We start from the raw sequence: 56,519 nt of genomic DNA, 5'->3' as shown, positions 1-56,519 counted from the left end.
GAGCCGCGACGGCCGCAAGGCGGTGCTGACCACCGAGCGGAAGAGCGGCTCGGCGTGGGCGACCTCGGGGTTCGTGGTCGTCGACGTGTCCGCGAAGAGCGCCAAGACGGTGACCGTGGCCGATGTCGACAAGGCCGCGCGGTTCCGCTGGAGCTCCGACGGCACCGAGGTGGTGGCCGAGTACCGGGGCGGCGCCCGCTTCTACGCGCCGGACGGCACGGTCCGCCGCACCCTGGCCAAGACCGGCAGGCCCGCCGGCGGTGAGGACGCCTTCACTCCCTCGGGCAAGGGCCTGATGACCTGGTGCCCGTCCAGCCACACCGAGCACGTCTGCGTCTGGGATCGCCTTTCGGGCAGGCTCGCGGCCAAGGTGCCCGGCATCCGGCCGAAGGCCCTGTGGGGATGGTGGGACGAGAAGCACTTCATCGCGGTCGTCCCCTCCGGGAACCACTACCAGGTGGTCCTGTCGACCCTCAAGGGCAAGACCACGCGGGTGCTGGCCGCCTTCTCCACCGAGGACTGGAACAACAAGCTCTATCTCGGATACACCCGGAAGTGACCCCCGTGCGGCCCGGCCCGAGGGCGGGCCGGTCACGGGCCGGGGACCTCTTTCGCGCCCAGGCGGACCTCGCGCCGGAAAGCGGTCCGGTCATCCGGCGGAGACGACCAGGTCCGGGGGAACCGGGCGATGGAGATGTCCTCGTGGAGCTCACGTGGAGCTCAGAGGTAGAGGCCGGTGCCGTTGTCGGTCTGCGGGGTGGCGATGGCGTGCAGGTCGCGCTCGCGCATGACCAGGTAGATCTGGCCGTGGACCTCGACCTCGTACTGGTCCTCGGGGTTGAACAGGACCTTGTCGCCGACCTTGACCGCCCGGACGTTCTGGCCCGCGCCGCAGACCTCACCCCAGACGAGGCGGTTGGCCATCTTCACCGTCGCCGGGATGACGATGCCGGCCGTGCTGCGTCGTTCCTCTGACTCCTGCTCGACCTTGACCATGACACGGTCGTGGAGCATCTGGATCTCGAACTTCGGGTCACCCACGTCATGAAGTTTATGGGAACAGCGGAGCCGCGCCTGCTCGTCCGCGGACTCCGAGGGGGCGAAGGCCGACCGGTGACCACATCGGTGGTCGAATCACCTGCGAAGTAGGATCTCGCGGTATGACGTCCCCCGAGCTGGTAAGCGATTTTCTCGACTGGTACCTGGCGGAGAATCCCATCTACGCCGCCCTCGCGGGCGCGCCGGGGTACGACAGGACCCTCGGTGACTTCACCGAGGCCGGCATCCTCGCCAGAGGGCGGGAGGCACGTCGCCGGCTGGAACTGCTCCAGGGGGAACGGGGCTCCGGAGACTTCGAGGACGAGATCGACCGGGAACTCGTCATGTCCACTTTGCGTGGCGAGATCGCGTACGAGGCGTGGCCGCTCTGGCGGCGTGACCCGGCCGCCTACGTGGGCCCGATCTTCTCCTCGATGTTCAGCCCGTTCCTGCAGCGGCTCTCCGGTGAGGCCGAGCTGGTGGACGCGGCCGTCGCGCGGCTGGCCGAGGTGCCGGGCGTCATCGCCGCCTGCCGGGCCAACCTCGACCCCGCGCTGGCGGCCCCGCTGCTGATCGAGCGAGGGCTGGGCCAGGCGCGGACCGCTCGCCGCTTCCTCACCGAGACGGTCCCCGGCCAGGTGTCCGACGAGGCGCTGCGCACCCGGCTGGCCGCGGCGGCCGAGCCCGCGGCGGCGGCCTTCGACGAGCTGGTGGAGTTCCTCGAAGGTTTCCGGGCGGAGGGCACCTGGCGGATGGGGGAGGAGCTCTACTCCACGCTGCTGCGCGAGCGGGAGATGCTCGGCTACGGCGCCGACGAGCTGCTCAGGCGAGGGCAGGAGGCCTACGACGGGCTGGACGCGCGGATGCGCGAGGTCTCGGCCCGGTTGGACGGCGGCTCGGGCGACTGGCACGCGGCCATCACCGAGCTCCAGGACGACCACGCGCCGACGCTGGCGGACATGCGGGCCGAGTACGAGGCCGAGACGGAGCGGGCCAGGAGGTTCGTCCGCGAGCGCGGCCTGGTGACCTTCGCCGAGGGCGAGGAGTGCCTGGTCGTCCCGTCGCCCGAGTTCCAGCGGCCCATCCTCGCCGTCGCCTCCTACATGCCGCCGCCGCCCCTGTCGACCTCCAGGATCGGGCACTTCTTCGTGCCCTTCACCCCGTCCTCCTTCACCGGGGAACAGGTCCGCCAGCGGCTGCGCACCAACGCCAGGGCCCAGATGCCCTCCATCGCCGTCCACGAGGCGTACCCCGGTCACCACTGGCACCTGTCCTGGATGGCGGGCAACCCGCGCCGGGCCCGCAGGCTGTTCCGCACCCCGTACTTCACCGAGGGCTGGGGCCTGTACGTCGAGAAGCTGATGCACGAGCAGGGCTACTTCACCACTCCGGCCCAGGAGCTCGCCCACCTGGACTTCCGGCTCTTCCGCGCGGCCCGCATCATCGTGGACACCTCGCTGCACTGCGGTGACATGACGATCGAGCAGGCCGAGGAGTTCATGACCACGAGGTCCTCGCTCACCCCCGGCACGGCCAAGGGGGAGGTCAACCGCTACTGCGCGTGGCCCACCCAGGCGCCCTCCTATCTGACGGGGGCACTGGAGATCGACCGCATCCGCGACGACTACCTGGCCGCGGGCCGCGGTGACCTGCGCGCCTTCCACGACGCGCTGGCGGGTTCCGGTGGTGGCCTCCCGCTGGGCCTGGCCCGCCGGGTCGCGCTGGAGGCCTAGTCTCTCGGGGACCCGCGTCTACGTCCTGACGGGAGCGCGGCGGCGGGTCTCGGGGACGATCAGCGGGGTGCCGCTCTGCGGGTCCTCGATGATCTCGCAGCGTAGCTCGAAGACCTCCCGTACCAGGTCGGCCGTGACGATCGTGGAGGGGTCGCCCTCGGCGACGATCCGGCCGTCACGCATCACGATCAGATGGGTGGCGTAGCGGCAGGCCTGGTTCAGGTCGTGCAGCACGGCGACCAGGGTCCTGCCCTGCTCGTGCAGGTCGGCGCAGAGGTCGAGCACCTCGATCTGGTGGGCGATGTCCAGGAAGGTGGTCGGCTCGTCGAGCAGCAGGATCGGGGTCTCCTGGGCCAGCGCCATGGCCAGCCAGACGCGCTGGCGCTGGCCGCCGGAGAGCTCGTCCACGCAGCGGTCGGCCAGCTCGGTCACGTCGGTGGACTCCATGGCCGCCGCCACCGCGGCCTCGTCCTCGCGGGACCACTGGCGCATCATCCGCTGGTGCGGGTAGCGGCCCCGGCCCACCAGGTCGGCGACCGTGATGCCGTCGGGCACGATCGAGCTCTGCGGCAGCAGGCCCAGCCTGCGCGCCACCTCCTTGGAGGGCAGCGAGGTGATCACGGATCCGTCCAGGTGGACCGCTCCCGCGCGGGGCTTGAGCATCCGGGCCAGGGCGCGCAGCATCGTGGACTTGCCGCACGCGTTGGGGCCGATGATCACTGTGAACGACCCGTCGGGGATCGTGACGTCCAGGTCCCTGGCCACCACACGCTTGTCGTAGGAGAGGGTCAGGCCGGTGCCGTACAGTCTCAACGTCGTTCCCTCCGCAGGAGAAACACCAGGTATACGCCGCCGATCGCGGCGGTCATGATTCCCACCGGCAGCTGGACCGGCGCGAAGAGGCGCTGCGCGGCCAGGTCGGCGCCGACCAGCAGGGTGGCGCCGGTCAGCGCCGAGGTGACCAGGGTGACGCCGGGGGACCGACTGATCCGCCGGGCCAGCTGGGGAGCGGCCATCGCCACGAAGATCACAGGTCCGGTGGCGGCGGTGGCGACACCGCACAGCAGCACGCCGACGGCGATCGCCGCCGCGCGCACCGGCTCGACGCGGATGCCCATGGCCCTGGCCGAGTCGTCGCCCATCTCCATCATCCGCAGCGGGCGCGACAGCCAGGCGCAGGCGGGCAGGAGCACGGCCATCGCGCACGCGACCGGGATCGCGTGCTCCCAGCCGCGCCCGCCGAGGCTGCCGGTGATCCACGCCCCGGCGGTGGCCGCGTCGCCGATGTCGGCGCGGGTCAGCATGTACCAGTCGGCGGAGATCAGCAGTGCGTTGACCCCGATGCCGACCAGGATCAGCCGGTAGCCCTGTATCCCGCGCTGGAAGGCCAGGGCGTACACGGCCAGCGCGCCGGCGACGCACCCGGCGAGCGAGGCGCCCGCGATGTGCCAGGCGCTGCCGCCCAGCACCACGGCGGCGATGCCCCCGGTAGCCGCCCCCGAGGTGAGGCCGACGAAGTCGGGGCTGCCGAGCGGGTTGCGGGTGAGGCTCTGGAAGATCGCCCCGCTCAGCCCGAACGCGGCACCGACCAGCAGGCCGGTCACGATCCGCGGTGCCCGCAGGCGGTTCACGATGAGCTCGGCGACCGGGGGGCCCTCACCGAACAGCGCGGCCACGATGTCGCCGATGGGGACCGTGAACTCGCCGACGGACAGCGCGACCAGGCTGACGACCAGGCCGAGTACGGCGATGGCGGTGCCGGTGACGAGGCCGCGCGGGGAGAGCCGCAGCGACCAGGAACGCACGCGCAGGGCGTTCAGCGGGGGCCCGGTGGGACGGCCGCTCTTCCTGGCGGGGGCCGGCGGTGGGGCGATCACGAGAGATCCGTGCGGTGGGCCTCTGAGGCCCGTGCCGGCTTCATATGTGGGTCTGTGCGGTGGGCCTCTGAGGCCCGTACCGGGAGGGTTTCCTTCATATGTGGGTCTGTGCGGTGGGCCTCTGAGGCCCGTACCGGGAGGGTTTCCTTCATAGGGCGGCGAGCCTCCGGCGGCGGGCGAGCAGGATGAAAACCGGGGCGCCGACGAACGCGCACATGACGCCCACCTGCACCTCGGCGGGGGCGGCGACCACCCGGCCGAGGATGTCGGAGCCGAGCAGCACCACGGGGGCGAGCACGACGGTGTACGGCAGGACCCAGCGCTGGTCGGGGCCGGTGAAGGCGCGTACCGCGTGCGGCACGGCCAGGCCCACGAACCACAGCGGCCCGGCGGCGGCGGTGGCGGCCCCGCACAGCAGGGTGACCGCGAGCGCGGTCAGCCCGCGGGTGCGGGCCATGTTCACGCCCAGCGCGCGTCCCGCCTCGTCGCCCAGTGCCATGGTGTTGAGCGGCCTGGCCAGCAGCAGTCCGAGCACCAGGCCGGCCACGAGGAACGGGGCGAGCCGGATCGCCACGTCGGCGCTGATCCCGGCCAGCGAACCGGTGAGCCAGAACCGCATCCGGTCGAAGGTCGCGGTGTCGGCCCGCAGGATCGCCGAGGCCGCGGCGTTGAACACCATGCCCAGCGCGACACCGGCGAGCGTGAGCCGTACCGGGCCGCCGCCCGAGCGTCCGGCGGAGCCGAGCGCGTAGGCCAGCACCGCTGCGGCGGCCGCGCCGGCGAACGCGAACCAGACGTAGACGGAGGGGTCGCTCAGGCCCAGCAGCCCGATGGCGACCGTCACGCCGAGTGCCGCGCCCTGGTTGACGCCCAGCAGACCTGGATCGGCGAGCGGGTTACGGGTGAGGCTCTGCATCAGCGCGCCGGCCAGGCCGAGTGCCGCGCCCACGCCGATGCCGATCAGTGTCCGTGGCACGCGCAGGTCCCTGATGACCGTGTGGTCGGTGGACCCGTCGGGGGCGAGCAACGCGTCCAGCACCGTGGACAGTGGGACCGAGCGAGATCCCACCGCGACGCTGACCAGCGCCAGCAGCACCAGTACGGCCAGCGCGGCCGGCAGCCCGGCCGCCAGCGTGGCCGCACGCCGTTTCGCCGGCGGCGACGTGCCGTCCGGTTCCCCGGCCGTCCTGGACGCGGCCGTGGCCACACCGGCCCTGCTCACCGGTCCCCCTCCCTGTCGGTATAGCTAAGGTAAGGCTAATCTAATGAAATAGCCATTTAGGTAAGCCTATCTTTTGGAGAGCGAAATGTCCCTACCTGTCCTTCCGCGGCGGGGATTCATGGCTGTCGGCCTCGGCCTCGTGTTCGCCCTGGCCGCCTGCGGGAGCGGCACCGAGACGGCTCCCGCGGCCAGTGGCTCTCCGGCTGCCTCCTCGTCGGCGGCGGGTCCGTGGACCTTCACCGACGACCGCGGAAAGAAGATCGAGCGGCCCGAGCGCCCCGCCCGCGTCGTCGCCCAGGTCGGCGCCGCCGCCGCGCTCTGGGACTTCGGGGTCCGCCCGGTCGCTGTCTTCGGCCCGCACAGGCTCAAGGACGGGACCAGGGACCCCCAGGTCGGCAACGTCGACATCACCAAGGTCGAGTCCATCGGCAACGTGTGGGACGAGTTCAACGTCGAGAAGTACATCTCGCTCCAGCCGGACCTGCTGGTCAGCGGCATGTACACCGGAGACACCCTCTGGTACGTGCCGGAGAAGTCCACCTCGACCATCGAGCAGGTGGCGCCCACCCTCGGCGTCCGCCTGGTCGGCAAGTCGCTGCCCGAGATCATCGGGAAGTACGGCGAGGTGGCCGCCGCCCTCGGCGCGGACCTCAACGCCCCCGAGGTGACCGCGGCCAAGGCGAGGTTCGACGCCGCGGCCAAGGCGCTCGTCACCCCCGAGACCAAGAACCTGAAGATCCTGATCATGTCGGGTGGCCCGGAGATGATGTGGGTGGTCAATCCCGACGACCACGCGGACGTGCGCTACTTCAAGGAGCTGGGCCTGGACGTCGTGGTGCCGGACAAGGTCGACGAGGCGGGCTTCTGGGAGACGCTGAGCTGGGAGAACGCCGACACCTACGAGGCGGACGTGATCCTGGTGGACGCCCGCACCCAGTCGATGCGGGTCGACGAGATGATGAAGAAGCCGACCTTCGCCAAGTTGCCCGCGGTCAAGGCCGGGCAGGTCTACGCCTGGCACGCCGAGGAGCGCTACAGCTACCAGGGCTACGCCGACGTGCTGGAGAAGCTCCTGGCCGACCTGGTCAAGGCCAAGAAGCTCTAGCCCGGTGGCCGGGAAGGTCAGCCGGACCGCGGCCGTGGGTCCGGTCGCGGATCTGGGAGGCACCGGCCCACGCGCTCGGCTCCGCGAAGCGGCCGGCGGGCGGGATCAGGTGTAAGCGCCGCGGACCTCGATGATGTCGGCCAGCGGGAACTCCAGGTAGTCGCCCGCCTCCTCGCACCACGCGTCGAGCACGCCGCTGCGCAGCTCGCCGTGGCTGATGGTGGCGGTCAGGCCGTCGGTCAGCGTGATCGCCGCCCGCACGCCCCGATCGACGACGAAGCCGAGCAGCGACTGCTGGGCGGTCGGCAGGCGGGAGGCCATGCGGCCGATGACCGCCCACGTCCTGCCGCCGGACTGGGCGGCCTGGCCCTCGGCGACGAGCAGGCGCTGGGCGTGCTCGCGGGGGTCCGGCGGCGGCTCCACCAGTGGGTACGGGGGCTGTTCGAACTCGGCCACTCTGCCTCCGGGCAGCAGGATCAGCCGCCCGTTCCGCGGTTCCTCGACGCGGGCCCTGCGGATGGTGATCTCCCCGGTGTCCTCGATGGGCACCGGCGCGTAGCCGTTCTCCCGCAGCGCCGCCAGGGTCCTGTCGGCGGGCATCGCGCTGGCCAGCACGGTCGGGGCGAGCAGCCGCAGGCCCAGCCTGCCCAGCCGCCGATGCCCGGCGATCTCGGCCAGCAGCACCGGGTCGGAGGCCTGCACGATGCAGGCGACGGTGGTCACCGTGACCTCGCCGTGCCGCCTGGCCACGTCGTGAATCAGGTACTCGAGGGGCTGCGGCACCCTGCCCACCTCGGCGAGGTCCGTCAGCAGACCCTCGGCGGTGTAGCCGGCGTCCATGGCCCGGCGCACGCTGGCCGGGGTGAACCGCCAGACCGAGGCCGCGCCGCGCGACTCGCGCTCGGCGGCCCGGTCGAGCAGTTCGGCGAGCTCGCCGGCGGGCGGGCCGGTCACCACCGCGGTGAGGTCGGCGCCGAAGAGCGCGCTCCGTCGCACGCTGGCCAGCGCCCTGGTGGAGCACTCGACCAGCACGGGGTCGTTCTCCACCAGGGGTGCGGAGTCGTCGATCTCGTCGCCGGGGAAGGCGTCCAGCCCGGCCATCGCGCGGCCGAGGTCGGTGATCGTGTCGAGGGCGACCAGCCCGAGCATCCGGGCCTCCTCCAGCACGGCGGGAGCGCATTCGGCCAGCAGCGACCGGTCCAGCAGCGGGGCGTGCCAGTACGCGGACTCGACCAGCCCGGCCAGGTCGACGCACGCGGTGCTGGCGGGCAGGCGGGCCAGCACGCCGAGCACCGCCCGCCGGGCGCGGGCGACCATGGCCCCGGCGGGATCGTCGCCGAGCACCGTGCCGTACTTGCCGTCGACCTTCCGGAGCGACGAGCGCTCCATCCGCCACCACGCCGACAGCAGCACCCTGAGCCTGGCGGCCGCGTCGTCCAGCCGCCAGCGGTCGAACTTCTCGGTGGGCACCAGCCCGCCGGCGGAGTCGTCCCAGGCCAGCAGCCGGGCCACCGCGCAGACCTCCAGCAGCAGACGGGTCTCGTCCTCGTCGCAGCCGGTGTCCTTGGCCACCCGCCGGACCTCGCGCACCCCCACCCCGCCCGCCTTGAGCAGCGGCAGCGGGAACTTCGCGGTGTTCTCCAGCATGGCGGCGCAGCGTTCCACCACGTGTGGCGCGGCCAGGGTCATCAGGTGGTCGACGGCCTCGGGGTCTACGGGGAGCGTGGCCAGGTCGGGCGGGACGGGGGTGAAGGGCGGGTGGTAGTCGGGGCCGCGCAGCGCGAGCGCCACCTCACGGGGCATCTCGGCCACATTCCAGCTGGGGCGGAAGAGCAGCCCGTGGTCGGTGGCCCACTTCTCGGGAGACCCCGGCACCACGAACTCGCCGCCGTCCACGTCGCGGACAGGACCGTCCCAGGCGAACTCCTCAAGCAGCCGCCTCGCACCCTCGGGAGCCTTCTCCAGCAGTGCGGTCACCCGGTGCGGGTCGGAGAGGATCTCGGTGACCCTGGCGACCGTACGCCGCTTCGGGCCGTGCGGCAGGCCCAGGGTCCTGGCCAGCTCGCGCAGCGCGTCCGCGCTGACCGTCCAGGAGTTCAGGTAGTTGGGGAGCGGCTCACCGAGCCCGCAGGGGGCGGTCCACCAGCGGGCGAGTCCCTCGGCCACCCGGATACGGCCCTCGGCGTCCGGCCACGCCAGGGCGTGGTCGAACAGCAGGTCGAGCCAGGGCGCCACCTCGGCCTCGGACACGCCCATGAAACGGGCCACCGCCTTGGACCCGGCCTGCTCGCCGAGGGTCAGCGCGGCCTGCGCCACCTCCAGGGAGGGCAGCGGCAGGCCGCGCATGACCTCCATCACCGCGAACCCGTTGCCCAGCCGCTGCGCCAGGGTGTCCAGGCGGCGCGGCCACGGCGGGGCGATGGCGTCCGGCCGGTTGGCCAGAACTCGGGCGAGCCGTTCTTCGTCGAGGGTTTTCAACCAGCCGAGCAGGTGATCGTCCATCTCGCAGCTCTCTCAGGAATCTCGCGCGGGGACTCTCCGTGAGCCATAAACATCCACGGTAATGCAGAGGGCATCTCTGACGGCGTCTACCGCGCAGAATGCGACGCGTTATATGAGGTCCCCATCCGGTTCTAACCGGTCCCGGGGCCGCCGGGAGGGAGGAGTGGCGGCCCCGGGACCGATTGGCGCCCTTGAGGGGAAGAGGCGGCGCCGTCCGGAAGAGGTCGGTGGAGGTGGTGAAGGAGCGGGGCGTGGCGGGCGTTCGTGGGTCTACGGGCGGTCGAGGGGGGCGGGATCCTCGCGAAGGGCGGTCCGCAGGACGGCCCAGACAATCTTGCCGTACGGGGCCAGCGGTGCCCAGCCCCAGCGGAGGCTCAGTGACTCGACGATGTGCAGCCCGAGGCCGCCGATGTCGAGCGGCGAAGGATCGCGGAGCGCGGGGAAGCCGGCTCCCGGGTCGTTGAGCGTGCAGGTGACCAGATTGCCCCGTCGGATCAGCGAGAGCCGGATCGGCTCCCTGGCGCGTGACTCGGCGAGCCGGAGGCCGTGTCTGAGGGCGTTGGTCGCCAGTTCCGAGACGACCAGCTCCATGTTCTCGCCCAGCTCGCCGAGGTCCCAGCCGGTGAGGGTGCCCGTCGCGAAGCTGCGGGCGGAGTGGACGGACTCGGCGTGTGGCGGGAGCACGAAGGTGGCGCTGGCCATGGCTGCGGGGGATCCGGAGAGAAGATCACGCGCGGAGTCGGGCCACCAGCCTGCGGGGGGCCACCAGTCGAGCGCCGTCCATGACGTTGACGTTCGGGGGGGCGCGGTTTGGGCGGACTGCACAGTCGCAATCATGGTGCAAACTCCCGTGCAGGTGCAAGAGCGAATGCACGTGCATAAGGTGTGTGCAACCGCTACCGTTACCGGTGATTGGGTAATTTTGGACGAAAGGGGATCTTGATCGTGGCCAGGGACTCTTCGGCCGCGAAGTGACAGACTGTCGATCAGGAAAGCGAGCGAGGAGCATCACGTGTCCATGGATCCGCCCGGTACCGGTTCCACTGTCCGGCGCATCATGCTCGGCGCGAGTCTGCGCCGGCTGCGTGAGGAGAAGGGGCTCGCCCGTGAGGCAGCGGGATTCCACATCCGTGCCTCAGAGTCCAAGATCAGCCGTATGGAACTCGGCCGCGTCGGCTTCAAGACGCGTGACGTGGAAGACCTGCTCACCCTGTACGGCGTACTCGACGACGCAGAACGGCGCGGCCTGCTGGAGATGGTCCGCGAGGCGAACACCCCCGGCTGGTGGCACAAGTACGGCGACCTGTTGCCGAACTGGTTCACCACCTACGTGGGGCTGGAGGAGGCGGCGAACATGATCCGCACCTACGAGGTGCAGTTCATTCCCGGCCTGCTGCAGACATCCGCCTACGCGCGCACCGTGATCCGGTTGGGCTACCCGGACGTGCCGGAGGCGGAGATCGAGCGTCGTGTGCATATGCGCATGCAGCGGCAGGATCGCTTAACGAAGAAGGACGGCCCCCGGTTGTGGGCGGTCATCGACGAGGCGGCCCTGAGGCGTCCCATCGGAGGTAAGGAGACGATGCGTGAGCAGATCCAGCACCTGCTGGAAGTGTCCACGCTTCCCAACATCACCCTTCAGGTGATGCCTTTCCGATTCGGCATGCACGCGGCTGAGGGTGGCGCGTTCAGCATCTTGCGGTTTCCCGAGTCCGACCTGTCGGACGTCGTCTACGTCGAGCAGCTCTGGGGTGCCCTCTACCTGGACAAACGTGAGGACATCGATCCATACCTCACGGCCATGGAGCAGTTGTGCGTGGAAAGCACCACGCCCGGGGGCACCGCCGAGATCCTCGGCGACCTTCTCAGAGAGATGTAAATGGAGCAGACCTACAACGGCATGCCGGCCACTGACCTTGCCGGGGCCAGCTGGCGCAAGAGCCGCTACAGCAACTCGACGGGTAACTGCGTCGAGCTTGCCGAACTTTCGGATGGCAGCATCGCGGTCCGAAACTCGCGTTTTCCCGAGGGGCCTGCCCTGATCTACACCAGGGACGAGATTCGTGCCCTGGTGCTCGGGGTGAAGGATGGGGAGTTCGACGGTTTAACGGTGTAACACCGTTTTTACCTCAGAGCCGCCGGGTTAACCGAGCCGCGCCGGTGGTGTAACCGGGAGAGTGGAACGGCACGGAAGAGTTTGAGATCACAGCGATTGGGGGCTCAAGCCGTGCTCGACCAGATGACCTTGTACCCGGTGGCCGACGACGTGCTGTTCGCGCCAGGCGGGCGCGTCGTGATCCGCACTTACGGCGTTGCCTCGGCGGTGACGGGGGAGGGTGCGCCCACTCCGGTGTCCTACCGCACATGGGTCACCGGAGTGCGCGACCAGCCACGTTACTGGCGCTGGGGTCACTTCGAGGACGCCTGCCACGGCCATCGCAAGGTGCTCGAATGGCTGACCGGCCGGGGCCCGCAGCCCGCCGCCGCGGCCGCCTGAACGGGATCTCCGCACCACGCGAGGCCCCTTTCCCCGACCGGTCCGAAGCCATGATCCACCTGGCCGTGAACGATCTCATGGCCCGTCGTCTCACCGGCGAATCCGCCACCTGGTGAGGCTTTGCGCGTCCGCGGCAGGAGATCGTCTCCACCCGCGTCCTCCGTCTTGCGTCTCCTGCCGGCCGGACTCCGGCGGCAGGGCCCGCCCGGAGGGTGCGTCTCCGCAGGCGGCGGATGTGGGGCCGCTGAGTCGCCGACTTTCCCGTACGGGTGCGGCCTGGGCGCTCACCCGGCATGACCGCTGTTTCCGGTGCCTTCTGTCGCCGTGGCGTCTTGGGCGGCACACCCCTCCTGGGGCTCCAAGCCAAACCCAAGCATGTTTCAAGGTTTTCGCAGGACCTCCCACTAGCGTGATCGCTGCTTCCCGAAATGACGGTGAGAGCGCTCGGATCCTCTGTCGCCTCCGCATGGGAGCCGGTGCGCGAGGCCGTGGCCGCACCCGGCTTCGCCGAACGGGCCTCCCGGTTCGACGCGACGGAGGGCGAGCCGCGCCCCCGTCCCGCCGGGAGACCCGCTGACATGCGGTTCGAAACACACAACGATCACCAAGGAGGTGCGGGGATGCCAGAAGATCGGCTGCATACCCGTTTCCAGGCCGTGGCCGGAGCGCACCCCTCGCGCCTGGCGGTGCGGGGAACCGGCGGCGAGCTCACGTACGGGGAACTGGAAGCCCTGGCTCTGCGGGTCGCGGGAGAGCTGCGCAGGCTCGCGGGGGATCGGCTCGTCGCGGCGAGGGTCGCTCGGAGCCATCACGCCGTCGCGGTGCCGCTGGGGATCATGATGGCCGACCGCGCCTACGTCCCGATCGACCCCGCGTACCCGGAGAGACGCCAGGACCAGATACTGGCCGACGCCGGTGTGCGTCTCATCGTCACGGACCTGCCGGTGGCCGGCGAGTCCGTGCTCGCCGAGATCGGCCCCCTCTGGATCGTGGAGCGGGCGTCGGCGGGGGCCCTGGAGGTCCCTCCGGACACCGCCTACGTCATCTACACCTCCGGGTCCACCGGCGCTCCCAAGGGCTGTGTCGTCTCCCACTCCAACGTGCTCGGCCTGATGGACGCCGCCGGTGAGGTCTTCTCCTTCGACGTGGACGACGTCTGGGTCCTGTTCCACTCACTGAGCTTCGACTTCAGCGTGTGGGAGATGTGGGGCGCGCTGCTGCACGGTGCCCGCCTGCTGGTTCCCGCCGCGGAGGTCGTCGTGGACCCCCAGGCGATGATCTCCACCCTGCTCTCCGAACGTGTCACCGTCCTCAACCAGGTGCCGTCGGTGTTCGGCTACCTGGTCAGGGAGCTGGCACGTTCGGGCACCCGCCTGCCCGCACTCAGATACGTGGTCTTCGGTGGTGAGGCGGTGTGCCCGCCGGACCTGGAACTGTGGTGGAGCGCCGGCCTCGGCGGGGCCCGGATGGTGAACATGTACGGGATCACCGAGACCACCGTTCATGTGACGCACTGCCTTCTCTCCCCCGAGCTGCTCGCCCGAGCGCCGGAGTCCGCCACGCCCATCGGGCGGCCCCTGAGCCATCTCTCGGTCAGCCTGCGGGATTCCACCGGAGCGGAGGTCGGCGTCGGCGAGCCAGGGGAGATCTGGGTCTCCGGGGGCGGGGTCGCCCACGGCTACCTGGGACGCGCGGATCTCACCGCGAGCCGTTTCGTCACCGGCCCGGCCGGATCGCGCCACTACCGCAGCGGCGACTGGGGAACGCGTGACGGGGAGGGAAACCTCTACTACATCGGCCGCAGGGACACGCAGGTCAAACTCAGGGGGTTCCGGATCGAGCTCGGTGAGATCGAGTCGGTGCTCAGCGGGATGGCCGGGGTGAGAGGCGTCGCGTGCGTGGTGGAGAAAACCCCCATCGGGGAGCCCCAGATGGTGGCCTACGTCGACTCCGCGTCGCCGGGGGCGGTCACGGAGGCCGATGTGAAGGGGTACGCGAGACTGTCGCTTCCACGTCACATGGTGCCGCACAGGGTGAAGCTGCTCGACTCGTTCCCCCTGACCGGTAACGGCAAGCTCGACAGGGCGGGACTCGCCGCCCATCACGCCGTCCAGCGGACGCGACGTCGCTGAGGCGCGGCGGGTTCCGCAGGAAGTGCCCGCGGGTGGCCGGGACGACCTCGCCGTCCAAACCGGATCTCCACGCTGTACGGCATGATCCTCCTCGACTAGGGTTCCACCAAGCAATCGCTTGGGTCGAGGAGGCGCTTACCATGCGGCGAGGCATCTACCTGATCGAAGAGGTCGACTTCCGGCCGATGAACTCCCGCAGGCCGCTGGAGTACCTCACCTGGCTCACCCGCTACAAGAAGGAGGACGAGGCCCTCGACACCCCGGAACTGACCCGGGGGCTGTCGATCAGATCCAGGGACATCGACCTGGTGGGCGCCTTCTACGCCGTCGGCATCACCGGCCACCCCCAGTTCAAGGCGGTCACGCTCTGGGACTGCCACGGCGGCTGGGACGGCGGCTGGCGGCAGATGATGAACATCTACGACGGCGTCGACGGCAGGCTCTTCCTCTCCGACATCGACGACCTGCGTTTTTCCGCCTTCTCCCGGCCGCTGGGCGCGGTGCGCGGCAGTCCGGCCCTCGCCGACATCACCGCCGAGGGCTACGCGGCCCCGTTCTACCTGTTCGAGAGCGCCCAGGTGCGGCCCGGGGCCGCGCTGGACTACCTCGACGCCGTCCGCGAGGAGCGCGCGCCCGTCCTCGCCGACCACGGCCACCGCCCGATCGGCCTGTACGAGGTCCTGTTCTGCGACACCGAGGTCGTCACCGTCTGGGGCATGACGCTGGACGACCACCTGGCGCTTCAGCGGTCCAGGGACGCGGCGCTCGGCCTGGACGACGAGGTGGAGCCGGACGGCCGGCTGCTCGACTGGAGCAGGCGGGCCAGGGAGTTCCTGGCGGGCCCGTGGCGGGAGACCCTGCTGGCGCCCTTCCCCGGCTCCCGGCTCTCCCCGATCTAGGCGGTGGGGAGGACCGGGGCGTTCCAGGTGAGGACGACCGGCTCGTCGCGCTCGAAGCCGAGCCGGGAGTAGGTGCCGGTGTCCAGGCGGAACAGGCGGCCGTCGGTCGGTGGCAGGCCGAGCCAGCGGGCGCACAGCACCCGCAGGTAGTGCCCGTGGGCGACCAGGACCACGTCGCCGTCCGCGGCCAGGGCGCGGGCGATCACCCGGTCGGCGCGGGCACCGACCTGCTCCGCGCTCTCGCCGGGGTGCTCGGCGTCGCCGGGGACGACGCCGTCGCGCCACAGGTGCCAGCCGGGGCGCCTCTCGCGGATCTTCAGGGTGGTGATGCCCTCGTAGCCGCCGTAGTCCCATTCCCACAGGTCGGGATCCGTCTCGTAGTCCTTGATCCCGGCGAGCTCGGCGGTGTCCCGCGCGCGCCGAGCCGGACTGACCAGGACGAGGCCGAACGTCCGGTCCGAGATCAGCGGGGCCAGTGCCCGTGCCTGCTCCTCGCCTCCGGTGGTCAGCCGTAGATCGGTGCGCCCGGTGTGCCGGCCGTTCCGGCTCCACTCGGTCTCGCCGTGCCGCAACAGAATCATCTGGTCCATGATGCCCAATCATGCCGCCGGCGCCTCGTCGCCCACGCCCCGGGGCGCGGGCGGCGAGGCGCCACGGGTCAGCGGCCCGCGAGCTCCTCGGCGACCGGGATGAAGGCGTCCAGGTCGCGCTCGTGGTGGAGCACGAAATAGGACAGGTCGTGGGTGTCGCGCCAGTGGCGGAGCTTGTCGACGACGTCCTGGCGGGTACCGAGCAGTACCTGCGGCGTCTCGTCCTGCCGGGAGGAGTCGGCGGCGCTCCACGGCTCGTCCCGCTTGCGGACGCCGAGCTGCTGCACGCTGGTGCCGAGCTCGATCCGGTCGTAGCGGCCGGCCGCGGCCCGCCGTACCACGTCGATCTTGGCGAGGAAGGCGTCCAGACCGCCGTCCGCGCCGTCGGGGCCGGTCCCGTCGGCGCGTACCCGCATGCCGAGGTTGATCACGTCGGCCTCGCGGGCGGCCAGCCCGAGCATGCGCGGGCCACCGCCGCCGAGCAGCAGCCGAGGGTGGGGGCGGCTCAGGGGCTTGGGGGTCTGGTCCAGGGCGGTGATCCGGTAGTGCCTGCCGTGGAAGGTGAAGGGGCCGTCCGCCCACAGGCCCTTGAGCACGGTGATCGCCTCGGCCAGCCGGTCCACCCTGACCCCCGGCGGCTCGAACGCCAGCCCGGCGCCGGCGTAGTCGGCGGCCATCCAGCCGGTGCCGAGGCCCAGCTCCAGACGGCCCTCGGAGAGCAGGTCGACGGTGGCGGCCTCCTTGGCGAGCACCGCGGGGTGGCGGAAGTCGTTGGCGAACACCAGTGTGCCGACCCGCAGACGGCTGGTGGCGCACGCCGCCGCGGTCATCGCCGCGACCGGCGCGAAGCGGGGGCCGACCAGATGGTCGGGGACGAGCAGCACGTCGAAGCCCGAGCCCTCAAGGCGGCGTGCCGCCTCGGCCCAGGCCCTGGCCGAGGTGGCCTCGCGGATCACGGCGGCGAACCGGAACGGGCGATCCATCGGCATCCCCTCTGTTCAACCAAGCGCTTGCTAAGCATAGAGGTGCCGCCCGGGCACGGAAAGGCGACTGTTGTTACCAAGCGCTTGCTTTAGCGGGCGGGAGGTTCGACACTGAGCCAATGGCTGACGACAACCTGGTCCGCGAGGTGACCGACGACGAGGTCGCCTTCTTCGCGGACAACGGCTGGGTAAGGCTGCCGCGCCTGGTCGAAGGCGGCTACGTGGCCCTGCTCCGCGACCGTGCCCGGGAACACCTCGCCGAGCGCTCGCGGGTGGTCGCCTCCAAGGTCGACCAGGCGTTCGGCCAGTCCAGGGACATCGCCGAGACCGACGAGCACTTCCGGGACCTGGCCTTCGCCCCGGCCCTCGGCCGCGCCGCCACCCGGCTGCTGCACGGGGTGGCCGGGGTACGGATCCAGGTGACCAACCTGCTGATCAAGGAGCCGGACGGCGGGCACGGCGCCACCGAGTTCCACCAGGACTTCCCGTGGATGCCGATGGACCGCTCGGCCATGCTCACCGTCTGGCTGGCCCTGGTGGACGTGCCCGCCGACATGGGCTCACTCCGGTTCCTGTCCGGTTCCCACCGGTACGGCCTGCTGGGCCGCTCCTTCGCCAGGGACGGCGACGACCAGTTCAGCCAGCATCCGTGGCTGAAGGAGCTGGAGACCTCCCCGCCGCTGGACCTCGCGGCCGGAGACGCGACCGTGCACCACGCACTGACCGTCCACGGGGCGGCCGCCAACCGCAGGGACAGTGCCAGGCTGTCGTTCACGGTCACCTACTTCGACGCGGACGCGCTCTACACCGGCACGCCGTACGGGCAGACCGACGGCCTGGGGCTGGTCGTCAACCAGCCGTTCGAACACCCGAGGTTCCCGGTCGTCGCGCACGCGTGAACGGGGCGGCGAAGAGCGAGGAGTGGTGAGCGGACATGAGTGACAGCCCCGTCCCGAGCGTCGAGACGATCACCGGCCCCATCGGGGATCCGGGCGCGACGCTCATGCACGAGCACATCTTCGGGCTCAGCCCGGAGATCCTGTGGAACTGGCCGGACATTCCCGAGGGCTGGGACCTCGAAGCGCGCGCCCACGAGGCCGCGGCCAAGCTGAACGACCTGAAACGGCACGGCATCGACACGGTGGTCGACCTGACCGTGGTCGGCCTGGGCCGCTACGTGCCCGCGGTGCAGCGGGTGGCCGAGCTGACCGAGGTCAACATCGTGGTCGCCACCGGCCTCTACACCTACGACGCGCTGCCGCCCTACTTCGGCAACCGCGGGCCGGGTTCGCTGTTCGGCGGCGCCGACCGGCTGGCCGAGTTCTTCGTCAGGGACATCACCGAGGGGATCGGCCGTACCGGGGTGAAGGCCGGCGTCCTCAAGTGCGCCACCGACCACCTCGGCATGACCGCCAACTGCGAGCGGGTCTTCCGCGCGGTCGCCGAGGCGCACCTGGAGACCGGGGTGCCGATCTCCACCCACTCGCACAGTGCCTCGGGCGGCGGCCTGGAGCAGCAGAAGCTGCTGGCCCGGCTGGGCGTGGACCTCTCCAGGGTCGTCATCGGGCATGCCGGAGACGCGACGGACGTCACCTACCTGGAAGAACTCATCGCGAACGGCTCCTACCTGGGCATGGACAGGTTCGGCATCGAGACGATCAGCTCGTTCGAGAACCGGGTGGCGATCGTCGCCGAACTCGCCGCGCGCGGCCACGCGGACCGGATGGTCCTCTCCCACGACTCCTACTGCTTCAACGACCGCTTCGACGCCGACGTCGTACGGCGACGCCACCCCAACTACCACCTGCTCCACATCTCCAGGGACGTACTGCCCGAGCTCCGCAGGCGGGGCGTCACCTCCGAGCAGATCGACCTGATGCTCATCGCCAACCCCCGCCAGATCCTCGCCCGGCGCGAGCCGTACCGAGAGGCAGGTCATGATCACCGCTGAGGACTTCGACGTCAGCGCGGCCTGGCACGTCGCCGCGCCCTACGACTTCCTGCGCAGGCTCCGCGACGAGCGCCCGGTGTTCCACAGCGAGCACCTGGGCGCCTACGTCATCAGCCGGCATGAGGACGTGCGCGCCGCCTACGGCGACCCCGGGCGCTTCTCCTCCGAGGGCTCGCTGACGATCTCCCGCAGCCTCGCCGGCGAGACCAGGCGGACGCTGGGCGAGCACGGCTCGTTCCTGTCCAGCTTCGTGGCCAACGTCGACCCGCCCACCCACACCCGGCTGCGCCGCTCGGTCTCGCGCGCCTTCACCCCGCGCGCCGTCGCCGCGATGGAACAGCGCTTCCGCGACCTGAACGAGGAGGTGCTCGACCGGGTGATCCCGAGCGGCGGGGGAGACCTGGGCGCGGAGATCGCGCACGTGCCCTCGATCAAGCTCACCGCCCGCTTCATCGGCGTCCCCGAGGAGGACGAGGCCTTCGTCAAGGAGCACGTGAAGGACTGGTTCCAGCTCTTCCTGTCGCCGCAGCCGCCCGAGCGCCAGCTGGTGCTGGCGGAGAGCTTCCTGACCTACCTCGACTACGTCGACAAGCTGGTCGCCTCCCGCGCCGCAGAGCCGCGCGACGACTTCGTCTCGCTGATGACCTCGCTGATCGGCACCGAGCTGTCGCACCGCGAGGTCGTCGAACTGATCTCCACGATCCTGCTCGGCGGCAACGACACGGTACCCAACCAGCTCGGCAACAGCGTGTTCAGGCTGCTGCGCGAGGGGATCTGGCCGGTGCCGCCCGCGCTGGTGCAGAACGCGGTGGAGGAGTGCATGCGCATCGACGGCGCCAGCCTCGGCTCCTTCCGGTATGCCGCCGTCGATGTGGAGATGCACGGCGTGACCATCCCGAAGGGCTCGCTCTGCCTGCTCTCCACCGACTCCGCGGCCCACGACGAGCGCGTCTTCGACGAGCCGGACGAGTTCCGGATCGACCGCGGCAACGCCGACGCGCACATGACGCTCGGCTACGGCATCCATTTCTGCGTGGGAGCCGCGCTCGGCCGCCTGCAGCTCCGTACCGCGCTGGAGGTGCTGGGCCGCCGTCTCCCGGGGCTCCGCCTGGCATCGGGCGGACCGCCCGTCACCTACCGCACGTCGCTGGTCGGGCGGGGTCTGACCGCGCTGAACGTGGAATGGTGACGCGCTTCGACGGCCGGGTGGCGCTGGTCACCGGTGCCGCCTCGGGAATCGGCGCGGCGACCGCGCGCCGGCTGGCCGCCGAGGGCGCCTGCGTCGGGGTCGCCGACCTGTGGGCCGCGGGCGCGCGCTCGGTGGCCTCGGCGATCAGGGCCCGCGGCGGTACGGCGTGCGCGCTCCACTGCGACGTGTCGAACGAGGCGGAGGTGAAGGCGGCCGTGGCGCAGCTGACCGGCTCGTTCGGCGGGCTGGACGTGCTGCACTCCAACGCCGCCTGCCTGGACCGCGACGTCTACGGTCGCGACCAGGACCTGCTCGACCTGGACGTCGGGATCTGGGACCGCACCATGGCCGTCAACCTGCGAGGGGCGATGCTCATGGTCAAGCACGCGGTCCCCGCGATGCGCGACGGCGGCGCGATCGTGCTGACCTCGTCGGTGTCCGGGCTGGTGGGCGACGCCGACCACGCGGCCTACGGGACGTCCAAGGCGGCCCTGACCGGATTCACCCGCTACGTCGCCACCATGTACGGCTCGCGCGGCATCCGCTGCAACGCGGTCGCCCCCGGCCTCGTCATGACCGACGCGGCGCGCGGGGCGATGTCCCCGCGGCGGCTGGCGGAGAAGGCCGCCGAACGTCTGCTGCCCTGGGCGGCGGAGCCGGACGACGTGGCGGCGCTGGTCGCGTTCCTCGCCTCGGACGAGGCGCGGTGCGTGACCGGCCAGACGATCGTGGTCGACAGCGGGACGACGGCGCACCGTCCGGAGCACGCGATCAGGGCCTGGGAGCGTGCGAAACTGGATCCGTGACGTTATCTGTGGGTCTGGTAGGTGCCGGACCGTGGGCCGAGATGGTGCACGCGCCGATGCTGGCGGCTGGTCCGAACACACGTCTGGCGGGCGTGTGGGCTCGTCGCCCCGAGGCAGCGGCCAGATTCGGCGCTCCCGTCTTCGAGCGGATCGAGGAACTCTTCGACAACTGCGAGGCGGTCGCGTTCTCGGTGCCGCCCGCCGTCCAGGCGGAGCTCGGTGTGCTCGCCGCCAAGGCGGGCAAGGCACTGCTGCTGGAGAAACCGCTCGCCGCCGACCTGGACGGCGCGCGGCGGCTGGCCGAGGCGGTCGCCGAGGCGGGCGTGGCCTCACAGATGGTCCTCACCTGGCGTTACTCGCCCGCCACCCGGGCCTTCCTGGCCAGGGTCACGGCCATCGAGCCGTTCGGCGGCCGGGCGGCCAACATCTCGGGGGCGATGCTCGGCGGGGACTTCGCCACCTCCTGGCGGTTGGAGCGCGGCGCGATCCTCGACGTCGGCCCGCACATGATCGACATGTTGGACGCCGCGCTCGGCAGGGTCGTCGGGGTCCGCGCCCACGGCAACCCGCTGGGCTGGGTCGGCCTGCTGCTGGAGCACGAGACCGGCGCGGTCAGCGAGGCGTCGCTGTGCATGAGCGTGCCGGGCGAGAGCCCGCCCTCCGACGTCGAGATCTACGGCCGCCTCGGCCGGGAGAGCATGGACGACACCCGGCTGGGCTCCGACGTCTTCTCCCTGATGCTCATGGAGTTCGAGCGGACCGTGCGGCGCGGTGGCGGCCACCCCCTGGACGCCGCGCACGGCCTGCGCCTGCAGGAGATCATCGCCGCCGCCGAGGAGCAGCTCGGCTGAGAGGCGCCCCCGCCGAACGACGGCCCGCCGGACGGGCGCGGCCTGTCAGGGGGACGGAGAGCGGCTCTTTCGAAGAGCGGGCCGGAGGTCTGACGGGCGGTCCCGCCGGAGCGCGGCCTGTCGCGGGACGGCTCGCCGGTGGCGTTGTGCCTGGAGAGCGGTCCTTGGCGCGGCCTACCCGAGGAGCCACAGAGCGGTCTGTCCGAAGCCTCGGCATAGAGGCTGTTCGGGGGAGTTGATAGCGTTCGTCCAACGCGTGGTGTGAGCGAAGTCCGGTGTGAGTCCGGCGCTGTCCCGCAACTGTCATGGCCCCTCGTGGGTCGAGCCAGGTCGCCTCCGCCGCGTCGTCGACGCCGACCCTCGTGGAAAAGGGTGACCCGTCCTTGTCTGGGTCCCTCGGTTCCGGTAACTGAAAGGACCTCCCTTGAGGCCCGTACGCAGCGCCCTCGCCGGCGCCCTGCTCGCCACGCTGACCCTCGCCGGATGCGGTCAGACATCCCCCGCGACCCCGCCTTCCACCACCTCCGCAAGTGCCGCCGCGACTCCCTCGGCGGCGGGCTTCCCGGTCACCGTCGAGGCGGGCAACGGCTCCGTCACCATCGAGAGCAGGCCCGAGCGGATCGTCTCGCTGTCGACCGCCGCCACCGAGAGCCTGTTCGCGATCGGCGCCGGAGCACAGGTCGTCGCGGTGGACGACCAGTCCAACCACCCCGCCGAGGCGCCGAAGAGCGACCTGTCCGGTTTCAAGCCGAACGTCGAGGCGATCATCGCCCAGAAGCCCGACCTGGTCGTGCTCTCCAACGACATCGACGGCATCGTCGCCGCGCTGGGCAAGGTCGGCGTCCCGGTGCTGCTGGAGCCCGCCGCCACCAAGCTCGACGAGGCCTACGACCAGATCACCGACCTCGGCGCCGCCACCGGCAACGGCGAGCGGGCCACCGAACTCGCCGAGCGGATGAAGAAGCAGATCGACGAGCTCGCCGCCGCCGCGCCGAAGAACGCGAAGCTCACCTACTACCACGAGCTGGACGTCACCCCCTACGCGGCGACCTCCGCCACCTTCATCGGCCAGATCTACGGGCTGTTCGGCCTGACCAACATCGCCGACAAGGCCCCCGACGCGGCGGGCGGCTACCCCAAGCTCTCCGCCGAGTTCGTCGCGCAGGCCGACCCCGACCTGATCTTTCTGGCCGACACCAAGTGCTGCGGCCAGTCGAAGGACACCCTCGCCAAGCGTCCGGGCTGGTCCAAGCTGTCGGCCATCAAGAACGACCGGGTCATCCTTCTCGACGACGACATCGCCTCCCGCTGGGGACCGCGCGTCGTGGACCTCGCCCAGCAGGTCGGCGAGGCCGTTCAGAAGGCCGCGGCCAGCTAGTTGACAGATCTCCCCCGCTCCTCCGGCGTCCCCGGCGGCACGGCCGGGCAGGCGGCCCGGCTCAGCCCGGCGGTGACGGCCGTGGCCGTGGCCCTGCTGCTGGCGAGCATGCTCGCCGGGCTACTGGTCGGTGCCGCGGACATCGCGCCGCGCAGCGTGCTGATCCAGCTGCTCGACTGGTTGCCGTTCGTCTCGGCCGACTCCGGGCTGGCCCCGGTCGAACTGAGCCTCCTGGCCGAGATACGGCTGCCCAGGGTCCTGCTCGCCGCGATCGTCGGCGGTCTGCTGGCCGTCGCGGGAGCCGGCTACCAGGGGGTCTTCCGTAACCCGCTGGCCGACCCCTACCTGCTGGGAGCCGCCGCGGGCGCCGGTCTGGCGACCACGGCGGCGATCGTTCTCAGCAAGGGCGACGGCGAGGCGATCGGCATTCCCGCCGCGGCCTTCGTCGGCGCCGTCGGCGGCGTCCTGCTCGCCTACGCGCTGGGCAACGCGGCGGGCCGGGGCGGCGGCACCGCCACGCTGGTCCTCGCGGGTGTGGCGGTCACCTCCTTCCTCACCGCCGTCCAGACGTTCCTGCAGCAGCTCAGGGTGGAGGAGCTCCAGCGCATCTACGCCTGGATCCTCGGCAACGTCGGCGGCGGCTGGGGGCAGGTCACACTGGTGGCCCCGTACGCGGTCGTCTCGGTGACGGTCATGCTGCTGCACGGCAGGCTGCTCGACGTGCTCTCGGTCGGTGACGACGAGGCGGTCACCCTCGGCCTGAACGCCGCCAGGGTCCGCCTCGTCGTGCTGTTCGCGGCCTCCCTGGCCACCGCGGCGGCCGTGGCGGTCAGCGGGCTGATCGGCTTCGTCGGCATCGTCGTGCCGCACGTGGTCCGCCGCCTGACCGGTTCCTCGTACCGGGTCGTGCTGCCGATCTCGCTGGTCGGCGGGGCCGCCTTCCTGGTCCTCGCCGACCTCATCGCCAGGACCGTGCTCGCCCCCGCCGAGCTGCCCATCGGGGTGGTGACCGCCTTCTTCGGCGCGCCGTTCTTCGTGGCCGTACTGCGCATGACCCGCCGGGTGGAGACATGAGCGGCCAGGTCCGTCCGTACGGGGCGCACGCGACCGTGGCCCGTGCGCCGCGCGGAAGGGAGATCCGGTGAGTCGTCTCGCGGTGAGCGACCTGTCGGTGGTGCTGGACCGGCGGACCGTGCTGTCCGGCGTCGGGCTCGACGTCGATGACGGCGGCTGGCTGGCCGTCATCGGCGCCAACGGCGCGGGCAAGTCCACGCTGCTGCGCGCCCTGGCCGGGGTGCTGCCCTGTGCGGGCGAGGTGCTCGTCGACGACGTGCCGGTCAGACGGCTGCGGCCCAGGGACCGGGCCAGGCTGCTGGCCTACGCCCCGCAGTCCCCGGCGCTGCCGGTCGACATGACGGTGTTCGACTACGCCCTGCTCGGGCGTACCCCGTACATCCCCTACCTGGGCCGCGAGGGCCGCCGCGACCGCGAGGTGACCGCTTCGGTGCTGGAGCGGCTGGACCTGTCGCACCTCGCCGTCCGGCGGCTCGGCCGTCTGTCCGGAGGCGAGCGCCAGCGCGTGGTGCTCGCCAGGGCGCTGACCCAGCAGGCCCCGGTGCTCCTGCTCGACGAGCCCACCACCGCCCTCGACCTGGGACATCAGCAGCAGGTGCTGGAGCTCGTGGACCGGCTCCGGCTGGCCGACGGACTCACTGTTGTCACGACATTGCATGATTTGAGCCTGGCCGGCCAGTACGCTGACTCGATGATGTTGCTCTCGGGCGGCCGGATGGCCGCCTCCGGCACCCCGGCCGAAGTACTGACCGGAGAGCTGATCGGTGAGCACTTCGAGGCCCGCGTCCGCGTCGCCACCGGCCCCGGTGGCAGGCCCGAGGTCCATCTGGAGCGTCCTTGACCGGGTCCGAGATCCGTCCGGGCGTTCCCGGGCGTACGCGAGGTTCGTCCGAAGGGCTGCTGAGCGGGCCCGAGAGCCGGCCGGACGTCCGCGAGGTCTCGCTGAGGCTGAGTCACCGCGAGGAGGACGGCGCCCGGCTGGCCTCGCTGCTCTGGGAGTTCGGCCCCGGGTGGCGGGCGATCTCCTCGGCCATGGTCGGCGGCGGCATCGGCCCGGCCGCCTGGGCGCTCAACGCGCAGGTGGTCGGTGGATACTCGCGGATGGACCCGGTGGACCACCTGCTGGAGCTCGCCCCGCCGGGCCCCGGGGTCGGCATGCTCACCGCCGCCTCGGTCGAGCACTTCACCCGGGCCGACGACGGGGGGGTGGAGGTCATGGCGACCGTCGGCCTGCGCGTCCCGACCTGGGCCGCCGCGCCCGAAGGCGTGCCGGACCCCGAGCTGGCCCCCGTGTACCTGCCGGGCACGATCAACATCGTCGTCGCCGTACCGGTCGCGATGAGCGACGCCGCCCTGGTCAACGCGGTCATGACGGTGACCGAGGCCAAGACCCAGGCCCTGCTGGAGGTCGGTTTCCCCGGTACCGGGACCGCCTCCGACGCGGTCTGCGTGGCGGTCCCCGACCACGGCCCGGAGGAACTCTTCGGCGGTCCCCGCTCCACCTGGGGCGCCCGCGTCGCCCGCGCCGTCCACACCGCTGTCCGAGAGGGCGCCCAACGGTGGGCGAAACGCGACGTATTCACTACCCGAGGTGACGAAGGTGCGGCAAGTGCCGTGTGCGCGACGGCGAGCCCCCCGACACTGGAGAGATGAACGCGATACCGGGACCGCTGATCCTGCCGAGCAGACCGCCGTTCACCGTGGACGACCTGCTGGATTTCCCCGATGACGGGAACCGCTACGAGCTCTTCGACGGCAGCCTCCTGGTGAGTCCTCCGGTCACTCCCCGGCACCAGTACGCGCTCAGCCGTCTGGCGCGAATCCTCCAGGACGCCGCGCCATCGGAGCTCGAGCCACTGCCGACGATCGGTCTTCGGGCAAGCAGCCAGGACTTCTTCATCCCCGACCTCGTCATGGTGCCGGCCAAGTCCGTCGACGAGACGGAGCTGATGTTCGCACCGCGCGATATTCTCCTGGCCGTCGAGTTGGTCGGCCCGAGTACCCAGGCACGAGACCGCCACCTCAAGAGGGCCGCCTACGCCGCTGCGGGCATTCCCGCCTACTGGCGGATCGAGTTGTCCGAAGGCCCGTCCGTCCACGTCCACGAACTCGCCGGGGACGACTACAAACCCGCCGAAAGATACGAGGCGGGCGAGGTCGCGAACCTGCTCGCGCCGTTCGAGGTCTCCTTCGACCCCGCCGCGCTCACCCGGCCACGCGGATAGTCGTACCGTTCCCGGAAGTCCTTGCCCGGTTGGGCCGGAGGCGCTGTCTCCGGTGGCGGTCAGGCGAGCCGGGCCTCGATGCCGTCGAGGATGATGGCCAGGCCCAGCGCGAACTGGTCGTCGAAGTCACCGTTGCCGACTTCGGCGTGCCGGGCGAGCGTCGGATAGGACTCCAGGCGCTCATCCAGGTGCCGCTGGACCTGGTCGCGGATCTCGGCGTCGGCGGCGGGAGCGCGAATCCGGGACCACCAGATGTTCTCCGAGGAGACGTACCCGTTGACGTAGGACGTCAGCGCTCCCACGGCGGCGGTCAGCGCCGGGCCGCGCAGACCTGCGCGGGCGAGGGCCGAGTAGAAGAACTCGGAGCGGGCCAGGGCATTGGGCCCCGCCAGCGGGCGGGTGGCGACGAGGGCGGGTATCCACGGATGGCGGTGCATGACCTGGCGGCTCTGCGAGAGTTGCCCGATCAGAATCGTGCGCCATGACGCGTCGGTCTCCGCCATCTCGACCTCACCGAAGACCTCGTCAAGAGCGAGGTCCAGCACGTCCTCCTTGCTCGTGACGTACTCGTACAGCGACATCGTGCCCGCGCGCAGGCGGGCGGCGAGGGCGCGCATGGAGAAGCGCTCGGCGCCCTCGGCGTCCAGCAGTTCGACAGCCGCCCTGACGATCCGCTCGCGCGACAGACGTGGTTTGCGAGCGGGCCCCTCGTCGCGGAACCAGATGGACTGCCCGCTCGGCATGGCGCCGCCCTTTCCGTGCACTGTACGGAAAACCGTACAGCTAATTTAGCGGCCCCGGTCCCATCACGACGAGGAGAATCCCATGACCGACCAGGTGTGGCTGAGGGACTACGCGATGCTGGCCCTGCTCATCGACCGTCTGATCGCCGCCCCCTCCGGAGGCGCCGTGCTCATCTACCGGGGCCCGGACGAATGGCGCACCCAGGCAGGGGCGCAGAGCCCGCCCCGGCCAGGCCGGCTGGCCGAAGAGGCCGACCGGCTGCTGGACGCCCTCGCCTCCGAGCAGGCCCCGTACCTGGTGGCGCAGATCCGCGCGATGCGCGCGGTGGCCCGGTACCTGGACGGGGAGAGGCTGCCGCTGGCCGAGTACGCCCAGCAGTGCCTGGGGTTACGGCCGCGGCCGTTGCCGGAGTCGGTGTTCGAGGAGGCGCACGAACTGCTGGACGCGGCGCTGCCGAAGACTCGCGGCTCGCTGGCGGAACGGCTGCGCGCCTGGCAGCGGACCCACACCCTGACCCGGATGGAGCGGCTGCCCGACCTGGTGGGCAGAGCCGTGGCCGAGACCCGTGCCCGTACCGAGACCATCGTGACGCTGCCCGCGGACGAGAGCGTCGGCTGCCAGGTGGTCGGCGGGGTGTCCTACCACGCGGCCGGACACCATCACGGCGGCACCGAGTCCACGATCTTCATCAACGGAGACCTCCCGTTCAATCTGGCCGACCTGCTGTACATCGTGGCCCACGAGGGACATCCGGGGCACATCGCCGAGTCGCTGCTCAAGGAGCGCCTGCTGGTGGACGGGCAGGGCCGCGCGGACCAGCGGGTGCGGTTCATGCTCTCGCCGTCGTTCCTGATCAGCGAGGGACTCGGGTTGTGCGCGCAGGAGATCCTCTTTCCCGGTGACGAGGCTCAGACCTGGCTGGCCGGCGCCGTCCTGCCCGAGTTCGGCATCCGCCGGGACGGCAGCGACCTCGCCGCGATCCACCACGCGAAGAACGTGCTGTGGGGGGTGTGGGGCAACGCGGCCTTCCTGGCCGCCGAGGGATCGTCCGACGCGCGGCTCGGCGATTACCTGGCGCGCTGGGCACTGTACGACGAGAGCGAGATCGCCCGCACCCTCAACCTGCTCAGACCGTCCGTCATGAGCCCGTACATCTTCGGCTACGTCCATGGGTGGCGGCTGGTGCGACGGTGGCTGGATGCCCCTGACCGCCGCGCACGGGTACGCCGCCTGCTCACCGAACAACTCCTGCCCGCCGACCTGGGCCGGAACGACGACGGTGGGGACATCGCCTCGGAGTCGGGCTAGTCCGGGCCCGGCCGTTCCGGTGAGGCCGCCCGGGGCCGCGTCGCCGTGCCGTCGTTTTCGAGGGTGACCCCGTAGTCGGCGAGGGCGCCGTGTGGGGTGACGCGGCCGGTGTCGAGGTCGGCGAGGACCTCCGCGACGGGCCGCTCGTACGGGGAGCCGATGCCGCCGCCGCCGGTCGTCTCGATCACGAACGCCTCGCCCGCGCCGAGCCGGACGTTGTTCACCTTGGAGGCGAGGTGTTCCAGCGAGCCGTCCGCGCGCCGCAGGTAGAAGCCGCCGAGCCGGCCGGGCAGGCCACCGGAGCGCCCGGGCGGGGCGTTGCGCAGCCGGTCGCCCCGGGTGGTGACGTGGGCGTCGGCCAGAAAGCGGATCACCGTGCGGGAGCCGAGGCCGCCCCGGTACCTGCCGGGGCCACCGGAGTCGGGAACGGTCTCCACCGACTCCACGACGAGCGGGCAGCGGGTCTCGACCGGCTCGACCTGGGGTACCGAGTTGCGGCCGATGCCGAAGTGCACGCCGGTCGCGTCCGGGCCGTCCTTGCCCTGCCGGGCGCCGACCCCGCCGAAGTCGTACGACAGGTGGATCCAGTACGGCGCCCCGACGGCCGCGATGGAGAAGGGCTGCAGGATGCCGCTCGCCGCGATGGCGCGTTCGGGCATCGCGTCCGACAGCGCCTGGAAGACGGCCTCCATCGCCGCGTAGATGGGCACGAACCGGCCACCGCACGGGTAGGGGGAACGCGCGTTGAGCAGCGATCCGGGTGGCAGCCGCACCTCGATCGCCCGCAGGCAGCCGTCGTTCATCGCGATGGACGGGTCCAGGAAGCAGCGCATCGCGAACACGGCGGCGGCCAGCGACTGTGACGAGGAGGAGTTGATCGCCGCCGGGACCTGGGGGTCGGTGCCGTCGAAGTCGAGCACGGCTCCCGCACCGGGGGTCAGGGTGACCGCGACCCTGACGGTGTGCGAGACGGTGAGGTCGATGCCGTCGTCGTCGATCGGGTAGGACGCCTCGTAGCGCCCGGCGGGCAGGGCGAGAAGGGCCGCGCGGGTCAGCGTCTCGGTGTGGTCCAGATAGTCGTCGATCCCCCGGGCGAGCCCGGCCGGGCCGTACTCGCCGACCAGCGCCTCGATCCTGGCCGCGGCGACCGCGGTGCCCGCGACGAGCGCGCGCACATCACCCATGACCTTGTCGGGGGTACGGCTGTTGGCCCGCAGGATCGCCTCGATCGCCGGTTCCACGCCGCGCGAGGTGGCCAGCAGGACCGGGGGGAGTTGCAGGCCCTCAAGGAAGATGTCGGTGGCGAGCGGGGCCATGCCGCCCGCGGACAGGCCGCCGAGGTCCGAGACGTGGATCATCGTCGCGGTGAAGTAGGCGGGCTCGCCGGCGACGAAGACCGGCCGGTAGACGAGCAGGTCGTTGGTGTGCACCCCGCCCCGGTAGGCGTCGTTGAGCACGAACACGTCACCGGGCCGCATCCCGGCGGCCGGGATGTCCTTCAGCAGTTCGGGCAGCGCGACCTTCAGCGCCATGCTGTTCATGAGCGTGGTCGCCATCGACTGCGCGACCAGGCGCCCACCCGCGTCGAGGATCGCCGCCGAGGCGTCGGACCCCTCGACGATGAACGTCGAGTAGGCCGAGCGCACCACCACGATGCTCGCCTCCTCGGCCGCCACCACCAGCGCGTTCCGCAGTACCTCCGCGGTCAGCGTCTCCGCCGTCGACCGACTCGCCCCTTCGTGGGGACCCCCGGTGAGGACCCCTCGTGCGGGCCGCCGGTGCGCCGTCGGGGGTTCCCGCGTCATGGTGTTCCGCCCTCGGTGAGGATTACCGACATGTCGTCCGCGAGCCTGGCCGTCCAGCCCGGTGGCACCACGATCGTCGCCTCGGCGTCCTCGACGATCGCCGGTCCCGCCACCTCGCGCAGGGCCGCCCTGGTGAGCACCGGCACCGGTACGTATCCGCCGAGCTCGGGAAAGTACGCGGCCCGCCGCACCTCGGCGGTGCCGGAGGCATCGTGGGCCTCCGGGCGCTTCGGGGGCCCACCCGGCTCCCGGGCTCCGGGCGCGGTGCCGACCAGGGAGTGCCGGGCGGTCTGGGTGACGCGGACGCGGTAGCCGACGACCTCGATGGGGCCCCGCTGCTCGATGCCGTACACCTGCCGGTATCTCGCGAAGAAGCGGTCGGCCAGTTCGGCGGGGGAGTCGCTCCATCGCACGGTCAGGTCGTGGGCCTGTCCGGTGAAGCGGACGTCGGCCGAGCGGGTGACCGAGACGCCGGGGGAGCCGAGGGTCACGTTCAGGTCGGCGGCGGCGGTCTCGGCCAGGATGGCGAAGACCCGCACCGGGTCGGCACCCGGGGCGGACAGGACGCGGTCGGTGGACAGGTCGCCGGCCAGCAGGCCGGCCGCGGAGCCGACCCCGCAGTGCGCGGGAACGACCACCGTGGAGATGCCGAAGCGGGAGGCGACCCTGGCCGCGTGCATCGGGCCCGCGCCGCCGAAGGCGACCATGACGAACCCTCGGGGATCGATGCCCCGCTGCACCGTCACCACGTGGACCGCCGATCCCATCGAGGCGTTGGCGATCTCGTGGACGGCGTGCGCCGCCTCGGCGCGGGAGACCCCGAGCGGGCCGGCGAGGCGGCGGTCGACCGCCTTCTCCGCGAGGTCGAGGGAGAGCGACATCGTCCCGGCGGCGAACGAGGCGGCGTCGAGGTAGCCGAGCACCAGGTTGGCGTCCGTCACCGTCGGCTCGTCGCCGCCCAGGCCGTAGCAGGCCGGGCCGGGTTCCGAACCGGCCGAGCGCGGGCCTGCCCGCAGGGTGCCGGCCGGGTCCACCCATGCGATGCTGCCCCCTCCGGCCCCCACCTCCGCCAGATCGATCGCCGGGATCTTGACCGGCACCCCGGTCCCGGCCCTGCGCCCGCCGAAGCTGCCCTTGCCGCCCACGTGGAACTCGTGGGTGATCTCCGGCTCGCCGTTCCTGATCACGCAGGTCTTGGCGGTGGTCCCGCCCATGTCGAAGGAGACGACGTCCGGATGGCCGGACGCGGCGGCGGCCAGCACCCCGGCCGCGGGCCCGGACTCGATGGTGGCCACGGCCCGCCGGGCCGCCAGTTCGGCGGACATCACGCCGCCGCCCGAGTCCATGACGTGCACCGGCGCGGTGATTCCGATGCCGGCCAGCCGAGCGGTCAGCCGCCGCAGGTATCCCGCCATGACGGGCCCGACATAGGCGGACATGATCGTGGTGGTCGCCCGCTCGTACTCGCGCAGTTCCGGCCAGACCTCCGAGGAGATCACCACGGTCGGCACGACGCGTCGGAGGATCTCGGCGACCCGCCGTTCGTGCGAGGGGTTCACGTACGAGTGCAGCAGGCAGACGGCGGCCGCGGTGACACCCCGCCGCGCGATCTCCTCGCCGACGCGGGTCACGGCCGCCTCGTCGAGCGGTTCGAGCACCTCGCCCCGGTGGTCCACCCGCTCGGGCACCTCGAAACAGTCACCGGCGGCGACCGGCGGCGCGGGAGGGTCGAAGCGGAGGTCGTAGCGGTCCTCCTCGACCCGCGCGTAGCGGCCCAGGGGGATCGCCGAGCGGAAACCTCTGGTCGTGACATAGGCGACGCGGACGCCTCTGCGTTCGAGCACGGCGTTGGTGGCCAGCGTGGTCGCGTGCACGACCCTGGTCACCAGGGAGGGGTCCCTGCGGCCGAGCGCGGCGACGATGCCCGTGACGATGCCGTCGGCCGGGTCGTCGTGGGTGCTCAGGCACTTGGCGACGCTGATCCCGCCATCCGGTCCGCGGAGCACCACGTCCGTGAACGTCCCTCCGACGTCGACCCCGATCGAGTGGCTCAACGGCTCTCCCCGTCTGATCGTCCGGCGCTCCGGGCAGGTGGCCCGTCGCGACGCGGGGACGGGTTCCGCGCCCGCTCGCCCACGAAGGGCAGGCTATTTCCCTAGCAAGCGCTTGTCCATGGGGTCGCCTGGGCCGCGTCCGGGTGACCGGCTCGCCCGTGTCCCGGTGGCCCTCGCCCTCCGCTCCTCTCGCGTTTTCGAATTCGCGGGCCCTCCGCCCGCGTACCGGAGGAGCCTCCTCGGGCGGATGGGAAGCAATGAGAGCTTTATCCCCTTTATTGCTTATTAGTTGGAAATATCGAGAAATGTAGGGTTTTCGTCCCGCTGGATTGAGGTGACCGCGGGTCATTGGGCGAGACGAGGGAGCCGGTTCCCGCAGGGTATACATTGTCGCGCCGGGGCCCCGTCGGGATTAGACTTTGCGTAACTGTCCGCGACGGGGGATGGACATGGTGAAAGGCATGGTCGGCGCCGGGGTGGTGTTGGTGAGGGCGGGGCGGAGACATCCGTTTCGTGACCAGGTGCGGGCAACGGCGGAAAGAAAGTCAAGCCCTCGGGCCTGAATGGTTCACTTATTCACTCTGGTTTGCGACCCTTGTCCTATCCCCTGTAGGGAGTGGCGATGCGGCGGTTCGGTTCGGCGGCGGTGTTCGGAGGCCTCCTGTTGGCGGTCGCCGGGGTGGCGCCCGCCCTGGCTCACGAGCACCCCAGCGGGATCACCGACCTGGTGACCCCCGCGGTGGCCAGGATCGAGACCACGGCGCGCGTGGACATCACGCTCCTTGACCACATCGGCGAGCTGGTCCACGTGGAGCGTTCCTACGAGGTGCCGATCGGCAGCGGCACCGGCACGGTGATCAACCCCGACGGGGGCATGGTCACCCTCACCCGGGTGGTCAAGAACGACAGGGACGTCCGGATCTACGCCGCCAACAAGATCTTCGCCGAGCACCACAAGGTCAAGGTCCCCGCGGACTTCGAGCGGCACAAGCTCAAGGACGACCTGCTCGACCATCACCTGCAGGAGTGTTACCCGCCCAAGCAGCCCACCGCCACCTGCATCATCGACGTCACCACAGAGATCAGGGTCTTCCCCAACATCACTCCCGCCGACGAGGAGGGGTTCAAGGCCGAGATCGTCCGCGTCGGCGACAAACCCGACAGCCCGGCGGTGCTGAGGCCCGTCGGCCGCGCCGACGGGAGCGCGGGCCTGCCCACCGCCCCGCTCGCCGCCGAGGTGCCCGCCAAGGACGGCTCGCCGGTGGCGATCGCCGGGTTCACCGGTCGACCGGCCGCGAACCTGCCGGAGACCGTCGACATCGCCCACCTGCGGGCGGGGGGCGCCGGTGAGGGCGGCCGACAGTTCAAGGACCCGGAGAACAAGGTCAACGAGCCGGAGAAACTGGGCGCCCTGGTCGACAGGGGGCTGCTCGGCGGCCCGGTGATCGAGGACAAGAAGGGCGAGGTCGTCGGCCTGCTGCTCGGCGGCGGCAAGGACGCCCGGATGATCGGTGTCAGGGAGGTCACCAAGGCCCTGGCCGAGGCGGACGTCGCGCCCGCCCGCGGCCCGATCGACGCCGCCTTCGAGCAGGCGCTGACCCGCTTCCACACCCACTACTACGGTGACGCCGTCCCCGCCTTCCAGCGGGTGCTGGACCTCTACCCGGGCCACACCGTGGCCGCCGCGCACCTCAAGACGGCCCAGGCCAAGCGCGGCACCGCGGAGGACGAGGGCACCAAGAGGGCGGCGGCCTCCACCGACGCGCCCGGCGGCGCGCCGCTGTGGCCGTTCCTGGTCGGCGGCGGCCTGCTGGTGCTGGTGGTGCTGGCCACCGCGATCCTGCTCTGGCGCCGCAGGCTCTCCGACCACGAACCGGCACCGGAGCCGAGCCCGCCCGCCGACACCCTGCCCCCCATCCCGCCTCCCAGCGTGAACCCGCCGCCCGTGCAGGCGAGATCGGTCTTCGACGAGCAGGTCGACTCAACGATCGTGGTCGGCCGCTCCTTCCCCGCACTGCCCAAGATCTCCTCGACCTCGCCCGGCCAGCCGGTGCTGGTGGCGCGCGATCCGGGCTCCAGCACCGCTCCGGACCCCAGACCCGCCGAGACGACGGTGCAGAAGTACTGCACGGGCTGCGGGATGCGGCTGGGTCCCGCCCACAGTTTCTGCGGCTACTGCGGCCAGCCGGCCAAGACGTGATGTCAGCCAACGACAGGGCGCTGATCGGCCGGGAAGTGGCCGGTTACCAGATCGAGGACATCATCGGCAAGGGCGGCATGGCCGTGGTCTACCTCGCGGTCGATCCCAGGCTCAACCGCCGGGTGGCACTGAAGATCCTCAACCCGCTCCTCGGCGAGGACGAGCGGTTCCGTCAGCGCTTCGTGCTGGAGTCGCGCACCGTCGCGAGCATCGACCACCCCAACATCATCCCGATCTACGAGGCCGACACCGCCGACGACGGCACCCTCTACATCGCGATGCGCTACGTCAACGGCCCCGACCTGCGCAAGCTCTTCTACGACCGGGGCCCGATGCCGGTCAGCCAGGTCAACCGGACCTTCGCCCAGGTGGCCGCCGCGCTCGACACCGCGCACGCCCACGACCTGGTTCACCGCGATGTCAAGCCGGCCAACATCCTGATCGCCGCCCACACCGAGGGCGACCACGCCTACCTCACCGACTTCGGCATCACCAAGCACCGCACCTCGATCTCCGGGCTGACCCAGACCAACCAGTTCATCGGCACCCCCCGCTACATGTCGCCCGAGCAGATCAACAAGGAGCACATCGACGGCCGCTGCGACCAGTACGGCCTGGCCTGCGTGGTCTACGAGGCGCTGGCCGGGAGGTTGCCCTTCCAGCGCGACAACGAGATCGCCCTGCTCTGGGCACACCTCGCCGAGACCCCCACTCCGCTCACCACGCTCCGCCCCGAGCTGCCGCTTGAGGTCGACGGCGTCATGATGCGGGCCCTGGCCAAGTCACCCGAGCAGCGCTACGAGACCTGTGGCCAGTTCGTCGCCGAACTGCGTGACGCGATCAGCGGTGCCGGCCGGCCGTACCAGCTCACCCAGGCTCGCCCCGCCGCACCGACGGTGCCCACGGGGCGACCGGAGCCGAGCAGGCCCAGATCCGGTGGGAAGGGCATTCTCATCGGCGCGGCGGTGGCGATCACGGCGATCGTCGCGCTGGTGGCGATGCTCGCGACGTTCCTGCGCGGTGGCGACACCTGGGTGGCGTACCAGGGGTCGGCCGCGGTGCCGGTCGCCTTCCAGCACCCCGGCGCCTGGACCCTCCAACCGCACGCCGACGTGTTCGTGGTGGCCTCGCCGAGAGTGGAGCAGTTCCGGGCGCTGTTCGCCACGCCCGTCACCGCCGACTGGGCGACCGTGAACGAGATCATCAAGGACGACCCCCAGGACGCGGCCGGTCTCTACGCGCAGACGCTCGACACCCTCGACCCGCGCAGCAGTGCCAAACAGCTGCAGGAGACGATGCAGTCCTCGCTTCCCGGCACGGTCAGCGTCTTCTCCCAGGTCGTCCAGGTGAGCGTGGGCGGGCAGCCGGCCATCCGGCTGCAGGGGACGATCGCCGACCCGCAGCGCGGCGGCCAGCTCGAATTCACCGGCTGGGTCGTCGAGCGGCCGGACGAGCCGGCCCTCATCATCTATTTCTGCGCGTCCGGCAGGTGCGACAACGCGACCGCCAATCAGTTCGTGCGGAGTGTTTCATTCCCAATGTTCTGAACCGTTGACTTGCGTCCCACTTGTGATCGACTTGTCCGGGTGTTTTGTCCTATGGGCAAGACGGTCGTCAAGCTTTAGTCTCCCCGCATGGCGGTTCTCCTCTCCCCTTTTCGGCGCCTGCGCGCGGTGCCGAAGCCCGACTTGCTGATCGGCGTCGCGATCGTCGCCCTCGGCACGCTGGAGGCGTTCACCGTCGCCCCCGAGTACGGCGTGACCGAGACGACCGAGCTGTGGTGGGTCGGCCAGGCGCTCGTCACCGGCGTGCTCGTGTGGTTCCGGCGCCGGTCGCCGGTCGCCGTGTTCATCCTGATGATCATCGCTCAGTACGTCTGGTACCGGCAGGGGTACGAACACTGTCAGACCTGGCAGCTCGCCTCCCTGCTGATCGTCTTCCACACCGTCGGTGCCGAGCTCCCCTTCAGACCCGGGCTCGCCTGGGCCGTCACCGGCATCCTGGTGTTCGCCTCCGGTGCCGTCGACCACCGCCGGCTCCCCTTGGCGGAGGTCGTCTTCCTGATCGTCCTCTTCGGCGCCGCCTACCTCACCGGCCTCGCCCTGCATGCCCATGTCGCTCGGGCATACCGCCTGGCCGAGCAGGCCGTTCACCTGGAACGTGACAGGGAACGCGAGGCCGCCGAGGCCGTCGCGCGGGAGAGAGCGCGCATCGCCCGCGAGCTGCACGACGTGGTCGCCCACAGCGTCAGCATGATGGTCATGCGGGCCGGGGCGCTCCGCCGCTCGCGAGGCGGAGACGACGAGACACTGCTGGGCATCGAACGGATGGGGCGCGAGGCGGTCGAGGAACTGCGCGTCATGCTCGGTGCGCTGCGGATGCCCCTGAACGAGGGCATCCCGCAGCCCGGCCTGGACCTGCTGTCCGGAACCGTGGACTCGCTCGTCTCCTCCGGGCTGCGGGTCACCCTCGACGTACGGGGGGAGGTGGTGAGGCTGGCATCCGGGCTGGATCTGTCGGTCTACCGCATCGCCCAGGAGGCCCTCACCAACGCGGTCAAGCACGCCGGAGAGTCCGAGATCCGGATCATGCTCTCCTACCACCGGGACTCCGTGGAGGTGGAGGTCACGAACGGGAGCGGGAACGGCGAGACGTTCTCCGCGCTGTCGACGGGCAACGGCCTCGTCGGCATGCGTGAGCGCGTCGCGCTCTTCGGCGGCACCTTCGAAGCCGGCCCGCGTCCAGAAGGCGGCTTCCGCGTCCACGCGTCCCTACCGACCTCGCTGGAGGTGCCGGCCGGTGAGCCGATCGCATGAGTGGAACCGGCCGTATGAGCCGGTTGACCGACCGAACCATGAACCAGGCGCCGATCCGCCTGGCAAGAAGGAGAAGAAGTGAGCATCCGTATCGTGATCGCCGACGACCAGGCGATGGTCCGCGCCGGGTTGAAACTCGTCGTGGAGAGTGAGCCCGACATGGAGGTGGTCGGTGAGGCCCCCGACGGGGTCGAGGCCATCGCCGTGGTCCGCCGTACCAAGCCCGACATCGTGCTGATGGACATCTCGATGCCCCGTATGGACGGCCTCACCGCCGCCAAGCAGCTCCTGGGACAGCCGGAATCGCCGAAGATCATCATGCTGACCACCTTCGACACCGACGAGAACCTCTACACCGCGCTCCGCGCGGGGACCAGCGGGTTCCTGCTCAAGGTCTCGCCGCCCGAGCAACTGGTGGACGCCATCCGTGTCGTCATCGCCGGGGACGCCCTGCTCGACCCGGCCGTCACCACCCGGGTCATCGCCTCCTTCGCGGGCCGCCATGATCCCGCGCCCCCGCCGCAGCTGGCCGACCTCACCCCGCGCGAGCTGGAGGTGTTGCGCTCCCTGGCCCGTGGCCTGACCAACTCTGAGATCGCGGGGAAGCTCTTTGTCGGTGAGGCCACGGTCAAGACCCATGTGGCACGGGTATTGATGAAGCTCCATCTGCGGGACCGCGCTCAGGCGGTGGTGTTCGCGTACGAGTCGGGCGTGGTGCGGCCGGGGGCGGCGGTCGGGTAGTAGGAGATCCACTCCTCGCGGCTCATCCGGATCATCTTGACGCCGAGCCGGCCCAGCGCGACCGCGGCGGCGGCCCACATCGGAACGGTCACCGGACCGTACGGGACCACCAGCGAGGCGAGATAGCTGACGCCGACGACGAGTGGCACCCACCAGTGTGCGAATCCCGCCCGCCAGACGCCGATCAGCAGGACGGGCAGGCCGAAGATGGCGAAGAACAGCCAGGGCATCTGGAACCCGAAGACGACGCCGGGCAGGTTCAGCATCTCGTCGAGGATCCGCTGCGCCTGCTCAGGGGTGTTCCGCTGCCCGAGCCACCACTCCACCGGGTCGGTCATGAGCAGGCCCGACAGGCTGATGTAGCCGAGGATGGTGAGCGAGCCGGCGATGTGGCCGAAGACCACCGCGCGGCGGCGCATCACGTGCAGCAGGCCGAAGACCGCGATGGCCATCAGCAGGTAGGCCCAGTGGTACATCACCGACTGGACCTGGGCGAGGGCGGGATTTTCCGCGAAACTGACCGCTTCGCGCTCGTCGCCCCAGGTGCCGGGATCGAGGATGACAGCGATGGCCTGGAGCAGCGGGGCGACGATCAGCAGTAGGCCTGATGTGACGCGCCGGAAGTCGGCTGAATCCTTGAACATGGTCTTTCTTCCTGTGGGGGGCCGCTTAGTTCAGGAAGTTAGGCGGCGGGCCCCCGCCGGGTCGTCCGTCGCCGGGCTGATCCGAGGTCCCTCTCACGGGGTAAGAAGTTCTCACCATGGGCCGGTGAAAGGTGTGAGAAGTGCGTCTCATAAGGTCTAGACCACAGTGTGTGGGCCGGCGATCAGAAAGATAAGTGATGTTGCACGAAAAACTGGACTCGATCTACGACAGTGTCCTGCGCCGCAACCCGGGTGAGATCGAGTTCCACCAGGCCGTTCGCGAGGTGTTGGAGAGCATCGGACCGGTCCTCGGCAAGCATCCCGAGTATGCCGAATCCAAGATCATTGAGCGGATCTGCGAGCCGGAGCGACAGATCATCTTCCGGGTGCCGTGGGAGGACGACCAGGGTGAGGTCCACATCAACCGTGGCTTCCGGGTCGAGTTCAACAGCGCGCTCGGGCCCTACAAGGGTGGACTGCGTTTTCACCCCTCGGTGTACCTGGGCATCGTCAAGTTTCTCGGCTTCGAGCAGATCTTCAAGAACGGGCTGACCGGCCTGCCGATCGGCGGAGGCAAGGGGGGCTCGGACTTCGACCCCAAGGGCCGCTCCCAGCGCGAGATCATGCGCTTCTGCCAGAGCTTCATGACCGAGCTCTACCGGCACATCGGTGAGTACACCGACGTCCCCGCCGGGGACATCGGCGTCGGCCAGCGCGAGGTCGGCTACCTGTTCGGCCAGTACAAGCGCATCACCAACCGGTACGAGTCCGCGGTGATCACCGGCAAGGGGCTCAGCTACGGCGGCGCCCAGGTCCGCACCGAGGCGACCGGGTATGGCTGCGCGTTCTTCGTCGACGAGATGCTGAAGGCACGCGGCACCTCCTTCGACGGCAAGCGCGTCGTCGTGTCCGGCTCGGGCAACGTCGCCGTCTACACGATCGAGAAGGTGCAGCAGCTCGGCGGCACGGTGATCGCCTGCTCCGACTCCTCGGGGTACGTCGTCGATGAGAAGGGCATCAACCTCGACCTGCTCAAGCAGGTCAAGCAGGTCGAGCACCTCCGGATGGACGCCTACGCCAAGCGGCACGGCGGCAACGTGTCCTTCGTGGCGGGGCGGAGCATCTGGGAGCTGCCGTGCGAGGTGGCGATGCCGTCCGCCACCCAGAACGAGATCACCGGCAAGGACGCCGAGGCTCTGGTACGCGGCGGGTGCATCGCGATCGGCGAGGGCGCCAACATGCCCACCACGCCCGAGGGCATCCGGGTCTTCCAGGAGGCGGGCGTCGCCTTCGGGCCGGGCAAGGCCGCCAACGCGGGCGGCGTGGCCACCAGCGCGCTGGAGATGCAGCAGAACGCCAGCCGTGACTCGTGGACCTTCGAGTTCTCCGAGCGCCGCCTTCAGGAGATCATGAAGGACATCCACGGCCGCTGCCTGAAGACCGCCGACGAGTACGGCATGCCGGGCAACTACGCGGCCGGCGCCAACATCGACGGCTTCAAGCGCGTCGCCGACGCGATGCTCTCCCTCGGCCTGATCTGAGCCCTGAACTGAGTCGTCTGCCGTGACCGCCAAAGGCGTCGGTCACCGGCACACCTTCCGTCGTGGCCCCGGACGCTGAGCCCGCTCCCCGCACACCGGGATGCCGGCCGCGTCCTGAGTGGACGTTCTCCAGCGGAACCGCACTCTGATCGCTGGATCCCCGGCAGGGCGCTCTACGCGGGGAAGAACCACTCCAGCGCGGTGCGGGATTTGCTGACGTAAGAGTTCTGGCCGGTTTCGAGGCCGTAGGCCAGGTCCTCCAAGAGGCTGCATCCGCCGTAGAAGAGGGCGCGCTCGCGTAGGGCGGTGAGGTCGCCGGGCCGGTAGCCGCCGAGGGCGGCTTCCAGAGCGGCGGGGCCGAGGTCGCGGTACAGCAGGCCGAAGTCGTAGGCCGGGTCGACGATCGCGGCGTCGCTCCAGTCGATGACGCCGGTCACCGCACCGGTGGCCGGGTCGACGAGCACGTGCTCGATTCCCAGGTCGTTGTGCGAGAAGACCGGGTCATAGCCACCGTCCGGGGGCGGGGTGTCCAGGAATGTCTGCACCGTCCGGCGGTGGGTCTCTGGGATCTCCTTAATGATCGTCGGGTAGATCTCCACTGCCTCGTCCAGCCATTCGGACAGCGGCGGGGCGTCCAGCTCCACCAGGCCGGCCAGCCGATCGAGGGGAACCGCGTGTAGCGCGGAGAGCAGGCCGCCGAGCGTGGCGGCGACCGACGGGCCATGGGACAGCCGCTCCGACGGGGGCAGGTCGAGCAGCGGCAGGCCCGGGAGCTTGAAGTAGGCCAGGCAGCCCTGCTCCGCGACGGTGAACCTCGGTTCGGGGACGGGTACCGGTGAGAAACCCGCGACACCGGTCAGGAGACGGGCCTCACGGTCCACGAGCATGGCACGCCGTACGGGATCGGCCTCCTGGCTGAAGCGCACGATCAACTCGCCGTTGACCTCGTACGCGAGGTTGTCCTGACCCTCGCCGAGCGGCGTGACGGTGTCGGCGCGGTAGCCGGGCAGGTGCGCGGCCACCGCGTCGCGGGCGGCCTGGGCGTGGTCGTGGCTCTGCATGCCGTGACCCTACCGATCACAGGGCCGGGCTGAAGCGGCTCGGATATATCAGGAAGTGGTTTTGGGACGCCATGACGACAAGGGTGATCTCTCGAATTGACGAGATCCCCTTGGCGGCACCGGGTGAATCTGGCCACCCGGCGTGCGAATCGCCAAACTGACTCCTACCTGTCCGATGCGGCCGCCCGCTTCTGTCGTCACCCGCGACGGCCTTTCGGCCTCGGAGGCGGTGGTGCTCTCAGCTCGCGCCGGGGACGGTGACGTTCTTCTCCTTGAAGCCGTAGCCGTTCTGGGTCGCATGCTGCTGCAGGCCGGTGAAGGAGTTCTTGGTGGCGTTGAGGTCGGCCTCGGTGGCGGTGCCGTTCTTCAGCTTGGAGGTCAGGTTGCTGAAGCTGGCGGTGACCGCCGTGACGCCCTTGCACAACGTCGGGTTGGCCAGGGCGAAGCGCTTGGCGACCTTCAGTTCGTGAACGGTGAAGAGACCGGCCACGGCCGCCTTCGCGAAGGTCCGCTTCCGCTTCTCCGCCCCTTCCTTGAAGCCCCCGCTCCGCAGCGGCCTGTAGATGTAGCGGTAGAAGGCTCCCAGCGCGAGGCCCGCGTGCAGTGCGAAGCGGGTCTTGGCGAACTTCTTGGCGTTGCCGGTGGCCGGGCAGTCGTTCGAGGGGTACTCCTGGTCGGCCTCCGCGCCCTGCGGGGCGCCTTCGGCGGCGGCGGGCGGCGCGGTCGTGGCCACCGCGGCTTCGGGCTTCAGGGCGGTCGGCCTGTCACCGCCGCAGCCACCCACCAGGGCCACGGCCAGCAGTACCGCTGCCGGGACGACAAGGGATCGGGTACTCCGTGCAAGCATTTTCCCCCCCGGAGAACTTCACGGTGTCGCGATTCGCACCTTTTCTCCCGGTTCTACCCTTTGTGGTGACTTCGATACGTTATGTGATCCTAGTAGCCCTCCGAGGCGTCTTGCGGGACGGGGTGAGGGCATGTTCGAGAGGTTCGTCATTGGTTGAGGGTCGCCAGGAACCGGCGCCAGCGCGATGAGGTTCGGGCGAGACGGCGCAGGGAGTCCGGGACCGTCGGCGGCGGGCGGTGGCCACTCACGTCGAGCTGCTTGAGGTCGGTGAGGTCGCCCAGCCATTCGGGAAGGTCGGTCAGCCGGTTGTGCCGCAGGTAGAGGTATTTGAGGCCGGTGAGGTTGCCCAGCGAGTCGGGAAGGCCGGTCAGCTCGTTGGAGCTCAGGGCAAGCAGGTAGAGGGCGCTGAGGTTGCCCAGGCACTCGGGGGCCTCGGTCAGCTGGTTGGTCCGCAAGGTGAAGCGCGTGAGGGCGGTGAGGTTGCCCAGCGAGTCGGGGATCTCGGTCAGCCGGTTGTCGTCCAGCCCGAGGTCATTGAGGGCGGTGAGGTTGCCCAGCGAGTCGGGAAGGCGGGTCAGCTGGTTGTTCCACGCATAGAGCCTGGTGAGGGCGGTGAGGTCGCCGATCGAATCGGGGAGGCGGGTCAGCCGGTTTTTGCTCAGCTGGAGATGGGTGAGGGCGGTGAGGTTGCCCAGCCAGTCGGGGATCTCGGTCAGCCGGTTGCCGTCCAGGCGGAGTTCGGTGAGGGTGGTGAGGTCGCCCAGCCAGCCGGGAAGGCCGGTCAGTTCGCCGTCCAGGCGGAGGTGGGTGAGGGGGGTGAGGTCGCCCAGCGACTCGGGGATCCCGGTGAGGTACAGGCGGAGCTCGCGCAACCCGGTCAGCTCGCGTAGCTGCTCGGGCACCGTTTCCAGCGGTATGTGACTCAGGTCGAGCGTGTCCGACTCGTTTCGCAGGCACTTGTTGATCCGCAGTACGGCGGCCCTTGGAAGCTTCTTGTCGTCCGTCATGCCTCCCCTTTCCGAGAGCGTCGGCCCCGGTGGCCGACGATCACGCTAGGCGGCGGTACTGGAGGCTGACTTGCGGATCATTGGCATCCCGCGGGCCACTTCCCAGGTCCGATGAGCGGACGTGGGGAATAGAGCAGAACGGAGCCGGGCGGCCCGTTGGCCCCACTCTCGGCCGTCGAGTGCTTCCCTTACTGAGGAGAATGCCGATTAACGACGCGGACGTTGTGAAAGGCGGTTCCGGCGGGATACCGTGAGTGCCGATCATGGCCCCTGGGGCGGCGAACGTGATGGGTCAGGATACTGTCCCGTTGGCCTCTGTTCGGTCATTGGCCGGGGTGCCGGCCTTCTTTCGAGGAAATGCGGCGGAATGTACTCGCGCCCAGCAGGTGATCCGGCCGTCGGGCCGCCTCCTGTCATCCGCCTCCGGGGCGAACCAGCCTTTCCTGACTTGGTGTAGAAACGTTTCCCAGGCGTCGAAGCCGAGCAGGACACCCGGTTGCCCGGGAGTGCTGATCCTGACCCCGTCGCGGGTCATGGTCACGATCACTCGCACGGGGGCGCCGCCTGGTCGATCGCGCACCACACGGTACGGCCGAGATCTCCCTGGTCACGGACTCTCCAGCGCCGCCGGGAGATCTCGTCGACGATGTCGAGGCCGCGCCCGCGCTCCTCGTCGGCCGGTACGCCTCCGGGCACTCGGGGCTCCCAGGAGCCGCCGCCCGGGTCCAGGACCTCCAGGCGGAGGGAGTCCGCCCGCCGGGTGAGCGTGAGCATTATCAGGTCGTCGGGACGCCTCCGTGCGGCGTGCAGAACCGCGTTCGTCACCAACTCGGACGTCGCCAGCCGCACGTTCTGGTACGCCGGATGGTCGGTACCGAGCTATTCCCGGACATACCCGCGGGCCTTTGCCGCGGACGCCGGATCGATTTTGAGGTACGCCTTCCCGAGGACCTCGGATTCGTCATCCGGGTATTCCTGCCAGAAGCCGCTCACCGGATTCATCAGATATCTCCAGCGTGGAGACCCCCGCCTCCAGGCGGGGGAGGAGACGCGGCGCGGTGCCGTGTTTCCGGGTGGGTGGTGTAGCCGTAGCCGTCGGCTCGTTGGAGCAGGCGGATGTGGCGGTGGCCGATGCCCTGCACGGTGCCGTGCCGGGTGGTGATGTTGAAACTGCCGGTGGTGCGGACCGCGACCCGTCCGGTGTGGACTCCGGCCTTTTTGCCGGTCGGGACGGTGGCGCGGACCAGGTCGCCGGTGGCGAACCCCTTGACGTGCTTGGTCCGGGGCAGTCGCAGCCGGGGGAAGCCGTAGCGGTCGGTGCGGGTGCGGCAGTAGGTGCCGCGCCCGGTCGCCTTGGCCACGAGCACGGTGGACGGCCAGGTGGTCACGGTGTCGAGCGAGCCGACGTGCAGCGCGTCCAATGTGTGGGACTTGGCGGCGCCGGTGCGGGAGCGGTTCCATTTGGTGCGCCCGCCGGAGGCGCCTGCCACGGGCAGGCCGGTGGCCTTCAGCGCCTGCCACAGTGCCCAGCGGGTGGTGTTGACGGCGGCGGCATCGCGCAGCGGCGCTTTCGCCTGCTTGAGGATTTTTGCGAGGAGTGCGGGTTTGTCCTTGAGGAACTCCTGCACGGGGGTGGCGTTCTTGGTCTGGTTGCAGCCGATGCAGGCCAGGGTGAGGTTGCTGATCCGGTCGGAGCCGCCCCGGCTGCGGGGGTGGATGTGGTCGAGGTTGAGCGGTACGCCGCTCGCGCCGCAGTAGGCGCACGCCCGCCCCCATTTGGCCAGCAGGTATTCGCGGACCTCGTACCCGGCGAGGGTGCCCTGCTGATACTCCGCGCCTTCGAGCGGCCGCCCCGCCGACAGGGCGTGGGTGTCGAAGGAGACCTTCTCCACGTGGACGGCGGTGACGGGCGCCCACCGGGTCAACCGCGCCACCCACGACATGGTGGTCTCGACGCGGTGGCGAAGCGACGGCGCGAGCCACCCCTGCGGTTTGGTGCGGTTGAGGAACCGGGGAGCGCGGTGGCGCAGGTTCCGGGAACGGCGGCCCCGGCGCAGTGCGGCCCGCGCGGCGAGCCTGTCACGGATCAGCGCACCTCGGTGGTCGAGCTGGATCGCATACCGCCCGGCCCGGCTCCCCTCATGGTCGGTGAACACCGCCAGGCCGGTATGCCTGGAGCCGGGGTCGATACCGACCTGCACGCCTGCCACGGTGGAATCGGCCACCGACCGGTCCTTGAGACGGATGACGAACGGAGTGTGACGGGCCACGACCGCCCGCCCGGTTGCCAGCAGGCGACGGGCACGGGCGGGGTGGCAGGGGTCGAGCGGGTGGCCGCGCTTGTCCAGGACGAACACGGCCGGGTGAACCTCACGGTTCGCTCCCTCCGGCGCCGAAGCGCCCTCGGGGTGACGCCGGTCCGGCGGTGCGGCCGAACCGATCTCCCCTCGCCCAGGTTCCATGCCAGTGCCCGGCGTCGCCGGGAGTCCGTGAGCCGTTTCGTGCCCACCCTCGGGCGTGTCTGCTCCCACGGATTCCAGAGCGGCAGGCTGAGGAAGCACCCGCCGGTGGGTCTGCTCACTTACATGAAACGTAGCCATCTGGATCACACCTCCAGTTCGTGATGGCCAGGGCTGGTCAACGCGGGGCTTGTAAAGCGCATCGCTGCACCTCAAGCCCTCTCCTTCAGGAGGGGGTCGTTGACCTGCTCAGACAGCCGGGTTCCGAATATGTCTGTGCAGCATCGCATTACTAGGCTACGGTCAGTAGTCGAACAAATTCGGTTCGTATTCAACGGTTCAGGTGAAACTGTCGGTGAAACCGAGGTGATTCCCATGCCGCAGGCCAAGGTGCTCGATCCCACCACGTCACCGGTTGCCTTCTTCGGCTTCGAACTCCGCCGATATCGCCAGGAGGCAGGTCTGTCCCAGGAAAAGCTGGCCAAGCTGATCGGATACTCGCTCGGCACGGTCTCCATGGTCGAGACCGGCCGCCGCCCGCCGACCGAGGACTTCGTCAGACGATGCGACGAGGCCCTCGGCGCCGGAGGGGCGCTCATCCGGATCAAGGAGATGATCGACAATGTCGCCGCCCAGCTACCGGCCTGGTTCCGTCCCTGGGCCGAGATAGAGCAGGCCGCAGAGACGCTACGGACCTGGGAGCCGCTCATCGTCCCAGGTCTGCTCCAGACGGCTGACTACGCACGGGTGCTCTTCATCGGGGAGCCCCGGGCCACGGCGGAGAAGGCGGAGCTGGACGTGGCCGCCCGGCTGGAGCGGCAGCGCATCCTGGAGCGGGAGGATCCACCGATGTTCTGGGTCGTCCTCGACGAGGGGGTGCTCAGCCGCCGCATCGGCGACGAGGCGATCATGGCGGCCCAACTGGACCACCTTCTCAAGGTCGCGCGCCTGCCGCACGTCACCATCCAGATCGTGCCCTCCGACGCGGGCAGCACCGTCGGACTGCTGGGCGGTTTCGTCATTGCACAGGTCCGGGGGCTCGCCAATACTGTCTACATGTAGTCGGCCGGCCAGGGCCAGGTCACCGATCGCCCCGTTGACGTGGCGGACATCATCATCAAGTACGAGGCGATTCGCGCCGAGGCACTTCCACAGCGGGCGTCGCTGGAGCTGATCAGGGAGATGAGGGCTCGATGGACCAGGAACTGAGCGAGGCCGTCTGGGTGAAGTCGTCGTTCTCCGGCGGCAACGGTGGCAACTGTGTGGAGGTCGCGAAGCTGTCCGGTGGTCGGGTCGGTGTCCGTGACAGTAAGGATCGGTCGGGTCCGGCGTTGGTGTTCACCCCGGCCGAGTGGGCGGCGTTCACCCGCTGGGTCCTCACCGACGACACCGTCTAGCTCCACGACGCTCCGCAACACGTCAGGCCCTCGCATCCAGATGCGGGGGCCTGCCTGTCATGTGTCTCCAGCCGGACCTGTGCGGATCAGGTGTCGAAGGCCCCGCCCGCCACGGCGCTGATCACGACGATCGCCGGTCCCAACCCGGCTCCCAGTGGCTCGCAAGGGCGGCTTCCTAGCGTCCGTCCCGTAGGAGTGATCATCGGGGACGAGCGGGGCGGGACGCGTGGACATGAGGTTGTTGCTGGGGCTCGACGGGCCGGATCTGTCCGCGTTGGCGCGGGCCGTCGTGGGCGTGTTCGGGCCGGGGCGGCCGCCCGACGCGAAGTTCTCCGTGGGCTTCGCGGACGAGGTGCCCGGTGCGGACTGGTTGGAGCGCTTCGCCGCCCGCCAGGAGAAAGGGGCGGAGAGCGCCGTCGGGTGGAACGGTGACGGCGAGCCCTTCGCCTTCAACATCGGTAACGCCATCGTGAAGGCGGGGCGTGACGGCGACTGGACCGCGGAGTCGCTGCTGGAGGTTCTGGAGGTGCTGCCCTTCGCCGTGGCCTCCATCGGAGGCGTCCATCAGTGGACCGGCAACGGCGGCTTCGCCGATCTCCACTACGGCCACGGGTGGGCGTGTGCGTTCCGGGGGAAAGGCCATGACCGCCTGCTGTCGGGGCGGTGGCTGGAGTACGGCCCGTGGCGGCTCCTCACCCGTGGGGACATCACGCTGGTGCAGTTCCACGACCTGGCCGCCGACTCCGAGACCGCGCGGCGGCAGGCCTGGCCGGGACACGAACTTCTCACGGCGGGGATCGGCTACCTGTCGCCGCCGCCCGGCGTGGCACGGCGCCACCTGCGGTCGAGGTTGCGCGGCCGGTACGACGTCGACACGCGGACCCTGCGGATCGTCGTGCGCGGTCGCGCCGTGCACGACGCCGAGATGCGCGATGCCCGCCTGGCCGTACTCGAAGGCTCCGGTGACCCGCCGATCGCCGGAGTCGCGTACGTGTTCATGGAGGAGGTGGTGGCCCGCGCGCACCTGCACAGGCTCTGGCTGCACGAGCTGGAGTGCTGGGCGATCGTCCACGGCCGTGAGGTCCGCCTTGACGAGGACTACCGGCCCGCGCGCACCCCGCCGCAATGGGCGGTGGCACTGGCCTGACGCCGTCCCGCGAGGTGTCGATCTTCCAGAAAGGTCGCCACGTAAGGGATGTGCCAAAAATGGGATGGATTGTGTATATTTTCCGTTGCTAGCTCTTGCTTGAAGGAGGATTTATCGTGGCGGCTCTTCCGCGGGTACTGTTCGACGAGGCTCACAGCGAGTCGTGGACCATCCGGCGGGACGTGGCCGAGACGATGAATCCCGGCCATCCCGACGACAGCGGCTACGTGCGCGCCGCCGAGCTGCTGCGCCGGCTGGGGCACACCGTGGACGCGCACACCGAGGGGCCGCTCACCCCGGCCCTGCTGAGCGCGCGGGACGTGCTGGTGATCGCGCACCCCGCGGACGGGCGCTGGGAGCGGACCACCGGGCTGGGCAGCCCGATCCTGCCGGTCGAGGAGCTGGACGCGATCGAGGAGTACGTCGCGGGCGGCGGCGGGCTGGTCGTGCTGGCCGAGTACGAGCAGGAGAAGTACGGCAGCAATCTCACCGAGCTGCTCGCGCGCTTCGGCGTCGGGGTCGAGCACACCCTCGTCCACGACCCGCGAAGCGCCCACAACGGCGTGGCCGCCTGGGTCATGGGCACCGCGCGAAAGGTCGACGTCGCGGGCCAGGACCTGCTGGCCGGGGTGCGGAGCGCCTGCTTCTACCGGGCCGGGGTGCTCACCGCCCCCGAGGACGCGGCGGTGCTGTTCGAGACCTCGCCCACCGCGACCCCCGCGGGCCGCCCGCTGGCGGTGGCCCTGCGGCACGGCGAGGGCCGCGTGGTGGTCGTCGCCGACTCCGACCTGTTCGGCGACGACTCGATCGGCGACCACGACCACGCCGCGCTCTGGGGCAACCTCGTCACCTGGGTCGCCCGCGTCCCCGACCCGGCCGCGACCAGGGAGTCCGAGGCCCGCGCCCTTTTCGAGGACCTGAAGCGGTCGATCGAGGAACTGCGGCCGATGCAGGCCAAGGACGGCTCGGTGGAGGGGGACCAGGCCAGGGCCGCCGAGCTGGTCGCCGAGATCGCCGGGCAGGTCGAGCGGCTCGCGCCGCGCTTCCCGCACGACGCCGACTACCTGGCAGCCGTGGTCGCCGACCTGCGCAAGTGGGCGGACCAGGGCCTGGGCGTGCCGGACTTCCTCGACTCGCTGGACGCCTTCCACCCCGACGCCCAGCGGGTGGACGGTCTGGAGCACCTCGTGCTCTTCCCGATGTACACCCAGAACGGCAGCACCTCCCGGCTCATCGAGGCCGTGTGGATCCGGACGATCTGGCCCGAATGGCTGGCCGAGCTGGAGCGGACCCGCTACGACAACCCGATGTTCGTGCCGATCGCCTTCGAGGACTTCACCTCCGGCTACGACACCAACTCCGCGGTGCTCTTCCCGGAGACCGTCGCGGTCAGGAAGACCCCGGCCCGCTTCACCTGGGGCGGCATCTTCGCCGACCGCGAGGCAGCCAGGTTCCGCGCGGTGAGCGGGGCGGCGGCGGACACGCTCAAGCTGGCGCTGCCGCCGGACGCGGCCAGGCTGATCGCCTCCCAGGAGCTGGCCCAGGACACCTTCGTGCTCTGGGACCTGATCCACGACCGCACGCACAGCCACGGCGACCTGCCGTTCGACCCGTTCATGATCAAGCAGCGGATGCCGTACTGGCTGTACTCCCTGGAGGAGCTGCGCTGTGACCTGACCGCGTTCGGCGAGGCGGTGAAGCTGGAGCAGGAGGGCGTGCCGCACGCCCGCTACGTCCAGCTCGCGGTGCTCTTCGACCGGCTGTTCCGCTTCCCGATCACCGGTGACCGGGTCCGCAACTACGACGGCCTGGGCGGGCAGCTGCTCTTCGCCTACCTGCACCGCAACGACATCGTCAGGTGGACCGACAACCGGCTGAGCGTCGACTGGGACCGGCTCGCCGACGGCGTGGCCGATCTGCGAAGCGAGGTGGAGAAGCTCTACCGGGACGGCATCGACCGCTCCAAGCTGGCCCACTGGCTGGCCGCCCACCAGCTGGTCGCCGCCTACGTCGAGCCGCACCCCGCCTCGGTCTGGGCCCGGGGGGTGGAGGCCCTCCCCGTTGAGGGGTTCCCCAAGGCCGTGGTCGACGCGGTGCTGCCCGACGAGTTCCCGCTGAGCATGTTCTACGAGGCCCTGCGCCGTAAGCTCACCGATGTCATCGACTCCACGAAGGGCATCCGAGCATGATCATCCTTGTCACCGGCGCGGCCGGTCCCGCCGGTCAGGCCGTCGTCCGCAGGTTCACCGGCCAGGGGCACACGGTGATCGGCGTCGACAAGAGCGGTGCCGACGGAACCCTGGCGGTCGACCTGCTCGATTTCGACGCGGTCAAGGGGCTGGCACGGGAGGTGGCGGCCGAGCACGGCCGCGTGGACGGGATCGTGCACCTGGTCGGCGGTTGGCGCGGGTCCAAGACCTTCGCCGAGACGTCGCTGGACGACTGGGCGCTCCTGCACGACCTGCTGATCCGCACCCTGCAGCACGTCACGCTGGCCTTCGAACCGCTGCTCAAGGTCAGTGAGCGCGGCCGGTTCGCCATCGTCTCGGCCAAGACGGCCGCCCGCCCGGGCCAGGGCGACGCGGTGTACGGCACCGCCAAGGCCGCCGCCGAGGCGTGGACCCTGGCCTTCGCCGACGCGCTGAAGGACACCGCCTCCACCGCGAACATCCTGGTGGTCAAGGCGCTCGTGCACGACGGCATGCGCGCGGCCGCCCCGGAGCGGAGGTTCCCCGGCTTCACCGACGTCGACGACCTCGCCGAGGCGGTCGACAGGCTCTGGGAGACCGACGCCAACGGCACCCGGATCGACCTCACCGAGAGGTGACCCGTACCGCGGCCAGGAAGAAGTACGACGGCGCCCGGGCGCCGAGCAAGGGGAAACAGCACGTGACGGACGCCATCCGCAGGCACGACCCGCTGGTGAAGGGCTTCGCCAGCGACAACTACGCCGGGGTGCACCCGGAGATCCTCCAGGCGATCGCGCTCGCCAACGGGGGACACCAGACCGCGTACGGCGACGACGTCTACACCGAGGCGCTGCAGGAGATCTTCAAGAGGCACTTCGGTCCCACGGCCGAGGCCTGGCCGATGTTCAACGGCACCGGTGCCAACGTGGTCGCGCTCCGCTCGATGACCGCCCACTGGGAGGCGGTGGTCTGCGCGGAGTCGGCGCACATCCACACCGACGAGGGCGGCGCCCCCGAGCGGTCGGCGGGGCTCAAGCTGCTGCCGGTCGCCACCCCCGACGGCAAGCTCACGCCCGAGCTGATCGACAGGCAGGCGTGGGGCTTCGGCGACGAGCACCGGGCCCAGCCCAGGGTCGTGTCGATCACGCAGACCACCGAGCTGGGCACGCTCTACACGCCGGAGGAGATCAGGGCGATCTGCGACCACGCCCATGATCTCGGCATGGTCGTCCACCTGGACGGCGCCCGCGCCACCAACGCCGCCGCCGCGCTGGACGTGCCGCTGCGCGCGTTCACCACCGACGTGGGCGTGGACGTGCTCTCCTTCGGCGGTACCAAGGCCGGCCTGATGTTCGGCGAGGCGATCGTGGTGCTCAACCCCGACGCCGTCCGCGGCCTGCGCTACCTGCGCAAGAGCGCCATGCAGCTCGCCTCCAAGATGCGGTTCGTCTCGGCGCAGTTCGAGGCGCTGCTCGCGGGCGACCTGTGGCTGCGCAACGCCCGCAACGCCAACGCGATGGCCCGGCGGCTCGCCGAGGCGGTGCGGGACGTGCCCGGCGTGGAGATCCCGCGTCCGGTGCAGGCCAACGCGGTCTTCGCGATCCTGCCCGGGGACGTGACCGAGCGCCTGCAGAAGCGATTCCGGTTCTACACCTGGAACGAGGCCACCGGCGAGGTGCGCTGGATGACCGCGTTCGACACCACCGAGGCCGACGTGGACGCGTTCGCCGCCGCGGTGGCGCAGGAGGTGGGCACCGCCTGACCGCGGTGGTCGGGGATCCGAGGGAGCGCCTATACTCCCGGGTATGAGCAAGCACAGTCTGGGTCTGTGGCGGGCCGCTGAGAGGCGGATCCGCTAGCCAGTCCCGACTGCGCACAGAAACGGCCGCCGTTCACCGGCGGTCGTTCTCGTTCTCCCGTACGGCCGGTGCGCGGCGGTCCTCCCTTCCACAAGGAGTGACCATGACAAAGCGCGTCTTCACCGCCTTCAAACCGACCGGCCACCTCACGCTGGGCAACCTGCTGGGCGCGATCGTGCCCGCGGTACGGCTCCAGGACGAGGCCGACTGCGTCTACGCCGTCGCGGACCTGCACGCCCTGACGATCAAGCACGACCCGGAGCGGCTCCGCGCGAACACCCGCGAGGCGGCGACCCTGCTGCTCGCCTGTGGCCTTGATCGCTCTCTCCTCTACATCCAGTCCCAGGTGCCCGCGCACACCGAACTGGCCTACCTGCTGGAGAGCACCGCCCACTACGGCGAGATGCGGCGGATGATCCAGTTCAAGGAGAAGTCGGCCGCGCAGGAGGAGGTGCGGCTCTCACTGCTCACCTACCCCGCGCTGATGGCCGCCGACATCCTGCTGCACCGGGTGGACGTCGTGCCCGTGGGGGAGGACCAGCGCCAGCACGTGGAACTGACCAGGGACCTGGCCCTGCGGTTCAACCGGCTGTACGGCGAGGTCTTCACGGTGCCCGAGGCGGTGCACCCGCGGGTCGCCGCCAGGATCATGGACCTGAGCGATCCCACCTCGAAGATGGGCAAGTCGGATGGCTCGGCCGCGGGAACCGTCTATCTGCTCGACCGGCCCGACGACATCCGGCGCAAGGTCATGCGGGCGGTGACCGACTCCGGCACCGAGGTCCGCCACGACCCGGTGGGCAAGCCCGGCGTCTCCAACCTGCTCGCCCTGCTCGCCGCCTGCTCGGACCGGCCGGTCGAGTCGTTCTCCTACGGGTCGTACGGCGCGCTCAAGCGGGATGTGGCCGAGGCGGTGGTGGAGCGGCTGCGGCCCGTCCAGGAGCGCTACGCCGAGCTCTCGGCGGACCAGGCCGAGCTGTCGCGGCTCCTGTCGGACGGGGCGGCGCTGGCCACCCGGCGCACCGCCGGCCTGCTGGCCGAGGCCCGGCAGGCCATCGGCCTGCCATGAAGGCGGCCTGAAACCGGGTCTCACCTGCCGGGTTCGGCCGCGTCCCGGGGCCCGGCGGGCGGGGCTTCCCGCGCCCGGGGCGCGGTGGACCGGATCCGCCACACCGGCGGGCCGGACTCAGTTCTTCTGGCCCGTCTCGTGCTCGTACGCGGTCAACTGCTGTTCGAGGGCCTTCATCAGCTCGAAGACCTGGCTCGGAGGGATGCGGATCCGGCTGACGATCCGGGTCGGCACACTCACGAAGTGATGCCCCGAGGAGGGGTCGTTGGCCAGTTGGGGCGGCCTGGTGATCACCGCGAAGTCCAGGACGAACCCATCCTGGGTGTGCCACACGGAGGCGAAATTGGCGTACTGCCCCATTTCTACCTCGGCGGAGATGCTCACCTCCAGGCGGTTCTCCGGCTCGTCGTTCACCATTCTCTTTCCTCCGGCCAGGTTGACTCCATGTTGCCCTGGCCGGAGACCGGCCACACAGGGACGCGCCGACGCTATTAAAGGATGGAAGGCAGCCGCTGGGCGCCGCGCTGCCGCAACATGTCGGTCATCAACTCGATCTCGCCTGTCTGGCCGTCGACGATGTGCTGCGCCATGGTGGCCACCTCGTCGCGGTCGGACAGTTTCAGCAGCCCCCGGCCCATCTGCACGCCGCCCTCGTGATGGCGGATCATGAGCTGCAGGAAGAGGATCTCCTGGTCCTTGCCTGTGGCCTCCCGGAGCCTTTTGAGCTCGTCGTCGCCGGCCATACCGGGCATCGCGGCGGAGGCGCCCGGCGTTACAGAGTGGCCGCCGTGACCGGACATCCACGCCATGACCGGTCGCTCCGTCGACTGGTTCAACCCCCACTGCTGCAGCCAGCCCATGAAGATGCCGCGCTGGGCCGTCTGGGTGACGATGATGTCGTAGGCCAGCTGCCGGAGCGCCTCGTCCTCGCTCCCGTCCCTGGCGATGAAGGACATCTCGACGGCCTGGGCATGGTGGACCGACATGTCGCGGGCGAATCCCGCCTCTGGTGAGGCGTCGGTCGGGGATGCCGTCCTGCCCACGACGAACAGCAGCGTGACCGCCACGACCAGGCAGCCGAGCAGGACGCCGAGCGCCACGCCGCGCCTGGACTTCGCACTGTCTTTCACCGGAGTCTCCATTGCCTGCCCAGCGTACCCACTGCTGCGAATCGTCGCTCTATCACGTGTTATGAGCCCTTTATTCTCCACATACGCCGGTAGGGCATAGGGTGACCGGAGTTGTTTGCTGGCTGGAGGGTTGATGACCAAGGAAAAGGCGCAGGCGAGGCGGGAGCACCTTGCCCGGATGCGTGCGGAGCAGCAACGCAAGGAGCGTAGAACGGCCTTCCTGATGTGGGGTGCCGGAGGCCTCGTCATCGTTCTGCTCGTCGGGCTCGTCGCCTTCTACATGGTCAACGAGCGGGCCACGACCTCGCTGGACAGCGTCGTTAGCGCGAAGTACGTCGGCAGCCAGCACACCCAGACCAAGGTGACGTACAAGGAGAATCCGCCGCTCGGCGGCGAGCACCACCCGTCCTGGCAGAACTGCGGCATCTACGACCAGCCGATCAACAACGAGAACGCCGTCCACTCCATGGAGCACGGCGCCGTGTGGATCACCTACCGGCCCGACCTGCCCAAGGCCGAGCTGGACAGGCTCAAGGAGCTGGCGTCCAAGGACTACATGCTGCTGAGCCCGTACCCGGGGCTGCCCACCAAGGTCGTGGCCAGCTCCTGGAACAAGCAGCTCAAGCTGGACAGCGCGGAGGACCCGCGGCTGCCCAAGTTCATCACCAAGTACAAGAACGGCCCGGACACCCCCGAGCTCGGCGCGTCCTGCAGCGGAGCCGTGGGCACCACCACCGCCGAGGCGCCCATCCCGGAGACCGCGCCGTCCGCGGCGCCCGACCAGAGCGGCGCCCCGGCCACCGACGCCCCGGCCACGCACACTCCGGCACCCAGCGCCACCCCGGCGTCCTGACCGGGTCCTTGGTCCGGCTCGGTCCCCGCTAGGCCCGCAATGCCCACTCCAGGGGCACCGCCTCCAGCCCGTGAGCCTCGGCCACGGGCCGGTTGGTCAGGTGCCCCTCGTGTGTGTTCAGGCCCCGTGCCAGCGCGGGGTCGTCCCGGAGGGCTCCCCGCCAGCCCAGTTCGGCGATCGCGAGGGCGTAGGGGACCGTCACGTTGGTCAGGGCGTACGTCGAGGTGTGCGGGACCGCGCCCGGCATGTTGGCCACGCAGTAGAACACCGAGTCGTGCACCCGGTAGGTCGGATCGTCATGGGTGGTGGGCCGGGAGTCCTCGAAGCAGCCGCCCTGGTCGATGGAGATGTCCACCAGGACCGAACCGGGCCTCATCCGCGAGACCAGGTCGTTGTCGACCAGCTTGGGGGCTCTCGCGCCCGCGACCAGCACCGCGCCGACGACCAGATCCGCGTCCAGCACCGCCCGTTCGATCTCGTACGCGGTGGAGGCGACGGTCCTGCAGTGACCCCTGTAGATCATGTCCGCCTGGCGGAGCCGGTCGATGTCGCGGTCCAGCAGCAGCACCTCCGCCTGCATGCCCAGCGCGATGACCGCGGCGTTCATACCGGCGACCCCGGCACCGATCACGACCACGCCGGCCGCGTGCACCCCGGACACCCCGCCCATCAGCACGCCTCGCCCGCCGCCCTGGCGCATCAGGTGATAGGCGCCCACCTGCGGGGCGAGCCGTCCGGCCACCTCCGACATGGGGGCCAGCAGAGGCAGGGAGCCGTCCGCTTTCTGCACCGTCTCGTAGGCGATGCCGGTGATCCCCGATTCGAGCATGGCCCGGGTGCAGGCCGGCGACGCGGCCAGGTGCAGGTAGGTGAAGAGCACCTGGCCCTTGCGCATCCGGTGGTACTCCTCGGCGACGGGCTCCTTGACCTTCAGGACCAGGTCGCCCTCCGCCCACACGTCGTCCGCGGAGTCCAGGATGGTCGCGCCCGCGCGTCGGAAGTCGGCGTCGGGAATGGCGGACCCCACCCCGGCGTCCTTCTCGACGAAGACCTCGTGGCCGTGCCGGACGAGCTCATGGGCTCCGGCGGGAGTCAGGGCCACACGGTACTCGCGATTCTTGACCTCGCGGGGAACAGAGATCTTCACGGCTCCTCCAGGGTGGGCACGTGTCCTCTTCCTCACGTGCGTTCCCCGAAAGTGAGTAATCACGCGCAAGGTGGCAGGAAAGGGACGGCGCCGGTGGCATACCGTCAGCGGTTCGTCGGCGCCCGGCCGGTCGGTATCCGTCCTGACTTGCGGGGTTACCGGCTTCCGGTGCTGATCGATAGGCTCGCCGCGAACAGATGCGAGGAATACGGGGATATGACGATGGGGATGCACGCGGGGCCGGGTGGGCCGCCCGTACCGCAGGGACCTCCAGCAGGGGCTGACGAGCCCGCCGGCGCGTCATGGGGACCCTCGTCCTCCTACGACGCCTTCACGCCACCCGAGCGTCCCGGCGCCTCAGCCGGACGCCACGCCCGCGGCCCCCGGGAACCGGGCGTCGGGACTCCCGGTGAACCGAGGTCCGACGGTCCCGACCGGGGTGGTTCCGG

At 70.3% G+C, this 56,519-nt stretch carries 52 protein-coding genes and 1 pseudogene (2 of these 53 running past the window's edge); 32 read left to right on the top strand and 21 right to left on the bottom strand.

Features of this window, described 5'->3' with window-relative positions:
* A protein-coding gene (locus ACFQVD_RS18395) for a TolB family protein (protein WP_343964069.1) crosses the window boundary here: on the top strand, positions 1 to 559 show its 3' portion. It extends 395 nt beyond the left edge of the window; the window shows 559 of its 954 coding nt (coding positions 396–954); its start codon lies off the left edge, out of view; the stop codon is at positions 557 to 559.
* A gap of 161 nt (positions 560 to 720) precedes the next feature.
* Here ACFQVD_RS18395 and ACFQVD_RS18390 read toward each other — a convergent pair whose 3' ends face one another.
* Positions 721 to 1,041: a GroES family chaperonin gene (locus ACFQVD_RS18390; RefSeq protein WP_343964067.1), complete on the bottom strand. Its 321-nt coding sequence runs from the start codon at positions 1,039 to 1,041 to the stop codon at positions 721 to 723.
* Positions 1,042 to 1,160: 119 nt separating this feature from the next.
* Between ACFQVD_RS18390 and ACFQVD_RS18385 the strand changes: the two genes are divergently transcribed.
* Positions 1,161 to 2,771 carry a DUF885 domain-containing protein gene (locus ACFQVD_RS18385; protein ID WP_343964065.1) on the top strand — a complete coding sequence of 537 codons (1,611 nt, stop codon included), beginning with the start codon at positions 1,161 to 1,163 and terminating at the stop codon, positions 2,769 to 2,771.
* Positions 2,772 to 2,789: 18 nt separating this feature from the next.
* On the opposite strand, the gene ACFQVD_RS18380 is transcribed toward ACFQVD_RS18385, so the two are convergent.
* The 3 genes from ACFQVD_RS18380 to ACFQVD_RS18370 form a co-directional block, all read right to left on the bottom strand.
* Positions 2,790 to 3,584 (bottom strand): ABC transporter ATP-binding protein, encoded by a 795-nt coding sequence (locus ACFQVD_RS18380; RefSeq protein WP_343964063.1) that lies wholly within the window; start codon positions 3,582 to 3,584, stop codon positions 2,790 to 2,792.
* The gene (locus tag ACFQVD_RS18375) at positions 3,581 to 4,648 is read right to left on the bottom strand and encodes a FecCD family ABC transporter permease (RefSeq protein ID WP_343964061.1); all 1,068 of its coding nucleotides are present in this window, start codon (positions 4,646 to 4,648) and stop codon (positions 3,581 to 3,583) included. Before ACFQVD_RS18375 ends, ACFQVD_RS18380 begins: the two co-directional genes overlap by 4 nt.
* Before the next feature lie 148 nt (positions 4,649 to 4,796).
* A complete protein-coding gene (locus tag ACFQVD_RS18370; RefSeq protein ID WP_343964059.1) occupies positions 4,797 to 5,870 on the bottom strand; it encodes a FecCD family ABC transporter permease in 1,074 nt (357 codons plus the stop codon).
* Positions 5,871 to 5,988: 118 nt separating this feature from the next.
* Here ACFQVD_RS18370 and ACFQVD_RS18365 point away from each other — a divergent pair, with 118 nt between their 5' ends.
* The gene (locus ACFQVD_RS18365; RefSeq protein ID WP_343964057.1) at positions 5,989 to 6,975 is read left to right on the top strand and encodes an ABC transporter substrate-binding protein; all 987 of its coding nucleotides are present in this window, start codon (positions 5,989 to 5,991) and stop codon (positions 6,973 to 6,975) included.
* 105 nt (positions 6,976 to 7,080) lie between these two features.
* Here ACFQVD_RS18365 and ACFQVD_RS18360 read toward each other — a convergent pair whose 3' ends face one another.
* The gene (locus ACFQVD_RS18360) at positions 7,081 to 9,477 is read right to left on the bottom strand and encodes a helicase-associated domain-containing protein (RefSeq protein WP_343964055.1); all 2,397 of its coding nucleotides are present in this window, start codon (positions 9,475 to 9,477) and stop codon (positions 7,081 to 7,083) included.
* 270 nt (positions 9,478 to 9,747) lie between these two features.
* Positions 9,748 to 10,179: an ATP-binding protein gene (locus ACFQVD_RS18355; RefSeq protein ID WP_343964053.1), complete on the bottom strand. Its 432-nt coding sequence runs from the start codon at positions 10,177 to 10,179 to the stop codon at positions 9,748 to 9,750.
* 316 nt (positions 10,180 to 10,495) lie between these two features.
* Between ACFQVD_RS18355 and ACFQVD_RS18350 the strand changes: the two genes are divergently transcribed.
* The 5 genes from ACFQVD_RS18350 to ACFQVD_RS18330 all read left to right on the top strand — a co-directional run bounded on the left by ACFQVD_RS18350 (position 10,496) and on the right by ACFQVD_RS18330 (position 15,005).
* Positions 10,496 to 11,356, top strand: a complete 861-nt coding sequence (locus ACFQVD_RS18350) for a helix-turn-helix domain-containing protein (RefSeq protein ID WP_386274348.1) — start codon at positions 10,496 to 10,498, stop codon at positions 11,354 to 11,356.
* On the top strand, positions 11,357 to 11,593 hold the full coding sequence (locus ACFQVD_RS18345; protein WP_030921376.1) for a DUF397 domain-containing protein: 237 nt from the start codon (positions 11,357 to 11,359) through the stop codon (positions 11,591 to 11,593).
* 123 nt (positions 11,594 to 11,716) lie between these two features.
* Positions 11,717 to 11,974 carry a hypothetical protein gene (locus tag ACFQVD_RS18340; protein WP_343964049.1) on the top strand — a complete coding sequence of 86 codons (258 nt, stop codon included), beginning with the start codon at positions 11,717 to 11,719 and terminating at the stop codon, positions 11,972 to 11,974.
* Positions 11,975 to 12,594: 620 nt separating this feature from the next.
* A complete protein-coding gene (locus tag ACFQVD_RS18335; RefSeq protein ID WP_343964047.1) occupies positions 12,595 to 14,106 on the top strand; it encodes an amino acid adenylation domain-containing protein in 1,512 nt (503 codons plus the stop codon).
* Positions 14,107 to 14,246: 140 nt separating this feature from the next.
* Positions 14,247 to 15,005, top strand: a complete 759-nt coding sequence (locus ACFQVD_RS18330; protein ID WP_343964045.1) for a hypothetical protein — start codon at positions 14,247 to 14,249, stop codon at positions 15,003 to 15,005.
* On the opposite strand, the gene ACFQVD_RS18325 is transcribed toward ACFQVD_RS18330, so the two are convergent.
* A complete protein-coding gene (locus ACFQVD_RS18325) occupies positions 15,002 to 15,595 on the bottom strand; it encodes a histidine phosphatase family protein (protein ID WP_343964043.1) in 594 nt (197 codons plus the stop codon). The genes ACFQVD_RS18330 and ACFQVD_RS18325 overlap by 4 nt on opposite strands.
* A gap of 68 nt (positions 15,596 to 15,663) precedes the next feature.
* The gene (locus ACFQVD_RS18320; protein ID WP_343964041.1) at positions 15,664 to 16,578 is read right to left on the bottom strand and encodes a TIGR03621 family F420-dependent LLM class oxidoreductase; all 915 of its coding nucleotides are present in this window, start codon (positions 16,576 to 16,578) and stop codon (positions 15,664 to 15,666) included.
* A 119-nt stretch (positions 16,579 to 16,697) separates the two neighbouring features.
* Here ACFQVD_RS18320 and ACFQVD_RS18315 point away from each other — a divergent pair, with 119 nt between their 5' ends.
* The 10 genes from ACFQVD_RS18315 (at position 16,698) to ACFQVD_RS18270 (ending at position 26,052) form a co-directional block, all read left to right on the top strand.
* Entirely contained in the window at positions 16,698 to 17,477 is a 780-nt protein-coding gene (locus ACFQVD_RS18315) for a phytanoyl-CoA dioxygenase family protein (RefSeq protein ID WP_343964039.1), read from the top strand.
* A gap of 35 nt (positions 17,478 to 17,512) precedes the next feature.
* Positions 17,513 to 18,529 (top strand): phosphotriesterase family protein, encoded by a 1,017-nt coding sequence (locus tag ACFQVD_RS18310; protein WP_343964037.1) that lies wholly within the window; start codon positions 17,513 to 17,515, stop codon positions 18,527 to 18,529.
* A complete protein-coding gene (locus ACFQVD_RS18305) occupies positions 18,516 to 19,718 on the top strand; it encodes a cytochrome P450 (RefSeq protein ID WP_343964035.1) in 1,203 nt (400 codons plus the stop codon). The genes ACFQVD_RS18310 and ACFQVD_RS18305 overlap by 14 nt, the downstream gene beginning before the upstream one ends.
* Positions 19,712 to 20,524 (top strand): SDR family NAD(P)-dependent oxidoreductase, encoded by an 813-nt coding sequence (locus tag ACFQVD_RS18300; protein ID WP_364218735.1) that lies wholly within the window; start codon positions 19,712 to 19,714, stop codon positions 20,522 to 20,524. The genes ACFQVD_RS18305 and ACFQVD_RS18300 overlap by 7 nt, the downstream gene beginning before the upstream one ends.
* Positions 20,521 to 21,375 (top strand): Gfo/Idh/MocA family protein, encoded by an 855-nt coding sequence (locus ACFQVD_RS18295; protein WP_343964031.1) that lies wholly within the window; start codon positions 20,521 to 20,523, stop codon positions 21,373 to 21,375. The genes ACFQVD_RS18300 and ACFQVD_RS18295 overlap by 4 nt, the downstream gene beginning before the upstream one ends.
* 424 nt (positions 21,376 to 21,799) lie before the next feature.
* Positions 21,800 to 22,753, top strand: a complete 954-nt coding sequence (locus tag ACFQVD_RS18290; RefSeq protein WP_343964029.1) for an ABC transporter substrate-binding protein — start codon at positions 21,800 to 21,802, stop codon at positions 22,751 to 22,753.
* Positions 22,754 to 22,825: 72 nt separating this feature from the next.
* A complete protein-coding gene (locus tag ACFQVD_RS18285; RefSeq protein ID WP_343964140.1) occupies positions 22,826 to 23,827 on the top strand; it encodes a FecCD family ABC transporter permease in 1,002 nt (333 codons plus the stop codon).
* 67 nt (positions 23,828 to 23,894) lie between these two features.
* Positions 23,895 to 24,668, top strand: coding sequence for an ABC transporter ATP-binding protein (locus tag ACFQVD_RS18280; RefSeq protein ID WP_343964027.1), 774 nt, complete (start codon positions 23,895 to 23,897; stop codon positions 24,666 to 24,668).
* A 101-nt stretch (positions 24,669 to 24,769) separates the two neighbouring features.
* Positions 24,770 to 25,480 carry an adenosylcobinamide amidohydrolase gene (locus ACFQVD_RS18275; protein WP_343964138.1) on the top strand — a complete coding sequence of 237 codons (711 nt, stop codon included), beginning with the start codon at positions 24,770 to 24,772 and terminating at the stop codon, positions 25,478 to 25,480.
* On the top strand, positions 25,477 to 26,052 hold the full coding sequence (locus ACFQVD_RS18270) for a Uma2 family endonuclease (protein ID WP_343964025.1): 576 nt from the start codon (positions 25,477 to 25,479) through the stop codon (positions 26,050 to 26,052). Before ACFQVD_RS18275 ends, ACFQVD_RS18270 begins: the two co-directional genes overlap by 4 nt.
* Before the next feature lie 59 nt (positions 26,053 to 26,111).
* On the opposite strand, the gene ACFQVD_RS18265 is transcribed toward ACFQVD_RS18270, so the two are convergent.
* Positions 26,112 to 26,795, bottom strand: coding sequence for a TetR/AcrR family transcriptional regulator (locus ACFQVD_RS18265; protein ID WP_343964023.1), 684 nt, complete (start codon positions 26,793 to 26,795; stop codon positions 26,112 to 26,114).
* Between the two features lie 82 nt (positions 26,796 to 26,877).
* Here ACFQVD_RS18265 and ACFQVD_RS18260 point away from each other — a divergent pair, with 82 nt between their 5' ends.
* Positions 26,878 to 28,104 (top strand): hypothetical protein, encoded by a 1,227-nt coding sequence (locus ACFQVD_RS18260; protein ID WP_343964021.1) that lies wholly within the window; start codon positions 26,878 to 26,880, stop codon positions 28,102 to 28,104.
* Here ACFQVD_RS18260 and ACFQVD_RS18255 read toward each other — a convergent pair.
* Positions 28,101 to 29,909, bottom strand: a complete 1,809-nt coding sequence (locus tag ACFQVD_RS18255; RefSeq protein WP_343964019.1) for a hydantoinase B/oxoprolinase family protein — start codon at positions 29,907 to 29,909, stop codon at positions 28,101 to 28,103. The genes ACFQVD_RS18260 and ACFQVD_RS18255 overlap by 4 nt on opposite strands.
* The gene (locus ACFQVD_RS18250) at positions 29,906 to 31,963 is read right to left on the bottom strand and encodes a hydantoinase/oxoprolinase family protein (protein ID WP_343964017.1); all 2,058 of its coding nucleotides are present in this window, start codon (positions 31,961 to 31,963) and stop codon (positions 29,906 to 29,908) included. The genes ACFQVD_RS18255 and ACFQVD_RS18250 overlap by 4 nt, the downstream gene beginning before the upstream one ends.
* Positions 31,964 to 32,585: 622 nt before the next feature.
* On the opposite strand from ACFQVD_RS18250, the gene ACFQVD_RS18245 reads away from it, so the two are divergent.
* The 4 genes from ACFQVD_RS18245 (at position 32,586) to ACFQVD_RS18230 (ending at position 37,720) form a co-directional block, all read left to right on the top strand.
* Positions 32,586 to 34,163 carry a hypothetical protein gene (locus tag ACFQVD_RS18245; RefSeq protein WP_343964015.1) on the top strand — a complete coding sequence of 526 codons (1,578 nt, stop codon included), beginning with the start codon at positions 32,586 to 32,588 and terminating at the stop codon, positions 34,161 to 34,163.
* Entirely contained in the window at positions 34,163 to 35,710 is a 1,548-nt protein-coding gene (locus ACFQVD_RS18240) for a serine/threonine-protein kinase (RefSeq protein WP_343964013.1), read from the top strand. Before ACFQVD_RS18245 ends, ACFQVD_RS18240 begins: the two co-directional genes overlap by 1 nt.
* Before the next feature lie 87 nt (positions 35,711 to 35,797).
* Positions 35,798 to 36,979, top strand: a complete 1,182-nt coding sequence (locus ACFQVD_RS18235) for a sensor histidine kinase (protein WP_343964011.1) — start codon at positions 35,798 to 35,800, stop codon at positions 36,977 to 36,979.
* A 78-nt stretch (positions 36,980 to 37,057) separates the two neighbouring features.
* Entirely contained in the window at positions 37,058 to 37,720 is a 663-nt protein-coding gene (locus ACFQVD_RS18230; RefSeq protein ID WP_343964009.1) for a response regulator transcription factor, read from the top strand.
* Here ACFQVD_RS18230 and ACFQVD_RS18225 read toward each other — a convergent pair.
* Positions 37,660 to 38,364, bottom strand: coding sequence for a hypothetical protein (locus tag ACFQVD_RS18225; RefSeq protein WP_343964007.1), 705 nt, complete (start codon positions 38,362 to 38,364; stop codon positions 37,660 to 37,662). The genes ACFQVD_RS18230 and ACFQVD_RS18225 overlap by 61 nt on opposite strands.
* 197 nt (positions 38,365 to 38,561) lie before the next feature.
* On the opposite strand from ACFQVD_RS18225, the gene gdhA reads away from it, so the two are divergent.
* On the top strand, positions 38,562 to 39,905 hold the full coding sequence (gdhA, locus tag ACFQVD_RS18220) for an NADP-specific glutamate dehydrogenase (RefSeq protein WP_343964006.1): 1,344 nt from the start codon (positions 38,562 to 38,564) through the stop codon (positions 39,903 to 39,905).
* Positions 39,906 to 40,078: 173 nt separating this feature from the next.
* On the opposite strand, the gene ACFQVD_RS18215 is transcribed toward gdhA, so the two are convergent.
* The 5 genes and pseudogenes from ACFQVD_RS18215 to iscB form a co-directional block, all read right to left on the bottom strand.
* The gene (locus ACFQVD_RS18215; protein WP_343964005.1) at positions 40,079 to 40,966 is read right to left on the bottom strand and encodes a phosphotransferase family protein; all 888 of its coding nucleotides are present in this window, start codon (positions 40,964 to 40,966) and stop codon (positions 40,079 to 40,081) included.
* Between the two features lie 238 nt (positions 40,967 to 41,204).
* Positions 41,205 to 41,813: a hypothetical protein gene (locus ACFQVD_RS18210; protein WP_343964003.1), complete on the bottom strand. Its 609-nt coding sequence runs from the start codon at positions 41,811 to 41,813 to the stop codon at positions 41,205 to 41,207.
* Positions 41,814 to 41,959: 146 nt separating this feature from the next.
* The gene (locus ACFQVD_RS18205) at positions 41,960 to 42,820 is read right to left on the bottom strand and encodes a leucine-rich repeat domain-containing protein (protein ID WP_343964001.1); all 861 of its coding nucleotides are present in this window, start codon (positions 42,818 to 42,820) and stop codon (positions 41,960 to 41,962) included.
* A 543-nt stretch (positions 42,821 to 43,363) separates the two neighbouring features.
* Positions 43,364 to 43,678 (bottom strand): annotated as a pseudogene (locus ACFQVD_RS18200) (ATP-binding protein); the annotation flags it as partial.
* Between the two features lie 143 nt (positions 43,679 to 43,821).
* Complete coding sequence (gene iscB / locus ACFQVD_RS18195; RefSeq protein ID WP_343963999.1) at positions 43,822 to 45,177, bottom strand: RNA-guided endonuclease IscB; 1,356 nt, start codon at positions 45,175 to 45,177, stop codon at positions 43,822 to 43,824.
* Between the two features lie 477 nt (positions 45,178 to 45,654).
* Here iscB and ACFQVD_RS18190 point away from each other — a divergent pair, with 477 nt between their 5' ends.
* The 7 genes from ACFQVD_RS18190 to trpS all read left to right on the top strand — a co-directional run bounded on the left by ACFQVD_RS18190 (position 45,655) and on the right by trpS (position 52,940).
* Entirely contained in the window at positions 45,655 to 46,341 is a 687-nt protein-coding gene (locus ACFQVD_RS18190; RefSeq protein ID WP_343963997.1) for a helix-turn-helix domain-containing protein, read from the top strand.
* Positions 46,342 to 46,472: 131 nt separating this feature from the next.
* Positions 46,473 to 46,676, top strand: a complete 204-nt coding sequence (locus ACFQVD_RS18185; protein ID WP_343963995.1) for a DUF397 domain-containing protein — start codon at positions 46,473 to 46,475, stop codon at positions 46,674 to 46,676.
* Between the two features lie 232 nt (positions 46,677 to 46,908).
* Positions 46,909 to 47,823: a hypothetical protein gene (locus ACFQVD_RS18180; RefSeq protein WP_343963993.1), complete on the top strand. Its 915-nt coding sequence runs from the start codon at positions 46,909 to 46,911 to the stop codon at positions 47,821 to 47,823.
* 116 nt (positions 47,824 to 47,939) lie between these two features.
* Entirely contained in the window at positions 47,940 to 50,012 is a 2,073-nt protein-coding gene (locus tag ACFQVD_RS18175; protein WP_343963991.1) for a DUF6421 family protein, read from the top strand.
* Entirely contained in the window at positions 50,009 to 50,650 is a 642-nt protein-coding gene (locus ACFQVD_RS18170; protein ID WP_343963989.1) for an SDR family NAD(P)-dependent oxidoreductase, read from the top strand. Before ACFQVD_RS18175 ends, ACFQVD_RS18170 begins: the two co-directional genes overlap by 4 nt.
* Before the next feature lie 62 nt (positions 50,651 to 50,712).
* Positions 50,713 to 51,774: a threonine aldolase family protein gene (locus ACFQVD_RS18165; RefSeq protein ID WP_343964136.1), complete on the top strand. Its 1,062-nt coding sequence runs from the start codon at positions 50,713 to 50,715 to the stop codon at positions 51,772 to 51,774.
* 200 nt (positions 51,775 to 51,974) lie between these two features.
* Positions 51,975 to 52,940, top strand: coding sequence for a tryptophan--tRNA ligase (trpS, locus tag ACFQVD_RS18160; protein WP_343963987.1), 966 nt, complete (start codon positions 51,975 to 51,977; stop codon positions 52,938 to 52,940).
* 117 nt (positions 52,941 to 53,057) lie between these two features.
* On the opposite strand, the gene ACFQVD_RS18155 is transcribed toward trpS, so the two are convergent.
* Positions 53,058 to 53,357, bottom strand: a complete 300-nt coding sequence (locus tag ACFQVD_RS18155; RefSeq protein WP_030921269.1) for a DUF3467 domain-containing protein — start codon at positions 53,355 to 53,357, stop codon at positions 53,058 to 53,060.
* A gap of 74 nt (positions 53,358 to 53,431) precedes the next feature.
* Positions 53,432 to 54,070: a DUF305 domain-containing protein gene (locus ACFQVD_RS18150; protein WP_343963985.1), complete on the bottom strand. Its 639-nt coding sequence runs from the start codon at positions 54,068 to 54,070 to the stop codon at positions 53,432 to 53,434.
* Between the two features lie 133 nt (positions 54,071 to 54,203).
* On the opposite strand from ACFQVD_RS18150, the gene ACFQVD_RS18145 reads away from it, so the two are divergent.
* On the top strand, positions 54,204 to 54,923 hold the full coding sequence (locus ACFQVD_RS18145; RefSeq protein WP_343963983.1) for a DUF3105 domain-containing protein: 720 nt from the start codon (positions 54,204 to 54,206) through the stop codon (positions 54,921 to 54,923).
* 28 nt (positions 54,924 to 54,951) lie between these two features.
* Here the strand turns inward: ACFQVD_RS18145 and ald are convergent, their stop codons facing one another.
* Both ald and ACFQVD_RS18135 read right to left on the bottom strand, forming a co-directional pair.
* Positions 54,952 to 56,070 (bottom strand): alanine dehydrogenase, encoded by a 1,119-nt coding sequence (gene ald, locus ACFQVD_RS18140; RefSeq protein WP_343963981.1) that lies wholly within the window; start codon positions 56,068 to 56,070, stop codon positions 54,952 to 54,954.
* A 357-nt stretch (positions 56,071 to 56,427) separates the two neighbouring features.
* Positions 56,428 to 56,519, bottom strand: the 3' portion of a protein-coding gene (locus ACFQVD_RS18135) for a hypothetical protein (RefSeq protein ID WP_343963979.1). The gene runs 163 nt beyond the window's last position; the window shows 92 of its 255 coding nt (coding positions 164–255); its start codon lies off the right edge, out of view; the stop codon is at positions 56,428 to 56,430.

The organism is Streptosporangium amethystogenes subsp. fukuiense, from assembly GCF_042665875.1.
Lineage (GTDB): Bacteria > Actinomycetota > Actinomycetes > Streptosporangiales > Streptosporangiaceae > Streptosporangium > Streptosporangium fukuiense.
This window is presented reverse-complemented; position numbering and strand designations above follow the sequence as displayed.

Bases quoted from the DNA above. Each gene is read 5' to 3' on its own strand.
- ACFQVD_RS18265 (WP_343964023.1), bottom strand. From the start codon at position 26,795: ATGCCGAGCGGGCAGTCCATCTGGTTCCGCGACGAGGGGCCCGCTCGC.
- ACFQVD_RS18385 (WP_343964065.1), top strand. From the start codon at position 1,161: ATGACGTCCCCCGAGCTGGTAAGCGATTTTCTCGACTGGTACCTGGCG.
- ACFQVD_RS18360 (WP_343964055.1), bottom strand. From the start codon at position 9,477: ATGGACGATCACCTGCTCGGCTGGTTGAAAACCCTCGACGAAGAACGG.
- ACFQVD_RS18345 (WP_030921376.1), top strand. From the start codon at position 11,357: ATGGAGCAGACCTACAACGGCATGCCGGCCACTGACCTTGCCGGGGCC.
- ACFQVD_RS18245 (WP_343964015.1), top strand. From the start codon at position 32,586: ATGCGGCGGTTCGGTTCGGCGGCGGTGTTCGGAGGCCTCCTGTTGGCG.
- ACFQVD_RS18300 (WP_364218735.1), top strand. From the start codon at position 19,712: ATGGTGACGCGCTTCGACGGCCGGGTGGCGCTGGTCACCGGTGCCGCC.
- ACFQVD_RS18240 (WP_343964013.1), top strand. From the start codon at position 34,163: ATGTCAGCCAACGACAGGGCGCTGATCGGCCGGGAAGTGGCCGGTTAC.
- ACFQVD_RS18145 (WP_343963983.1), top strand. From the start codon at position 54,204: ATGACCAAGGAAAAGGCGCAGGCGAGGCGGGAGCACCTTGCCCGGATG.
- ACFQVD_RS18315 (WP_343964039.1), top strand. From the start codon at position 16,698: ATGGCTGACGACAACCTGGTCCGCGAGGTGACCGACGACGAGGTCGCC.
- ACFQVD_RS18350 (WP_386274348.1), top strand. From the start codon at position 10,496: ATGGATCCGCCCGGTACCGGTTCCACTGTCCGGCGCATCATGCTCGGC.
- ACFQVD_RS18210 (WP_343964003.1), bottom strand. From the start codon at position 41,813: ATGCTTGCACGGAGTACCCGATCCCTTGTCGTCCCGGCAGCGGTACTG.
- ACFQVD_RS18155 (WP_030921269.1), bottom strand. From the start codon at position 53,357: ATGGTGAACGACGAGCCGGAGAACCGCCTGGAGGTGAGCATCTCCGCC.
- ACFQVD_RS18330 (WP_343964045.1), top strand. From the start codon at position 14,247: ATGCGGCGAGGCATCTACCTGATCGAAGAGGTCGACTTCCGGCCGATG.
- ACFQVD_RS18185 (WP_343963995.1), top strand. From the start codon at position 46,473: ATGGACCAGGAACTGAGCGAGGCCGTCTGGGTGAAGTCGTCGTTCTCC.
- ACFQVD_RS18320 (WP_343964041.1), bottom strand. From the start codon at position 16,578: ATGGATCGCCCGTTCCGGTTCGCCGCCGTGATCCGCGAGGCCACCTCG.
- ACFQVD_RS18215 (WP_343964005.1), bottom strand. From the start codon at position 40,966: ATGCAGAGCCACGACCACGCCCAGGCCGCCCGCGACGCGGTGGCCGCG.
- ACFQVD_RS18355 (WP_343964053.1), bottom strand. From the start codon at position 10,179: ATGGCCAGCGCCACCTTCGTGCTCCCGCCACACGCCGAGTCCGTCCAC.
- ACFQVD_RS18335 (WP_343964047.1), top strand. From the start codon at position 12,595: ATGCCAGAAGATCGGCTGCATACCCGTTTCCAGGCCGTGGCCGGAGCG.
- ACFQVD_RS18235 (WP_343964011.1), top strand. From the start codon at position 35,798: ATGGCGGTTCTCCTCTCCCCTTTTCGGCGCCTGCGCGCGGTGCCGAAG.
- ACFQVD_RS18365 (WP_343964057.1), top strand. From the start codon at position 5,989: ATGGCTGTCGGCCTCGGCCTCGTGTTCGCCCTGGCCGCCTGCGGGAGC.
- ACFQVD_RS18305 (WP_343964035.1), top strand. From the start codon at position 18,516: ATGATCACCGCTGAGGACTTCGACGTCAGCGCGGCCTGGCACGTCGCC.
- ACFQVD_RS18340 (WP_343964049.1), top strand. From the start codon at position 11,717: ATGACCTTGTACCCGGTGGCCGACGACGTGCTGTTCGCGCCAGGCGGG.
- ACFQVD_RS18255 (WP_343964019.1), bottom strand. From the start codon at position 29,909: ATGACGCGGGAACCCCCGACGGCGCACCGGCGGCCCGCACGAGGGGTC.
- ACFQVD_RS18260 (WP_343964021.1), top strand. From the start codon at position 26,878: ATGACCGACCAGGTGTGGCTGAGGGACTACGCGATGCTGGCCCTGCTC.
- ACFQVD_RS18325 (WP_343964043.1), bottom strand. From the start codon at position 15,595: ATGGACCAGATGATTCTGTTGCGGCACGGCGAGACCGAGTGGAGCCGG.
- ACFQVD_RS18190 (WP_343963997.1), top strand. From the start codon at position 45,655: ATGCCGCAGGCCAAGGTGCTCGATCCCACCACGTCACCGGTTGCCTTC.
- gdhA (WP_343964006.1), top strand. From the start codon at position 38,562: ATGTTGCACGAAAAACTGGACTCGATCTACGACAGTGTCCTGCGCCGC.
- trpS (WP_343963987.1), top strand. From the start codon at position 51,975: ATGACAAAGCGCGTCTTCACCGCCTTCAAACCGACCGGCCACCTCACG.
- ACFQVD_RS18270 (WP_343964025.1), top strand. From the start codon at position 25,477: ATGAACGCGATACCGGGACCGCTGATCCTGCCGAGCAGACCGCCGTTC.
- ACFQVD_RS18310 (WP_343964037.1), top strand. From the start codon at position 17,513: ATGAGTGACAGCCCCGTCCCGAGCGTCGAGACGATCACCGGCCCCATC.
- ACFQVD_RS18205 (WP_343964001.1), bottom strand. From the start codon at position 42,820: ATGACGGACGACAAGAAGCTTCCAAGGGCCGCCGTACTGCGGATCAAC.
- ACFQVD_RS18225 (WP_343964007.1), bottom strand. From the start codon at position 38,364: ATGTTCAAGGATTCAGCCGACTTCCGGCGCGTCACATCAGGCCTACTG.
- ACFQVD_RS18170 (WP_343963989.1), top strand. From the start codon at position 50,009: ATGATCATCCTTGTCACCGGCGCGGCCGGTCCCGCCGGTCAGGCCGTC.
- ACFQVD_RS18180 (WP_343963993.1), top strand. From the start codon at position 46,909: ATGAGGTTGTTGCTGGGGCTCGACGGGCCGGATCTGTCCGCGTTGGCG.